We start from the raw sequence: 57671 nt of genomic DNA, 5'->3' as shown, positions 1-57671 counted from the left end.
CGCCGAAGAATGTCGTCACGAGGATTTGCGACGCCCATCCCTGAATTGCGATCAATTCGGGCATGAGCAGACGGATGAGGACGAGTGCGACACTACTGGCGGCGCTTACGCCAAGGACGATCAGACCGAACAGCACCCCCAGCCGGAGTATCTTCAACTGACTCGATGCAATCATGCGCCGGCCGTGCGACAATAACGAGCGCAACCTATAACCGCTCTGGCCAGTGCTTATGTAGCGCTCATCCTTCAGCGGCATCAACACCGTCTCGACGCGGTCAGTGAACCAGGAGAGAGTCACGTCAAAATAGGTGTCGTGCTGGCATACTTTTGCCGCCCCGCGGCCGATTGAGCCACGAAGCAACCTGAAGCTGTTGACGCGCCGCAAGTTGGGATTCCCGGTGATCCACTCCATCATGCGCTTGTAGGCGCGAGAAGAGAGATCGCGGGCAAGCGTCTGGTGGACGGCGCCAGTTGGCTTGGCATAGATCACGTCACTGTTCGTCTCAGCCGCCTTGCGCAGCATATCGATGATACGGGCCGGCGGGTGTTGAAGGTCCTCGTCGAGCGTGACGATCCAATCGCCTGAGCTGTGCAATATTCCCGCGATCGTAGCGGCATGCTGACCGAAATTGCGGGACAGGTGCAGGACGGTGACCCACGACTTCGCCGCGGCAATTTTATCTAAGATTCCGGGGGACTTGTCCCGAGCGCCGTCGTCAACGAATATCAGTTCGTGAAGAGAGATGTCACTTCCGGTTGTCTTGAATAGGTTACGCAGAACATCGATGTCTGCGGCGAGCCTTTCGAGATATGCCTCACCAGCGTAAACAGGCACAATCACCGATATCGCAATCATCATAGCCACCACAGCTTCCCCAAAATTGGGTCTGATTAGCAGGTAGCGGCTCGCTATTCTAGGCGCTTCGGGTTATGTCCTTCCCAATTGGTTGGCAGTTGATGGACATCGGCGTGAAGCAAGATCGAGACAAGACGCCCGAACTCTTTGATTCCTATGGCGACAACTATTCGGAGACCGTGAATCGTTCGGTCGCCTTCACGGGGCTGGATGTAGATTTCTTCACCCACGTTAAGGCTGCCTACATCCTGGACCTGTGCCGCTCCAGCTTAGGGCCACCCGACCAAGTGAGGGCGCTTGATGTCGGGTGCGGCGTGGGGAATTTCCATGGGCTGCTTGCCCCAAGCCTTGGGTCCCTCTCGGGGGTTGACGTTTCAAGTTCGTCGATCGAACGGGCGAAACAACGGCATCCTAGTGTAGACTATCAGGCCTACGACGGCAGACGGCTGCCCTACGACGACGGTGCATTTGACCTCGCCTTCACCGTCTGCGTGATGCACCACGTCGATCCCGCGCAATGGGCGGAATTCGCCAGCGAGATGCGACGGGTTCTGCGGGCAGGCGGACTTGCCTTGGTGTTCGAGCACAATCCGCGAAACCCACTGACGCTACGGGCGGTCAACAACTGTCCTTTTGACGAGGACGCGGTTCTGCTTCGCGCTGAGACTACCGCTGGGCTATTTACGCAAGCTGGGTTTCGAAACGTAACTTCTCGGTTTATCCTTTCTGTGCCGGCCGCCGGGTCGGCCATGAGGACCCTCGACAGGGTGTTTTCCCGGCTGCCATTAGGAGCTCAATATTATGTCCGGGCCGAAAAGTAGCAGCGGAGTTTTTTCACTGCCTTTGAACTGGCTCCGGCGCGATACACTGCTTGCCCTGCTGTCCCGGTTTTCGCTCGTCGGATTCGCCGCGACAGCGACCTATCTGGCGGTCTCCAACGCACTGATGGTCAGCGGCATGTTAGAGCCGGTCACTGCCTCGGTGTTGGGATATGTGGCTGGAATGGCGGTCTCCTTCCTGGGCCAAAGTGGCTTCACATTCTCGGTTCACCAGCGCACATTCAGTCAGTTATTTCGCTTCACCCTTCTCTCAGTTGCAGGCATTGCATTCAGTTGGTGGAGTGTCGAATTCGTCGTTCATGAGATGCGAGCGCATCCGGTTTGGGGCACCGTGGCTACGTCAGCGTTCATTCCGCTCCTGAGCTTCATCGTGATGAGGAATTGGATTTTTGCGCGATCCGAGCCGAAAGCCAAATGAAGACCTGCCTTCTCTATCGGCGATGCCGATGAGCTACACCAGAAGGACGGCTAGAAGCACGCCGCCAGCGCCCGCAACGTAAAGCCATTGCATCGCCACGAGCGACAGCGCTCCATCTCGACTGCTTCTCGTGGCGATCATCTTGAGCAGGAATGCTGCGGAGAGCGCCATCAATGGCCCCAAGGTCGGCCAATAGCGAGAATGGCTCGGGTGGATGAAGGGCTGAACGAACAGGCAGAGCGTGAACATCTTGATGCACAGGCTTTCGATCTGCGCAGCTCGTCCCGTCACGACAATGCCGTTTGCTAATATGAGCGCGAGCAGGGCGGGGAAATAGAGCAGCCCCGTCCAGAATGCGGCGACGGTTCCCGCTACACTCACCATCGGGTCAGGCAGTTCAAGGCGGCTTCCTGGCAGGAAACGATCACGTACAAACCCTGTCGGCACCAGTAGGAACTGCTTCAAATTCCTTCGAACGCGTTTGGTATATTCCTTTAGCGTCAGGTCGCGGGTTGCGTTCGTTGCCATCCGCTTTTGAGCCTCAAGCTCGCTGATGCCATTTGCAGCTCCATAGGCTTGCGAAAAACGAGCACCCTCGATCCAGATGTTCTTGCCGGGGCAGGGCCCAAAGCAAAGCCTGTCGGCCTTGCCGAAGGTGATGCCGAAAGACAGGGCTGGCGTGGAGGTGGAGATTACGGTCCCACCAAGTTCGCGGCTCGCCATCGCGCTCCATGGCGCGACTACGGCTGCGAAAACGGTAGATCCGAGAGCTAGAACCGCTGCCCGATGGAGACCCGAACGCCACTGGCCGGTCATAAAAGGCAGGGCGAGCAGGAAGACATTCACCGCCACGGCGACGACAAGTAGGCTCCCGCGCAAGTAGAAGGCCGCAGCGAGAATGAGTTCGAGGGCGATAATGTCGCGTGGCGAGGGACTGTTTCGACAGCCCAGCGTCCATGTTCTGACGAAGACAATGACAAGGAGCAACCCAGCAGGAAGGTCGCCCCAAATGGTGGCGGAAAAGAGCTGCCAAGTTACGTCGAGCGTGGGGAACACGAGTAGCGCAAGAGTGTATTGCCGTCCAAAGGCGCGATTTACCTCCCAAAGGCTCCAGAACCACAGGATAAGGGCCAGGGCGCCAGCGTAAATCCTAACGGCTGAAACATGCGGCGTCGCATCGAACAGGAAAAGCGGCGTCAGGACGATGGGAACGCCGGGCGTGAACCAGCCGAAACCCACGACATTGGTCTTCATTTCCGCGAAGGTGATGTCGCCTGTCAGAAAGCCCGCGATGAATTTTGCCCCGGAGGAGTAAAAGAGCTCATCGCCGGAAAGCGGCACGGTCGCCATGAAGGCGGTCGAGGCGATCCATACAGCGCCTACGGCAATCCAGAGGACGACAAGAGGTAGGTGCCTGCTCGTCAGATCCCTCTGTGAAATTGTTGTGCTAGTGGTACAACTGCTGATTGCCGCAGCGGCACTCAGCAACAGTATCTTCGCTCTCATTTCGAGTTCCTGAATGCACGAAGCGGGGTGGGAAGTTTTTCGATCTTTTGACCTAACGTTCCACCGACTCTCTGGTATCTAACATCTGTTCATCCTCGTCATTAACGTGCTTATTGACACTGATCGTAGGAAGAAACGCAGCTAGTCTGTCGGCCTCCCGACTCCATGCGCTCGCACCGGCCCTCGCCAGCCCCGCTTCCACCAAACTAGCGGCTTTTTCGGGGTTTTCCAGAACGTCGGTCAACGCGCCCACTATCCCCTCCACGCTCATATCGCAATAAGCAGCCTCTTCCTCGGACAAGAGCCAGCTTGACTGTGGCCCCTTGTTGATGACGACGGGGCACCCGCAAGCAGCGACCTCCAGTGGCAAAAGCGAGAGATTTGTCGACGACAGAATCAAAGCCACATCGCATTGTGAGTAGAGATCCGGCAGATGCTCGACAGGAACAGTGCCCGCATTAAGATGATGAAAAGGGATCTCAAAGCCGCTGACATCCCAACCGGCAAAGATCACCGCAACATCAGGATCCCTCTCGCAGACACGTGTCAGCGCCAATAAGCCCATTTCGAAGCAGCGCCGCGGCGTGACCGGCCTTGCATAGAACAGGATGTGTTTTTTCGAATTAGGTCGCTTTTTATGCGGCTTGTAGAGGTCGAGATCGCAGGCAAAAGAATACGGGAATGTAGTCATTCCGTATTCCTTGTTCAGCTTTTCCGCCAGCCATGAACCGGCGGTAATTCCGGTCATGCCAAGTTTGTAGGTATTCTCTGCGAAGTTGTACTCGCTGCCATGGGCGTAAAAAGCGGGCTCGAAATCCTGAACAAAATACAGGCGGTGAATAGCATCACGATACTTCGCCACCCAATAGGCGGTTTGCCATCCTGTGGCGACGAGATAGTGGCAAGGCTCGATCGAACGAATACCGAGCGACACTGTAATCCCATAATCTCCGAAGGAATGGTTGAGGCTTGCTTGGGCCTCCTCGATGGAAGACCATCGATGTGGCTCCATTACAACGACATGCTGATTGGGAAAGCCACGCTCCTTCAAGAGCCGCATCATACGCAGGATGTTGATGTGCCCGCCTGAAGAGGCATGAAAGTCGGGGATGATCCATGTCATCGACCCTTCCGGGACATTCTCGGGGGCTAGCTTCAGCCCAAGACCCTGTTCTTCGCCAAGGATGAATTCGTAATGCCCAATGACGTCCTGCTTGCCTTGAACAGCGCTAGGGATCGTCCGGAACGCGTATGACACAGCCTTGCGGGTCGCGACCCGCCACCCGTCTCGCCTCGTGACATGCGCAAACCTGGAAAGATTTCTCATCAGCATCTTTGAGAAGCCAACCTCTATCTCGCCTGCAGCTGCTTGTCGCGGGACAAGGCCGTGGCATGTTTCTGTGCGAAAGTCGAACGTGTGGTTCCGAGATAATACCCGATCTGCCGCGCCAGATTGTCGAGCGGACGCTTGAGGGTGGCCGCAGGATGAGAAAGAATCCAGCCATTCCTGAGTGCTAGCATGACATCGCGGGCACTGGTCCTGAACGACTGCCGCATCAACTCTCGTTTGGAAGGGCACAATTTGTACCCGAACAATTCATTGAGTGCTCGCGCCTCGTCATAACTGCGCTGCACCCTCTCCCACAACGAATAATCGTGGGAATGGTACACGACAGAGTCCCAGGCAAAGGCCTTTCGAAAGCCCGCTTCCACGATCTGCTTTGCCCACAATTGATCTTCCGAAAAATCCACGTCCGGATAGGGATAGCGTTCCCACACCGATTTTCTCAGGCAGGACGAGTTGTCGGAATAGAAATGAAAAACCTGGCGAATCCCCTGATTGCGTGAATATTCCCGAGCATCCTTGATCCAGATCTTTGGCCAGTTTCTCAAGCCAGTGAAGTGTGTCTTGAGTTCCCAAGCCGTGAAAGGTGTTGCGTCCTCATACGCTATGTGACGACCGAAGACCCCGGCAACCTGATCGTCCTCCAGGAGCGGCTTGACCAATTCCCGCAGCCAGAATCTGTCGACTGGAGTCGCATCATGCGTGAGGAAGGCACAGAATTCGCCTCTAGCTTCCCGAACGCCGAGATTTCTTGTCCTACCATGCCCGAATGCGGCGGGCTTGATCTCGATAAGCCTGAATCTCGGGTCGCCAGCCGGAATGATTTCCTTGGAACCATCCTTCGAACCCGAGTCGATAACAATGATTTCGAATCCTGCGTCTAATTCCTGGCTGGAGACCATATCGATTACGCGCTTGAACTGCGGCAATCCGTTTTTTACGGGAATGATCACGGATACCAGCGGCTTTTCTGCACACATATGTGGCAAGGCGGGGTGAGTGGCGGCACGGGTATCTTGATTGTCCGCGCTTTTGACAGGAGCGTCAGAGCCCGGCGTATCCTCATGGCCCCGTTGAAGGCTACCGCTAGCACCACCACCGTTCCCATCATTCGATGGGCCGTTGCGGTGTCTTTGGCCGGCCAGCAGTCGCTTTGCTGCCCTCAGCGGCTTCGTCACGCGCCATGACGTGCTTCGGTGAATGCCTTCGATGACCGACCGCAATCGATTCTCTTGTTCCTGCGAATGAGAGAGTTCCTGATTGAGCGCCTCAATCTCTTCCTCACGGTCGTTGAGACGGGCCCTGAATTCCGCAGACTGGCGCTCGACCTCCGCTTCCTTTGATGCCACCTGGGCGCCCAGCACTTCGAAACGAGTGCTGAATTCTGCAGACTGGCGCTCGACCTCCGCTTCCTTTGATGCCACCTGGGCGCCCAGCGCCTCAATCTGGCGGACCTTCCCCTCTAGATCAACCTGCATGCGTGCAATCTCGCCTCTTTGCAGATCAACCAGTTTCCGATTGGCCACAATCTCTTCTTCGAGCGTCCTGTGGCCCAGCGACCAGATATTCTGCGTTTGGTCGGACGGTCTGGACTTGCTGCCGTCGAGCGGAATAATCCCGCCATAGACGACTGCCTTCCCGCCGGCGATCTTGCGCTTGCCCAATCCATTGCGGATCGGCGCACATTTTGTAAGTACACACACAGAATTGACAAACTCCACCGAATGAATCGACGCAAGCAGCGTTTCGTCGAAGGTGGTGGAATACCGGTTGGCAAAGGCGGCAAGTGCGTCTACGCGCTCATGCGGCGTGCCCCAATGCTCATGATTTAGAATATCGAGCAAACGCTTGAAAAAGGACATTGAGGAATAAGGATCGTAAAGTCCGCCCTCGAACTCTTGCCAGTAGCTGCAGTGCAAATCCTCTGCGATATATATCCCGCCCTCGGCTAGGTGCCCGAAATAGAGCGCGAAGGAGCGCACTATGTCGGAGGATTTGTGCGATCCGTCATCGATGATGATATCGAACTGCGGCGATTGGGCGAGGATTTCGTGCTCCACCTCGTCCGAATTGGCATCCCCGACGATCAGGGCGATTTTCTTGCTGCCGAAGGTCAGCTTTCGGCAATCCGGGTTGATATCGCATCCGACGATCACCTTCGCCTTGGGAAAATATTTCCTCCAGATCTCAAGCGAACCGCCGTTCTGCACTCCGATCTCGAGCAGGCGGACAGGCCGATTCCGGAACCGCGAAAGGAGTTGCTCATAGGTCTCGAGATAAATCGTCCATTTGTCCGACACCTTGCCGTTGTGCTCAGCGTACAACTCGCGCAATGTCTTCATCGGTCGGGCTTGGAAACTCGGAACTGCGCTCGTCATAATGCGTCCCCACTGTACGGCTGCAGGCTCAGGGGCCACCTCAGCGTCCCGGTGCCTGAGGGTGCACGCCCGAGCACGACTACGCCGATGCGGCCGGCGGCGGGGCTGGAAGTCGTAGCGTGTAGTCATGCTCCGATCCGATACCGTCGTCGTCTGACGGCCGCAACCTTAATCCACCCGGTCCACCCATCAATGCCCGCCCTCCAATAGCCGCCGGACGACCGCTCTGGTGCTCTCCTCCCACTCCGGTGCGCGGTAGCCGAATTTGGCGGCAAAGCGGCCGCTGTCGAGGCGGGAATTTTTTGGCCGCACGGCCCTGGTCGGAAATTCCTCCGTTGTGATCGCGTTCACCGTGGCGACAGGGCCGCCAAGCCCTTCACTGGCGCGGAATATGTGCCGTGCGAAGCCGCACCAGGAGGTGTCGCCCGTGCCGACGAAATGGAAGACGCCGCCCGGCCGGCCCGGCCCGCGCTGCCAGCGTCCGATCACGGCGAAGATCGCCTCGGCGATCTCCAGCGCTGACGTGGGATTGCCCAGCTGGTCGTCGACCACATTGAGCGCGTCCTGCGTCTCGGCCAGTTTCAGCATCGTCTTGACGAAGTTCCTGCCGAAGGGGCTGTAGACCCAGGCGGTACGCAGGATCAGATGTTCGGAATTGGCAGCGGCCACCGCCGCCTCGCCGGCAAGCTTGCTCCTGCCATAGACGCTTCTGGGGCCCGTTGACGCCGTCTCGTCATAGGGCGCGTCCGCCTCGCCCGAAAAGACATAATCGGTCGAAAGATGGATGACCGGGGCGCCTGCCAGCCGCGCCGCCCGCGCTACTTCGCCGGCGCCCTCCTCGTTCACCTTGAAAGCAATGTCAGGCTCATCCTCGGCTTGGTCGACCGCCGTATAGGCGGCAGCGGAAACCACGATGTCGGGCCGGGCCGCCGCGATGGCGGGCCTCACCGTCGCCGGTCGCAGGAGGTCGAGCTCCGGCCGGCCGAGCGCGATCAGTTCAACATTCGGGCGCGATGCTGCCCGCTCGGCCATGCTTTGGACCAACTGTCCTTGCCGGCCGGTGACGACAATCCTCATACCGTTTTAGCCTGCATCACGCCAAGCCGATTGCCCTGATAGCGTTCGGCCCTGATCGGCCGCCACCACCATTCATTGGCGAGGTACCAGTCGATCGTCTTGGCGAGCCCGGTCTCGAAGGTTTCCTCGGCCTTCCAGCCGAGCTCGCGCTCGATTTTCGCAGGGTCGATCGCATAGCGCCGGTCATGGCCCGGCCTATCGGCGACGAAGGTAATCAGCTCGCGATAGTTCTTTCCGCCCGCGCGCGGACACTTGGTGTCCAGAACATCGCAGATTGTCTGCACGACTGATAGGTTGCTGTGTTCGGCCCTGCCGCCGATGTTGTAACTTTCGCCGACCCTGCCCATGGTCACGACCCGCTCGAGCGCGCGGGCGTGATCTTCCACGAAGAGCCAGTCCCTTACGTTGGTGCCATTGCCGTAGACGGGCAACGGCTGCTCGTCGAGCGCGTTGAGAATGACCAGTGGGATTAGCTTCTCTGGAAAATGGAATGGCCCGTAATTGTTCGAGCAATTGGAAAGAACGACCGGCAGACCGTAGGTCTCGTGCCAAGCTCGCACAAAATGATCCGATGCTGCCTTTGAGGCGGAATAAGGTGAAGATGGGGCATAGGGCGTGTCTTCGGTGAAGACGCCCTCGTCGAAGGGCAAATCGCCAAAGACCTCGTCTGTGGAAACATGGTGGAAGCGGAACCGCTCTTGCCTTTCGGACGACAGTTCTCGCCAATGTGCGAGCGATGCGTTGAGCAGCCGGAACGTGCCGACCACATTCGTCTCTATGAATGCGCCCGGGCCGTCGATTGAACGATCGACATGGCTTTCCGCGGCCAGGTGCATGATCGTATCGATATCCTCGCGACGCAAGATTTCGAGTACCTTCGCGTCATCGCATATGTCGACAGGGTAATGCTTATAGTTTGCGGCGTTCTCAATCGGGCGCAGAGACTGCAGATTGCCAGCGTAGGTGAGCTTGTCGAGGTTGATGACTTTGACGCCCTCTCTCCCCACAAGCAAGCGGCATACGGCAGAACCGATAAAACCTGCCCCTCCGGTTACCAGAATGTTCATTGTCCCCACTTTGGTGTCACGCTGGATCAAAACGTCTCGGAATCCTGAAGAAGAGGTGCTTCTGTATCTTTCTTCGAGAGCTGAACCTCAAGACCTTTTACCGGCCAATCTATCCCAATTTGCGGATCGTCGTAACGGATGCCGCGCTCATGCTCAGGTGAGTAATAGTCGCTCACCTTGTAGGCAACGACCGTGTACTCCTCCAGTGTCACGAAACCGTGGGCGAAACCTTTGGGCATCAGGATCTGGTTCCATCTTTCTTCGGAAAGCTCCAGCCCTACCCAGCGGCCGAAGGTGGGGGAATCGCGCCGGATGTCCACCGCCACATCGAAGATACGCCCCTTCAGCACGCGCACGAGCTTGTCCTGCGCGCGCGGCGGCAGTTGGTAATGAAGACCGCGCAACACGCCCTTGCGAGCGGAATAGGATTGGTTGTCCTGGACAAACTCGATGCTCACGCCCTGTTCGGCGAACTTTGCTCGGTTATATGTTTCACTGAAATAGCCTCGCTCATCCCCGAACTTCTGTGGGATAATCTCAAGCACGCCATCAAGGGCGAGTGGACGCACCTCGATCATTTAGTCTCCTTCTCCGACACGCGCCGCTTCAGGTAAGCGGCATATTCCGTTTTGCCGAGGTCTTTCGCGCGCTCCAGCACCTGCTCCGCGCTGAGCCAGCCCATCTCGAAGCCAATCTCTTCAGGACAGGCGATCTTTATTCCCTGCCGATGCTCAATGGTCCGTACGAAGGAGGAAGCTTCGTGCAGGCTGTCATGGGTGCCGGTGTCGAGCCAGGCATATCCTCTACCCAGTTGCTGAACACTCAAATTGCCACGCTCGAGATATGTATTGTTGACGGTCGTGATCTCAAGTTCGCCGCGTGCCGATGGCTTAATGCTGGTAGCGATATCCACGACGTCATTATCGTAAAAATAGAGACCCGTAACAGCCCAACTGGACTTCGGCTTCTCGGGCTTTTCCTCGATCGACCGGGCCAACCCGGTTTCGCGATCGAAGTCGACGACGCCATAGCGCTGTGGGTCGTCTACATGGTAGGCGAAGACAGTGGCACCGCGCTCCTGTTTGATCGCCTCGGCACAAAGCGCCGGCAATCCAACACCATAATAGATGTTGTCACCGAGGATCATCGAAACAGGGTCGGAGCCGATGAAATCGCTCCCGATGATAAAAGCTTCGGCAAGGCCATTCGGTTGAGGCTGTTCCGCATAAGAGAATGTGACACCGAACTGCTCGCCTGTTCCCAGAAGCTCTCTAAAGGCCGGCAGGTCACGCGGCGTCGAGATGATCAGGATTTCGCGAATCCCGGCGAGCATGAGCGTGCTCAAGGGATAATATATCATTGGCTTGTCATAGACAGGCAGAATCTGTTTCGAGACGGCCAAGGTCAGTGGGTAGAGCCGTGTGCCGCTTCCCCCTGCAAGAATAATTCCCTTCAAACTACCCTCCAAAGATCGAAGTATATTGACTACAGTCTTCCAAAAGCTGCGGCAAGATAAAGCGCCACGTCCGAGACCGCTGTTTGTCGGTGGATATGGTGCGCCCATAGAGAGCGAAGGCTCTGCAGCGGCCCCCCTTTACGCGCGGCTTTGAAACCGTCCAGCGTCTGGCGTCCATTTTCGTCGAGCAGATCTCTGCACCTGTCCAGTGCATCGATGTTAACGGCATTCCAGTCAGCGAATCTGCCGTATGCCAGCGCTTGCAAGCGCTTCATACGAGAAACCCAACCCTGGTTCTCGCCGATAAGATTACCGCCATGCTGGCGGTAGCTGATCCTTGGCATAGGATCGTAGATGATTGAGCCACCTGCCCCCGAAACGATTTGATAGCACCACCAATCGTGGCTAACGAAACTGGTCCGCAGACAGCTCTCATGCACGAGATCGAAAGCTGCTCTGTTGAGTACGATCGTATTCCCTCCAGCAATACTTTGGACGATTGCGTTGCCGAAGTCGGGTTGTCGAGCAAAAAGGGGAGACAGCCCTCTTGCAGAGCCATCCCTTCCAATGAGCCTCGTTCGACCGCAGTACATAGCCAAAGCCTGTGGTTGAACCTCATCAAGTTTCTTTACGGCATAGGACAATTTGTTTGGATCCCAGACGTCGTCCTGATCGCTGAAAGCAATGTACGCGCCGTCAACGGACTTCATGGCCATCATCCGACGAAAATTCTCGACGTAGCCTTGCCGGGGTCCGGTAATGACCTGAAAATCGCCCTTGCACCATCGGGCGCGCCAAGCATCCAATATCTCAAGGGTGCCGTCTGTCGATCCATCATCACTTGCCCACACGTCGATGAAGGGCAAGTCCTGGCGAGCGATGGAATCCAACTGCTCCTCAAGAAACGGCGCGCCATTATAGGTCGCCAGCAAAATCGCTACAGTTGGTTCGCGCGTCACAGGCCGCCATCCTTCTCCACACTCCTGACCGGAGCGCTTATGGAGGATCAGAAGCAATCAGGCAATGGAGCGGCAATACTCGCCTGCTGCCGTGATTGAGACGGGTACTTGCCGGCAACCGCTGATGCCCGTTGTAAGAGAGGAGCAGCCTCGGACGGACTCATGGACATGCGGCAACCAATCCGCGCATCAGAGCTTGTTCACTACCGTCCCGCGCCACGTCCCCACCGATATGTGTTTGCAGAGCCAGAACCTCGGGTGATCGGATACCCGAGCCATTCTCCTTGGAAAATACGCTTGAAAAAAGGACATCAGAGCGCGAATGCCGCGCCAGATGGGGTGGGCTGCGCCTACGGAACCCGCACCTCTCTGTCGAACATTCTGTCAATTCAGCCTCTCCGGCATCATCGACCTGCACACTGCGCTCGCCTCGATAAGGGAGTTCCACCGTATGTATCGCCTGATTTTGCAGCGTCTTTCCGAATCTACTCGGCCAGCGCCTCCTCGCGCACGCCTTGCGTCGCCTCTACGATCCGCCGGAGAAGCGCGTGGAGGTTATCGCGATGGCTGCTGCGCTCGGCGGGCTCATTTTCGTCGGATGTCATGACCACCGTCAGCGCGCGTCCTGGCACGACGTAGACCATCTGGCCGCCATAGCCCCAGCCATAGAAAACCTCTTCGCCCGCAGCCTGGCGCGTGAACCAGCCATAGCCGTAACCGTCGCCGGTGAAACGGGAGGCGGTGCGTGGCTGCCAGGAGCGCTCGATCCAATCAACCGGCACGAGTTGCTCCCCGTCGCGGCTTATCCCGCCGTTGCGGTAGAGCTCGCCGAAGGCCAGGAGCGAGCGCGGGCTCATGGCCATCTGGTTGCCGCCGAAATAGATGCCCTGCGGGTCGCGGTCCCAGGCGGCGATGGAAAAGTCCTCCTGCGGCCCCAACCATTCGCGCGCCAGTTCCAGCGTAGAACGGCCGGTCCGGCGCGTTAGGATCGCCGAAAGAAGATGCGTCGAGCCGGTGGAATAGAGCATGGCACCGCCCGGTTCATCGTCAAAGGGCATGGCGAGCGCCGCCCGCACCCAATTGTCGCTTGCCACCCAGCGCCCATAATTGGGGCCGGAGGTCCGCCCCAATCCTGCCTGCATGGAAAGCAGATGGCCGATTGTCACCTCCTGAAGCCGGGGATCGGCGTCGGCTGGCAAGTCGCCTTGAAGAAGCGGGGCGATCCTTTGGTCGGTGCCTTCAAGCACGCCCTTGTCGATGGCGATGCCGACGAGTGCGGAAATGATTGACTTGGAGGCGGATTTGATATTGGCGGGGCGTTCCGGGGAGTGGCCGCGATAGCCGCGCTCGGCCACCACCGCGCCCTCGTGAGCGACGACGACCGTTTGCAGCGGCGAGAGGCGCTCGGCCTCGTCAAGGAGTTTTCCAAGCCGCTCCTCCAGGCCATCCGCACTATGAGTGGCGACCGAAAAGGTGAGGAGAAAGACAAAGATCAGGGCGGGATGCTTGAGCATGAAAGCTCGATAGGACGCATTTCGGGCAGGACGAAGGTGGAGCGGCGACAAAGACGCCGCCTCATATCAAAGTGAGCCCGACAATGCACTGGCCATTTTCTGTGCCAGTACGCCATAAGCATAGCGTTCGTCGACATGAAGCTTCGCTCCGGGGCCCATCTTCTCGTGCTCCGAGCGCGGCAGCGCGGCCAGTTTTAAAGTTGCCTCGGCCAATGCTTCCGGATTTCCCGGCGGGACGGTATGCCCCCGCCGCGCTCAGCAATAGGATTATTAGCCGCCGGTAGTAGAAGATGAGTGGCCGACGGGCCGCCATGAAGTCGTACAGCTTTCGCTGGCTGATTCCGTAGTCGAACATCGGTGCGTCGTCCAGGCTAAAGATGAAAGTGTCAGCTTGAGCACCGAGGCCGGGGCCGGCTCTTCGGCACGGATCTTCGAAGATGACGCTGGCGACGCCCAGTTCTTGCGCCAGCTGGGACTCTTTGTACGAGGTGCATGGCCCGAATCACGTTGTCGCGCCCGTTGGCGCCGCCACGCGCCCCGAAATACATGAACGTGAAAAACCCGTCGTCCGGCAAAGGTATATCGCCGGACCACTCAGCCACATCACCCCTTTGAAAGCCAGACGACCTTGTCACCCTCGATGCCGAGCGCCTTGATGTAGGATTCGGCTTTGGGCCAAGCCACGAGGATCTTTTCTGCGGCGCGGTAAAGATGCTTCTCAAGCGCGCAGAAAAGCCGTTGCAGGACCCTTCTCCTTGAGTCGATCAGCGCCTGCGGCCACAGGTCCCTGACCTCGACGACGAAAGGAACGCCATGACGATGGGCGGGCCGCAGAGCCACCCAAGTCAGCGACGACGACAACAGTGATCTTCGTCGGTGTGGGCTCGGAGTTTTTTGAGTTTCAGAGTGGCCATCATTGTTCCCTCGGCCCCCGATACGGGCGCAATACGATGTCCCTCTGGACGAGAACACGTACCGGCCAACCGGGACGGACGGTGATGGTCGGCTGGACGTTGAGGTTCTTCTCAGTGATGCGCTGGCCCGCTTGTGCCACATTCTCCTGGGTGGATTGTCGGATCGCTCGCACCAGGTCGCTCTCATTACTCCCGAAGCTGAGCTCTGTACCGACGCCCAAGAGCGTCGCCATAGCGATGCCCTTGAGGAGCTGCCATGTGTGATGGTCGACCTCATCCTCAAGCCCGGCATAGCCGGCCGCGTCGGTGGCAGGAAGGTTCTCAAGCTGGATCGATGAGCCATCTGGCATGACAAGGCGCTGCCAGACAAGCAGCGCGCGGGACTGGCCGAAGGCAACAGCACTGTCGTAGGTTCCAATCAGCCGGGAGCCCTGCGGGATGAGCAGCACCTGGCCAGTCACGGTATCGTAGACGTTTTCGGTGACCTGGGCGACGACAAGGCCCGGCAAATCGGAGTTGATACCGGTGATCAAGCTGGCGGCGATCACGCTGCCCGCCATGAGCTGGTACGATGAGGCCGGGGTTTGCAGGGCGTGCGGATTGTAAATACCGCTGGTATCGCGCTGGTTCAGGAAGTCCAGCTTTCGCTGCTGGTTGTTCTGGTTGCCCTCCGGGTCCGGCGTTCGGCGAACGGTTTCCCCCGCGGCCAATTGCAGAGGCTGGTCTATCGCTGCCGGTGTGCTCTGCTGGGACCGGTTCTCGATACGGAAGAAGATATCCGACTCCTTCGCCTGGATCGCCTGCTGGGCAAGCCGCTGCTCCTCGGGGCGTAGTTCCTGCCCCTCGGGCGCAATTCCAAGCTGCCGTTGGCGCTGGAGGATCGGACGGCCGAGATCGCCGGGCAAGGGTGGTCCAAGTTGCGGTGTTTGCGGTTTGACCTGGCTGTAGTCGCCGGGCAGCGCGGCAAGACCATCCGGTGTCGGCTTGCGCTCGGTATTGTAGAGCTCATCGGCCTGTCCCCGGATGCGCAGGACTGGGCCTTGCAGTGCCATCATAGTAACGCCGAGAACGGCGGTAGAGCCAAGTGCGGCCACGCCGATGACAAGGCCGCGCTTGAAGCGCACGAGGCGACCGGGCGCGGCGCGTAGTTCCAGCTTGTCGGGATTGCGCTTTGAGGAGCTAGCAGGCGGTGGGTTGGGTGTGGCAGCTTCTGTCATGGCCCTCACCTCACCGGCTCGCGCGCTGAAGCAGCGCGGTGCGCCGTGGCTTGCCGTCGGTGCGGGAAATACGCACCACCTGTTGCGGGTCGGTGCCGAGACGCAGTTCGGCGGCGGCGAACAGCCGGTCGACGATGTAGTAGTTGCCACGCATGCGATAATTGACGAGCTCGTTATCGCCTTGCGCGCCGACGACAAAGAGCGGCGGCGCCTCACCCTGGTCGATGCGCCGCGGGAACTCGATATAGACCTTATGGCCGTCATCGAAGGCGCGCACCGGCTTCCAGGGCGGGTTGTCACCAGAAATGGCATAGCGGAAACGGATGCGCTCGAGAGCGATGTTGGAAGCCACCGGCAAAGCTGCCTGGGCTGCCGCGTTCTGCCGGCGCAGGGCGATAAGCTGATCGGACGGATAGGTCCAGGAAATCGCCGCCATGGCGGTCTTGTCGGTGCTTTCGAGTTGTAGGTGGTAGGCGCGCCGGTCTGTAGTGATTACAAGGTTGGTCTTAAGGCCCGGGGCGAACGGCTTGACCAGCACATGGGTGCGCTCACCGTCACCTGTGCCGCTCACAGTGTCTCCGATGACCCATCGCACGGTATCGCCTGCAGAAACGGAAGTAAGCTTTTCGCCAGGCTGCAGGGCGATGTCGCTCACCCGTTCCGGCGCGGCATAGAGGCGGTAGAGAGCCCCTTCTGTGTAAGGGTAGACCTGGATGGCGTTGATGTAGCCATGTTTCGTCGGCTCCTGGGTCGCTTCCCTGTTGGCCTCGTCCACGCGTTGGGTGGGTGGACGCTTGTCTTCAGCCTCCTCGCCAGGCTTCGGCAGGAGTTGACCGGGCAGCGGCAAAACCTTCGGCACTTCGACAATCTCGACCGGCTTTGCGGGCGTCGAATTGACGGCTGCCGGTTTGAAGTCCTCGGTGTCATAGGTAATGACCGGCGGTAAAGGTTTGGTGGCGCAGGCGGAAAGGGCCAGCGCCGAGACGAATACGACATGGGCGAAATGGATCCGCGATGATCTATTATTCATTGATGGGCTCCTTGCCGGAAACAGGGGACGACGCAGCCGCGTCGAGTTCTCGCGACCAGTCGATGGCATTGACGAAGAGGCCGAGGGGGTTCTTGCGAAGCTGCTCGGCCGTGCGCGGGCTCTGGAGGATGACGGTGAGGATCGCGGTCCAGCGCTCGGTGCGGGCGAGGTTGCCGCGCTCGAAAACCTGCTCGGTCCACTTCACCTGGAAGGAAGTGTCGGAGGCCCGCACCACGCTCGTCACCTGCACGGAGACGCTGCGGGTGCCGATCTGTCCAAAAGGATCGTTCTTCTTGGCGTAATCGTTAAGGAACAGCGCAGTGCGGTCGGTGGCGAAGTCGTAGGCGGCAAGCCAGTTCTGACGCACCAGCACCGGGTCGGTGGACACCGAGCGAACATTGGTGACGAAGCGAGCGAGGTGCCAAGCGATCTGGACGTCGGCAGGTTGATAATTTCGGATTGCCGGCGCGACGGCCCTCGCCTCGCCGAACTTATCCACCTCGACAACGTAGGGCGTGACGCGGCTTTGCATGGATTGCCAGGCGAGTGCGCCCGAAAGGCTCGCGGAGAGAATGAAGCAGCCGAAGGCCATAAGCCGCCAGTTCTTGGCCTGCACGCGGGCAGTACCGATGCGCTCGTCCCAGAGCTGCGCAGCTTTCTGGTAGGGCGTAATGGGCTGGGGCGTTGTGCCGTAGCGCTGGATGGGTCGTCGGAATAGCATGGATCAATCGTCCTTTTGATGAAGGGAGGGATTGGCGCCGATGCCGGGCCTGTCGCCTTCCTTGATGGCTTGGCTGACAGCATGGCGGCTGGCGCGGCTGGACTGTTCGGAGCGCAGATGTCTCGCCCAGGTGGGCGCGGCATTTGCCGAGCCGCTGCTCGCAGGCCCTGTGGCATCCGCCATGGATGAGGTCGGCGCGCCGCCCATCGCGGTCCATGCAGCGCGACGTCCATTGTCGGCGCTTTGTTTGAGAGAAGACGCAGCGCGATCCGCGACAGATCGTGCACCCCGTATCATGGCCCCCTCGGCCGCGCGCGAAACGCCTCCCATCCCTGCCGCGATACCGGTCATTCCGGAGGCTCCGGTCGTCGCTGCCCCGAGTTGATAGGCCGAAGAAGCACCCGCCCCTATCGCCGTGCCGGCACGGATTGCGGCAAGACCACCGCCAGCGGCCGTGCGCGCGCCCGCAAAGGCGGCGCCTCCGACGAACATGGTCGCGCCCGCGGCAGCACCGACGGTTCCGAGTGCAGAGCCCGCGCCAAGCTGTGGCGCGCCGGAGACGAGACCCGATGCGATGCCGGGACCGAAAATGCCGAGGCCCAGCAACGCGAGCGCGCCCAGCACCTGCGACATGGCGGCAGCAAGGTCTGGTTCCTGTCCCTGAAGACCAGTGACGAAGGTGGCAAACAGCGTCGAGCCAATACCGACGACGACGGAGAGCACCATCACCTTGATGCCCGAGGAGATCACATTGCCGAGCACCCGCTCGGCCAAAAACGCCGTCTGATTCCATAAGGCGAAGGGAACGAGAACGAAGCCGGCGAGCGTTGTCAGCTTGAACTCGAGTACGGTGATGAAGAGCTGGATCGCCAGAATGAAGAAGGCGAGGATGACGAGGAACCAGGCGACGAGCAGCACGAAAATGGTGAGTGCATTGCCGAAGATCTCCGGAAAGCCGACGAGGCGGCTGACCTGCTCGAGCAGCGGATATGCTGCCTCATACCCGGTCGCCGCGATCCTGCCGGGTTTGAGGAGATCTGCGCCTGTCAGTGTTCCCGGTGCAGCTTGGATACCGAGGCCGGAAAAGGACTGGTAGATGATCTCGGCGAGGTTCTGGAAGTTGTTGAGGATCAGCGCGAAGGCGCCCACATAGAGCACCTTCCTGAGAAGCCGCCCGATGATGTTGTCCTCGCCGCCCAAAGCCCAAAAGAGGCCGGCAAGCGTGATGTCGATGCCGATGAGGATCGATGTGAGAAAGGCGACGTCACCGGAAAGGAGCCCGAAGCCGCTGTCGATATAGCGGCTGAAGGTCTCCATGAAGTGGTCGATGATGCCGAGATCACTCATCGCCTTCTCCCGGATCGTCAGTCCCCCGAATACGCCGTGCCGGAGCCCAGAAAGCGCTGGGTCGTCTCGCGCGCGGCCTCCTCTGTCTGCGCATTGCGTGCCATCTCTTCGGCTTCAGCGCGGTAATGCGCTGCCATCAGCGTCTGGATCTGCATCTGTTGCTTGGCGGTTAGCGCGATGAGTTGGCTTGCGGCCTGTTGCGCCTGCAGCGCACCGGCTGCGCTCTGACTCTGGTTCACGAGATCGGTGATGAGCCCTTCATCGGCGCGCACATTCTCGACGATCTGCGCCTGCACCCGCATGGTCTGGCGAAAGGCGTTCATGGCGCTCTGCCAGCGGTCGCGCGCGGCGGCCGCCATGTCATTCGTGCTCACGGCGGCTTCGTATGAGGCGGGATATTGTTGACGCCACTGATCTTCGAATTGCGTCAGGTTGAAGCTCAAGCCCTCCGCCTGGATCATCAGGCCATCAATGCGGTTGAGCGCCCCCTGGAGTTGTCCGAGCGAAGAGAAATCCAATCGCTGAAGGTTCTTCGCCATGTTCTGCAACATGGTCGCCTGGTTCTGAAGAGACTGGATCTGGTTATCGATCTGCTCCAGCGCGCGGGCCGCCTGAATGACGCTCTGCGCGTAGTTGGAGGCGTCGAATACCGGCCAGGCGGCGTTACCTGCCTGCGGCATAGCGACTAGAAGGGTGACGAATGTCGGGAGGATTACGCGTTTCATGAGGTTTGCTCCTTTTGTATGTCGGGAAACTGACTGATGAGGTCGGCGGCCCAATCGAGGCCGCGCGCAGCAAGGAACCGGGTGGCAAAATCGTGCTGCCCGTGCTTGGCAAGGATGGTGTCGATGAGGGTTTGCGAAACAGGGTCAGAGGCGCCACAAAGCGCCAGGGCGACTGGCCCGAGGCCCAACTCGAACAGCCGATTGCCACGGCGAGACTGGAGATAATAGTGACGCTTGGGCGTGGCGTGGGCGATCAGCTCGATCTGCCGCTCATTGAGGCCGAAGCGCTCATATGCCGAGCGCGCCTGCGGCTCAATGGCCCTGTCGTTGGGCAGGAAAATGCGCTGCGGGCAGCTCTCGATGATGGCCGGTGCAATCGAACTATCGGCCACGTCCGCCAGTGACTGCGTGGCAAAGATCACCGCGACGTTCCGCTTGCGCAGAACCTTTAGCCATTCGCGGATGCGGGCGGCGAAAAGTGGATTGTCGAGGTAGACCCAGGCTTCATCGAGGATAAGCAGAGTCGGCCGCCCATCGAAGCGTTCCTCAAGCCGGTGGAAGAGATAGGTGAGCACCGGCAGGACGACGCCGCTTTCGTGCATCAACTCCTCGGTCTCAAAGCACTGGACGCCCGAAAGCGCCAGCCGGTCGTCAGCCGCATCGAGCAGGCGGCCGAAAGGGCCGTCGAGCGTGTAGGGCTGAAGGGCTGACTTCAGCGGATTGGACTGCAGCAGCACCGACAAACCTGTCAGCGTGCGTTCCTCGGCCGGCGCGGTGGCGAGGTTTGTCAGAGCCGACCAGACGGCTTCCTTCACCTCCGGCGTGACGGCAACCTTCTCGTGAGCGAGCAGTGCGCCGATCCATTCAGCAGCCCAACTTCGCGCGGCGGGACTGTTGATGCCGCGCAGCGGCTGGAAGGCCAGCGATCCGTCGGCGCCGAGTGCGTGATGCTCACCGCCCATGGCCAGTACCGCACCGCGTGCCGAGTTGCCCTTGTCGAAGATATAGACCTGAGAGCCAGCGTAGCGCCGGAACTGGAGCGCGATCAAAGACAGCAGCACCGACTTGCCTGCGCCGGTTGGACCAACGATCAGCATATGGCCGACGTCGCCATCATGGGTGGAGAGCCGGAAAGGCGTCGAGCCCGACGTCTGCGCATAAAGGAGCGGCGGACCGTTGAGATGGGCATTGCTCGGCGGACCGGCCCAGACTGCCGAGAGCGGCATCAGATGGGCAAGGTTCAGGGTATGGACGAGCGGCTGGCGCACATTTGCGTAGACATGCCCCGGCAGACTGCCGAGCCAGGCTTCGACGGCGTTGGCGCTCTCGCGGATACAGGTGAAACCGAGGTCGTTGACAATCCGCTCGACCGCGCGGGCTTTGTCCTCGGCCGTTTGGTGGTCTTCGTCCCAAACGGTGACGGTCGTCGTCAGGTAGCCGAAACCGACATGGTCGCCGCCGAGCGCCTGAAGTGCGGCATCGGCATCCAGCGCCTTGTTGTCGGCATCGCTGTCCACGAGCAATGCCGCCTCGTTGGTCAGCACTTCGCGCAGGATGGTGGTGATCGACTTGCGTTTGGCGAACCATTGCCGTCGCAGGCGGGTGAGTACTTTGGTCGCCGCTGTCTTGTCGAGAGGAATGAAGCGCGTGACCCAGCGATAGGGGAAGTCCTGGTGGTTCAGGGCATCGAGGATGCCGGGCCGGGTGGCGTTTGGAAATCCGAGGACCGAGAGCGTGCGAAGATGCCTATCGCCCAGCATCGGTTCCAGGCCGCCGGCGAGCGGCGTATCCACCAGTACGCCGTCGAGATACATGGGCGTTTCCGGCACGGCGACGGGATGACGTTTCGTCGAGATCGCCCCGTGCAGGAAGGCCAGAGTCTCAGCGTCATCTAGCGCGCGGATATCGGGCAGGAAGCCGGACAATAGATCCAGCACCCGCTCGGTCTCATCTTGGAACTGACCAAACTCCCGCCTCCAATCACGAGCGCCCCCTTCACCCTGCCGGTCGCGTTCAAGAAGCGCATTTTCCGTGCGCGCCTGCGTATCCGGAGGCGGCATATAAAGAAGAGTGATGTGATAGCGGCTTTCAAAATGCCGACCCTGGCGCCCCTCTTCAAAAGCAGCCCGGCGCTCCTCATCGACCAGCCAGGAGGCAGGGTCGGGAAACGGCGAATGCGGGTAATGCTGCGCTTCAAGCCGCTCCGCCTCGAAGAACAGCGCCCAGCCGGAGCCAAGGCGCTTCAGCGCATTGTTGGCCCGCGCGCAAAGGCTAACGAGTTCGGCTCCCGTAACGCTTTCGAGGTCGGGGCCATGAAAACGAAAGCTGCGTTGTAAACTCCCGTCCTTGTTGAGGACGACACCCGGCGCTACCAGCGCCGCCCAGGGAAGGTGGTCGGCGAGCCGGTCGGCCTTGTTGCGGTATTCGGAGAGGTTCAGCATTGCCACCATCCCCGTTGACGCAGATGGCGGGCGAACACAGGCGGGAAGTTTGGATCACGCCTAGCGGCGAAGACGCTGAGTGTGTGCCCGGCGACGAACAGAACGATGCCGGCAATCCACTGCTGGAGGCCGAGACCGATCGTCGCCGCCAGCGTCCCGTTAAGGATGGCGACGGCGCGCGGCGCGCCGCCCAACAGGATCGGCTCGGTCAGCGCGCGATGGACGGGAATCTCGAAACCCGCAATATTCTGTTGAGAGTCCATCAAACGAGTGCCCCGCCACCGAAGGAGAAGAAGGAGAGGAAGAAGTTCGACGCGGCGAAGGCGATGGAGAGGCCGAACACGATCTGGATCAGCCTGCGGAAACCGCCCGAGGTTTCGCCGAACGCGAGCGTCAGACCTGTCACGATGATGATGATGACCGCGACGATCTTGGCCACCGGACCTTGAACGGACTCCAGGATTCGCTGGAGCGGTTCTTCCCACGGCATGCCGGAACCGGCGGCAAAGGCCGGCGCCGTGAGCAGAAACGGAAGTGCGTTGGCCGACAGAAGTCCAAGCTTCTTGCGCATGGGATGTCCTTCACAGTTGTTGCAGTTCCGGGAGGGAAAGCGCGGTGACGGTGTAATCGCCGTTGCTGTCGAGATCGGCGATTTGGGCGATGGTCTCGATGCACCGGTAGGAGCCGCGCCCGGAGATGAAAACGACAAGGTCGATGGCCTCGGCAATCAGCTGGCGCGGGATGACGGTGACGCCCTCCTGCACGAGTTGCTCTATGCGATAGAGCGCCGAGCGAGCGGAGTTGGCATGCACAGTGGCGATACCGCCGGGATGGCCGGTGTTCCAGGCTTTGAGCATGTCGAGGGCTTCGGCGCCTCGGACCTCGCCGACGACGATACGGTCAGGGCGCAGACGAAGCGTAGAGCGGACGAGATCGGCCAAAGAAACGACGCCCGGCCGTGTGCGCAGTGCAACGCAATCCTTCGCCGCACACTGCAGTTCGCGCGTGTCCTCGATGAGGATCACGCGCTCGTCGCAGTCTGCGATATCGGCCAGGAGTGCGTTGGCGAGCGTTGTCTTGCCCGAGGACGTGCCGCCCGCCACGAGGATGTTGCGGCGCTCGCGTACGGCGTTGCGGAGAGCGTCGGCCTGTGTCGGCGCCATGATCCGGTCGCGGACATAATCGTCGAGGGTGTAGATTTTCGTGGCCGGCTTGCGGATGGAAAAGCATGGCGCCGTCGCCACCGGCGGCAGCACGCCCTCGAAACGCTCGCCGCCCAAGCCTTCCGGGCCGACGGGCAGTTCGGCGCTGACGATGGGATTGTTTGCATGCACCTCGACGCGCACATGGGAAGCCACAAGGCGGACAATCCGCTCGGCCTCCGTGGGGCGGATGCGCAGACCTGTGTCGTCCCGCCCCTCGCCCAAGCGATCGATCCAGAGCCTGCCGTCCGGGTTGACCATCACCTCGATGACGGCGGCATCGGAAAGAGCCTCGGCGATTGCCGATCCCATGGCGGTGCGCAGCATGGCGCGGCGTCGCTCCTCAGATACGCTGTTCATCTGTCTCTCCTTCGCCCTTGGTGCCGAGCGAACGCTTGCGGCCCGCGACCTGGCGCCCCACCTGTTCGACGAATTTCTCGTAGCGCGCATGCGCGACCGCTTGCGTGGCTTTGTCCGGGATCGGCGTGTGCGCGTTAAAGGTGAGGTAGAGCCGGACGAAAGAGGCGAGACTCTCGATCAGGATATCGACATCACGGCGGATGAGATTGTTTCCATCCGAGAGCCGGTCGAGACGGATTCTCAACGACTCATCGAGCGCATGGGCCCCGCGATAGCGGATATAGTGACGGATGGCGTCGCGCATGATGGCGGTTTTGGAGACGCCAGGCTTGGCCGCCAGCGCATTGAGTTCGGCGCTCGTCTCGTCGTCGATGGAAACAGTGTGTCGCGGCTTCATGAATTCTTGCCCTGACGATCATGTGGAAGTCAGGACAAGGATCGCCGGAAGCGCCGGAATCTCTTACAGCCTTTATGTACGACGGAATGCGCTCACATACGGATGGTCGCGCGGGATCAGAATCCTTCGAGGAGATCCTTGTCCCGACCCATTGCCTCGTTGACGCTATATATGCGCCCCGGCTTTGACAGTCGCTCTAGGGCGCGCTTGTCGGGAGCCTTGTCGGAATCCTCACTGATGAGCCCGGCCAAGTCAGCCTGTTCCGGCGCTGCCGTTTTCCCGACCTCTTCCTCCGGCAGGCCAGGATGGCGCTCCTTCTGGTGCCCCCCTTCCTCCTCGGCGACTACACCGTGCCTGTGGCTGTCCTCATCGGGCGGCATCAGGCGGGTGTCGGTGTCGCGCACCTGTCCACGCCAATCATCGGGCCGCGCTGTGGGCTTGTCGTCGAAAACCTCCTCGGAAAGCGAAAGAATGCGTCGCGTGAAGTTGTGATCTTCGTAATAGCGCAGCTTCTTCGCCCGGATCGGCGCAAGACCGGAGACCAACACTAGCTCGTCTACAGGCGGCAGTTGCATGACCTCGCCGGGCGTGAGCAGCGGCCGGGCGGTTTCCTGTCGACTGACCATCACGTGCGACAGCCAAGGCGCCAGCCGGTGACCGGCATAGTTGCGTTGGGCGCGAAGCTCTGTGGCTGTGCCCAGAGCGTCGGAAATGCGTTTGGCCGTGCGCTCATCGTTCGACGAAAAAGCAATTCGCACGTGGCAATTATCGAGGATGGCATTGTTCTCGCCATATGCCTTGGAAATCTGGTTCAGGGATTGGGCGATCAGATAGGCCCGGATGCCATATCCGGCCATGAAGGCGAGCGCAGTCTCGAAGAAATCAAGTCGCCCCAGCGCCGGGAACTCATCCAACATCATCAGCAGCTGGTACTTGTGGGTCTTCTTAGGGTCGCCCTCCAGCCGCTCGGTCAACCTGCGGCCGATCTGGTTCAGCAGCAGCCGTACCAGCGGCTTGGTTCGGGAAATGTCGGAAGGGGGAATGACCAGATAGAGTGAGACGGGATGTTCGGCCTCCATCAGGTCGGCGATCCTCCAGTCGCAGGCCGATGTGGTCGCCGCCACCGTCGGGTCGCGGTAAATCCCCAGAAATGACATGGCAGTGGAGAGCACGCCTGAGCGCTCGTTTTCGGACTTGTTCAGCACCTCGCGCGCGGCCGATGCGACCACTGGATGGGACTTAGGGCTTTCGTTTGTTCCGAGATGATTGGTCGCCATCATCCGTTGCAGCGTGTGAGCGAACGTGCGCTGCGGGTCGGACAGGAAGCTGGCCACGCGGGAAAGGGTCTTCTCCTCCTCCGCGTAGAGCACGTGCAGGATGGCACCCACGAGCAGCGCGTGACTGGTTTTCTCCCAGTGGTTCCGCCGCTCCAGCGCGCCCTCCGGATCGACCAGGATGTCGGCGATGTTCTGAACGTCGCGCACCTCGGCTGGGCCTTTGCGGACTTCCAAAAGAGGATTGTAGCGGGCAGATCTCGGATCTGTGGGATTGAAAAGCAGGCAGTGCGAGAACTTCGAACGCCAGCCGGCGGTGAGCTGCCAGTTCTCGCCCTTGATGTCGTGGATCACCGCCGAGCCGGTCCAGGACAGCAGCGTTGGCACCACGAGCCCCACGCCCTTGCCGCTGCGGGTCGGCGCGAAGGCCATTACGTGCTCCGGCCCGTCATGGCGGAGATAGTCGTCGCCGACCCTGCCGAGGAACACCCCCGCCGGGCGGAACAGCCCGGCCCTGCGGATCTCGCGCGGCGTGGCCCAACGCGAGGAGCCATAGGTGGTGACCGGCCCGCTTTGCCGCGCCCGCCACAGCGAACCGGTGATCGCTGCAGCGCAACCCATGATGCTGCTGGCGGCGGCCAGCATGCCAGCCTTCTTGAACACCTCCGGCGCATAAGCCTCATAGAAGTACCACCACTCGAATAGCTTCCACGGGTCATAGACCGGCCAGCCGAACAGCACGAACCAGGGCGCACCGAGTTGCGCCTGGTACCCCAACATATCCGCGCACCACTGCGTCGCCGCCCATACGCCGAGGACGACGATAGCGAACACAACAGCGATCTGGCCGATCAGGAGTTTGGTCGGGGTCATGGGCGTTGTTTCCGTTGGTCAAGACAAACGAAAACAAGCATCGCGCGAAACGTTGGAAACGCTTATGGCCGTTACGTACGATGCGCTACGATGACGACCCCTTGTTGTCTGAAATTTAGAAGACAACTGGAGCACGCAGAAGAAGTGGGAGTGAGCCTCGGCAAAAACGGCGAAGAAGTTCGGTGGAGCGAAGTGGTGGCTTGCGACACGCCGACAGACCGATCAATTGATTCCCCGGCGGGCCGTGTCAATAATACTATAGCTTTTTGGAATTAGCTGTTGCTTGCACAACTTCCTAACAAAGGAAGCAGCATCCTGAAATACCGCACTGCCGGCTTGTGCCAACCTGACGCAATCGAACTATCCGGTGTTTGAGCGGCTGTCGCTTTGAACGTTGGGTGGCTCAGCCGGTCTGGGGAGATCGGTTGTTGGGAATAGGGAGACATAGCGCGAGTACGGCTTGACCATCGGGAGGTTGTCCAACCGAGGGGTCATCGATGCACGATGCTGCTGCGCTGTCGATTGCAGTTATTGGAGGCGGACCAACGGCCGTCGCCTTGCTAGAAAGCCTTATCCACTCACGTGATGCCGTGGACTCTGACGTGAGGCTGGACGTCACCGTTTTCGATCCATCGCCACATCCCTGGTGCGGCCAGAACTTCGCCCCCGACCGGCCTGAGGCAGTAACCAATGCCTATACGACCGATATGTCTGTGCGTCACTGGGAGCCGGCGCACATCGACGCGTGGTTCGAGGCGAGCCCCAATGCAAAGTTCGCGGGCTGCAATTTTGCGCCGCGCGGGCTAGTTGGCAAATATTTCGAGGACTCAGCGCGCCAGGCGGTTTCGCGTTTGTCTGCCTTTGCGTTCGTTTCCGAACAGGTCACCACAGTTAGAGTCGCCGACAATAGCGTTCGTATAGAAACGAAGACATCCTCCCACTCCTTCGACCATGTCGTTCTGGCCATGTGGCGTGGCGAGAAATTCGACCCCTACCGTCTAATTGGACAGGCGAAGTTCTGCGCCGAACCTTATCCGCTTGCGCAATCGCTGAAAGGGATCGACCCCGACGAAGATATAGGGATTCTGGGCTGCGGACTGACTGCAATCGATCTTACGATGGCATTGAAGGCCGACGGGCACCGCGGGCGTATCACACTGCTCTCACGGCGTGGTCTCCTACCCGCAGTACGACCGTCTCCATTGAAGTACGAACTTCAACATTTCACGGTAGCAAACATCGAACGCTTAGCCGCTGACCGGGCGACAATATCATTGCAGGACGTCGTGGACCTCATATTCAGGGAACTGGATCATGCCGGCGCATCCAGACAAGCTCTCGTCGATGAGCTATTCCCGACACGCTACGGTCTGGACCGCCTACGGCGGCACTCGAACAACGAGGACGGGCAGATCGCTTATGCCATCGCGATCAAAATGCTGTCGCCCCTTCAGGACGCATGGTATCTGCTCAACCCTGCAGACAAAGCCGCTGCCGCTGAGTTTCGACATATTTTCAATAGCTTGTGCTGCCCAATGTCCAAGCAACGGGCCATCGATATGCTTGAGCTTGCCGATTCAGGGCGATTGAACGTCGTTCGGGGACTGCAATCGGTCACAAAGGATTCACACGAGCATTTCGTGGCTACAACGACGGACAATCAGTCTTATCGGTTCGACAGGATGTTCTCCGCAATCTCAGAGGCATCCGAGGCAAGTGGGGTTCATCCGATGGCCGGATCGATCCTTGACGGGCTCGGGAAATCCGGGGACGCGCGCATGCACGCCTTCAGCGGCATCGATGTTGACCGCAACACCAGCCGGGTCCTCGATACATATGGCCGGCCGCAGAGTAGACTCTACGCAGTGGGCATGATGACGATTGGGGCGTTTCATGTGGTGAATGGGTATTTCCTCCTTAGGAGGCGTACTGGCGATATTGCCGACGCCATACTCAAGCACCACCGAGAGAGGCATGATCGCAGATCAAGCCACCGCGCGGGAGCTGCAATAGAGCCCGCCTAGGCGAGCGCCTTGAACTGAACCATCACATTGGTTTCACCTGCCAGTGTGAAACTGCAGGGAAATCCATGAGGGAGTGCTTATCGTTCGATCTGGCGTCGCGCCGGCCGTGTACCGACCGACGCGACGCCAGGGACATTTGTGTCAGAGACGATCGAGCGCAAGCAGCCTCTTGTCGCCGAGCCAAGTATGGGCGAACGCAGCCGTGGCTTGCGAAGGATTCCAATCCCCAGCTGCGATCTGCGCGTCGAGCAGTACGCGGTCGTAGACTTGGAGGAGGAGGCGAGGCTGGACAAGCAGCGGGATGTTGACGACAGTGGAAAAATGCCGATCTCGACAACGCTCCCTCCAGGAAGCTCAATCTGGGGATCCTTCCATCCGCCCGCCCCTTTTTGGCTCTCCATGCCGCGCCGCTCGAGTTCACGCTAGAGGGCGAGATCAAGCTCCATATCTTCGTCGATGCGGCGTCAGTCGAGCTATTCGTCAATGACGGCCGCGCACGATCACCGACCAGATATTCCCCGATCCGAAGAGCATAGGTGTCGAGCTATTCGCAGTGGGTGGGACTGTTGTGCTGGATCTCGACGTTGGAAGCTCTCGACCGAGGACACGGCCGCGCAGGCGCCGCGCAGCTATGAAGGCAACGACGTTCTGACGCCGTGGGCGGAGGCCAAGGGTGCGCTGCGCTTCGACGGCCGCGGCGGCAATGACGTGATATCCGCCGGCGGCGGTGCGCTCGACCGCGTTTTGGGCAGCGCGGGTGCCGACGTCTTCCTCTTCGCCGCGAAGACGAAGGATGGCCTCCGCGATCGCACATGGATCGACGATTTCGGGATCGGCACCGACGCGATCGACCTGGGCGGAGCCGAGTTCGTCTACGACAAGAGCCATTTCGGGTCTTTAATCCTCACTCTCGACGGTGACGGCGACCAGATCATTCTGACCGGTATCGCGCATTACGACGACTGGCTATTCCTTTGACTGCGAAAGTGCGGCCGGCTCTGCTCGGCCGCACAACGCAGCGATTTGTGGCTGTTCGTGTGCGCGATGTATCTCGAGCGAACGCGGTCCAGCGTCGCCCGTATCACGGTCTAGCTAGACGGTTCATCGTTTCATGGAATCGACGCGCGCCTCGGCTTCCGGATCGGCCGGGAAGAAGAGATTGGTGATCCAGACGAGACCATCGGCGGCGCCAAGTTCGACAAGACCACGATCGATAAAGACCGTGATGTCCAGCGCACCGCGTTCGGGCCAGGCAAAATCGACCGCGTAGTCATGCGCGAACTGATCCATTCCAGGGACGGCCGCGCGCATTGTGCGGAGCGCGCCGCGGCGAATTGTGGTACGCCTTACAATGAAATGCGGCTGATCTTCACCGAAGAGTGTGATGGTCAGTTCCTCACCAACTGTGAGAGTGACTATGTGGTCGAAGCGGCCGGTGCCGCGGCGGTCCGTAGCGCCGAAAGCCTGCCGTGCGGCCAGTGGCGCGTGGGCGGCGACCCGCAGGCCATCCGGACTCTCGACCAGCCGCAGTTCACGCGGCAGGGACATGATGCCGCGGAAGGCCTCCGTCGGGGTCTGTCTGGCATAGAGCCAGTTGCTCGCCCATGCCATGACAGTGGGCTTATCGGTGCCGCCGCGTTCGAAGAAGGTCTGCGCAGCGTAGTAGTCGCGGCCATAGTCGAGCCAGAGTTCGGTTTCGGGCAGGTTGGCGTTGCCAAACGCCATACCGTCGAACTGGCCCAGAAAGTATTGCGTGCCCGACCCCGGAGCATAGCTGCCGGTGTTGAGGCCGACGAGAAGCACCCAGACGGTGTCGCCGTTCGGCGCGGTCAATGGCACCAGGTCGGGACATTCCCAGGGGCCGCAGCCGTGGCGTCCGTGACCATCGCCGAAGCTGGAAAGATACGTCCAGCTCTTGAGATCGGTGGAGCCGTAAAAGCCGATCGATTGGCCTTCCGCGATCAGCATGACCCAGCGCCCGGTCGGTTCATGCCAGATGACCTTGGGATCACGAAAGACGACGAGACCGGGATTGGCGACGACAGGGTTTGCCGGCTCCACGGCATAGGACCTCAGTGAGCGGTCCGCATGGACGAGGCACTGCACCTGATGGTCTTCGCCTTCCGGAGTATGACTGTGGGCCGTGTAGAACAGCTTGATTTCACCGTCCGCGGCTTCAACCGCGCTGCCGGAATAGCAGGTGCCAAGTTCGGTAGGGTGCAGTGCCACGGGCTGCTCAGCCCAGTGCACGAGATCCGTGCTGCTGGCATGACCCCAGTGCATCGGGCCGTGGCTGATGCTGTTCGGATCATGCTGGAAGAACAGGTGCCAGACGCCATCGACGCGGATCAAGCCATTCGGGTCGTTCATCCAGCCGGCGCAAGGCGAGAAGTGCAGATTGGGACGGTATTTCTCGGTCATCGTGTTGGCTTAACCCTTGACGCCCGAACTCATCACCGAGGCGATGAACTGGCGCTGGAGAATGAGGAAGAAGAGGATGACGGGGATGGCCATGGATACGGCAAAGGCCATGATGTTGCCCCAGGCGGCCTGGTTGGTGCCGAAGTAGGCGGACATGGCGACCGAAAGCGGACGGTATTCGGGGCCACGGGTCACCATGACGGGCCAGAGATAAGCGTTCCAGATTTCGAGAAACTGCAGCACCGCGATTGCCGAGATCACCGGCTTTGAGAGCGGCATGGCCACATACCTGTAGATCTGGAAAAAGGAGAATCCATCAATGTGGGCCGCCTCGATCAGCTCTTTAGGCAGCCGCGAAAAGAACTGGAAAAAGAGAAAGATCGACATGGCGTTGGCAACACCCGGCATGATCTGCACCTCGTAGCTGTCAACGATCCCGGCCCAGCCCGCCATCATCAGTTGTGGCAGCACCAGGCTCTCGCCGGGCACGGCCAAGGTTGCAAGGATTAGGATCATCACCGGCTTGCGGATGGGTAGCGTACCCTGCGCCAATACGAAGGCGGCCATCGAGTTGAACAGGATCGAGAGTGCCAGCGTGGAGAAAGTGATGAGCGCGGTGTTGGCGAGGTAACGGACGAACGGGTGCACCGGGTCAGTCCATACCTCGATATAGTTCTGGGGCGAAAATACCTGAGGGATGAAGGAGCGGACCGACCCCATGGAGACCATGATGTCCTGCTCGTTGGGATTGAGGCTGATGGTGAGGGTCATCATCAGCGGCAAGAGCACGCCCATCGCCAGGACAACGGCAAACAGCGATGGCAGTACGGCATCACGGGGAATGCGCATTATGCTTCTCCCTCGTTCTTGAAAACACGGCGCTGGAAGAGCGCTATGGCAGTGACCGCGAGGAAGAAGAAGACAGCGACGGCGGAGGCGTAGCCAACCTTCTGGTTCGCGTAGCCCTGCTTGAAGAGATAGTGGATGATGGTCGTCGTGGCACCATTGGGGCCGCCCTTGGTCAGGATGTCGACCTGGGTGAAGAGCTTGAGCGCACCTACGGTGGTGATGATGAGCAGGAAGACGTTGACGTTGCGCAAGCCCGGCCAGGTGACGTAGCGGAAACGGTGCCAGGCTTTGGCCCCATCGAGCTTGGCGGCTTCGTAGAGATCCTGCGGAATTTCCTGCAAGCCGGCGAGATAGATCAACATCTGATAGGGGAAAGTCGCCCAGGCTGAGAGCGCCACGATCGAGAGCATGGCAACGGAAGGATTGCCAAGAAAATCGACATAGTTCCCTTGCCCGGCGAACCACTGATAGACGGCATTGAACGGGCCAGAGGGGATGCGGAACAGCACCGCCCAGATGGAGACAATGACCGTCATCGGAAGCAACAGGGGCAGGATGGCCACCGAGCGGAAAAAGCCGCGGAAGGGAACGGCTGAATTGAGGATCAGCGCGGCACCGAGGGACATGGACAGTTGAACCGGCGTCACGATCACCGCGAAGAACACGGTGTTCCAGATCGCCTGCCAGAACAGCGGATCGGCAAACATGCGCGCGTAATTGGTGGTGCCGATGAACTTGGTCGGGATCGGGCGCGGCACCAGTCGCTGATCGGTAAAGGAGAACCAGACCGAGAGCAGGAACGGGCCAATGATGAGCGCGGTAATGAAGATCAGCGCGGGGAGCAGCATCGCCCATTCCTGGGTCCGTTGCCTTGTCCTGATTCCCATGGATTTCTCCCCCGGCCATTCCTGGCCTAACTCAATCGCGGCTACCGGCACTTGAACGGAGGACCGAGGAGGTGGTGGCGTTGAGAGCCGCTGTACTCCCTCTCGATTCCTCTGCACAAGCGACTGAGGAGCCGGTTGGCCAGCGCCAAGACGAGGTCTGCGCTAGCGCCGATTACTGCCCGAAGGGCGGATAACCGTCGTTGTCGGCGATATCCTGGTCGATAGTCTGCGCCGCGCGGTCGAGCTCGGTCTCTACGTCGACATCGCCCGAGAGGATGTTGACCACAGCCGTTGCCCAGGCATTGGTGATGACCGGATAGGCCGGGTGCACAGGACGGACCACGCCGCAGCATTCGGCCAGCTTTGCGAAGATTTCGCCGGCGCCGCCTTCACCATAGATTTTTGACAGGGGAATAGCCGAGGCGCGGGACGGGACATAGCCGGTGATATCGGCATAGGCCGCGACCTGTTCGCCGGACATAGCGTAGTTGAGGAACACCTTGATATCTTCGAGATTGGTCGAGGAGGCCGGGACCGCCCAGCCCCAGCTGCCATTGGCCGAGATTGGACCGGCTTCACCGAAGGCCGGCGGCGGGATCAGAACGAGATCGTCGCCCAGGCCCTCGCGGTGGGCAGGCCACATCCAGTTGCCGACCCAGGAGAGAGCCGCGGTCTTTTCGCCGTAGAACTTGTTGTCGCCGGCACTGGCGGGAACGATCCAGCCGTTCTTGTTCCAGTTCTGCAGTTCGGTCAGTGTTTCGATATTGGACCTGGAGTTGATGGTGCCGTCGGCAATCCAGGTTTCGCGATCGATGATGTCGCCGCCGTTGGATTGGGCAAAGGGCGCAAAGCCATAGGTCATCCACTCGCCGGCGCCATAGTTCATCTTGACGTCGAGCGGCCACTCGACTTCGGGCAACGCGGCAAGCTTCTCCAGCGCATCGCTCATTTCCTCGCGAGTCCATGCGTCCTCGACGGAAGTCGGGATCCGCACGCCCGCCTTTTCGAGCAGCGCCGTGTTGCCCCACAAGATGGTGCCGGAATCGTAGGGGCTGACGAAATAGAGCTGCTGGTCCGGGCCGTAGGTGCCCTGCGCCTTAACGGCAGGCAAAAGGTCCTTGAGGATTTCCGGATTGAGAATGTCGCCGATCGGCTGGATGGTTCCTGCCCAGGCGGCGGACGCCATGTTGGGGCCATCGAGCATGATCACGTCCGGCAGATCGCCCGACAGGGTCGCGGCCTGGATGGCCTCGTTGTAGCTTGGGATCGGCACCACATCGACGGTGATTCCCTCGGTGCCGTATTTGGCGTTGAAGGTCTCTTCGAGTTGGGTGAAATAGGGCTTTTCACTATCGCCATCGATGACCCAGGCCGTGAGTTGGCCTGCCGAGGCGTGCGGGGACGTCATGCAGACAGCCAGAGCCACCCCAGCATAAAGGGCATGCTTCATTTTTGTCTCCTCCTCCGAAAACGTTGTCCTATGACAATGTGAGGCATTAGCTAGCCATGATTGTCTCACGTTGTCAAAAACAGACCTCTAGGCATTGGGATTGCTGCCCGTCCGATGAGTTGCAAGCGTGTGGAAGGGTTGAAGCGACCCGCGCTCTATGAATTTTCCGGGGAGCCGCACCGTCTCTGGCGCGGGAGGCGGATTGATGGCGGCGAGCATCGCCGCGCGCCCCATCTCGTAATAGGGCAGTTCCATCGTGGAGAGCCCCGGCTTTAAGAGGCTGGCGATCGGTTCGCGATTGTCGAAGCTGGCGACAGCAACATGCTGACCGACCTTAAGACGAAGCTCGGACAGGACGAAGTAGACGTCCATTGCAAGAATGTCCTGGCCGCAGATGAGCACGTCTGGCCGGCTTTCGGGGGATACCGACATCAGCTCCGGGACGATCCTGTCGGCGATGAACTGCGGCTGGCCGTGATGCTCGCGTCCGACCACGACCTCATGAATACGGCCAGTCATGTCGAGACCGCGATTGCGCGCCGCATCGGTGATGCCGGCGGCGCGCAGCCCCGAAGCGACAATCGCCCGGTTCAGATTGAGAAAAGCCGGGCGCCGATACCCCCGGTCGAGTACTTCGTCCATAAGCGTTGCCGCGAGCTGGTAATCGTCCGGCACGATCGCATGCTGGCCGCCTCCGGGGTCAAAGCAGTTGAGCAGCACCCGAGGGACGGCCGAAGGCGGCAGTTCGACCGGTTGGTGATAGACCGCCGCATAGACGACTGCTTCCGCACGGAATGCGGCGAGCTGCGCATCGGCCAGGTCCTGGCTCGGTGTCCCACGCTCGATATTGAACAGCATCATCTGCTTACCGCACTCCCAAGCCGCATCCTGGGCTCCGCGCACGAGATCGATTGAGGAGGCCGATGTGGCGACCTGGTCCGCCAGGAAGCCGATGATGTTGCTGCGCTGCGAACGCATCATGCGGGCCGCCTGGGAGGGTTCGTACCCCAGCTCAGCGACAATGGCCTCGATCCGCGCCCGCGTCTTGGCGTTGACCAGCGGATCGCGATTGATGACGCGCGACACCGTCTTGAGCGAGGTCTTAGCGCGCCGGGCAATTTCACGTTGCGTCGTCATGCTGATGATTGGCTCGCGTTGGACATTTAGTAACGCGTTGGTGGCACACCTGCCGGCCGGCTGCAACTCCGAGGTGATAGTCCCGGCCAGTTCCGCAGAAATGCCGGCCGGTGGTGGCCGCGATCGAGAACGTCGCTCCAGCTAGTACGCGAGGCGATAGTTGTCCGGCACAATGGCGTGATGCCGGCCGGGGTCGAAGCAGTTTGCGGCACGACGTTGAACAGCATCATCTTCTTGCCGGTTTTCCGGGAGGCATCCTGGGCGTCTCGGACAAGCTCGATCGAGGAGGAAATGGGCTGTTACGCGGTCGGAAAGGAGCGTCGATGACGCTGCTCTTCTGCTTCCGCGTCTGCGGGCAGCCTAAGGGGGCGGGTGGTCGGGCTTCAACCCGCATGTCTCCCCCTTCATCGGCGGGACGTGATTGGCGACCCGCGATGCAGATTTGAGCGATATCCGGGCACGTTTGCCATCATCCGTTGCGTACTCAACCACGCCTTCGGCTTGTTCGTCTCCGACATTATCGGCCAATCTGCTGGCCGAACAATCTTCGCCGCCTGAGATTGACAACGTAGGACAACATGAGCAGAATTCACAGATGACATCGTGCGACAATGTACGGGAATGTTATTGTTTTCCGGAGGGGAGACTGCGCATCCAAGGCAGAAGGCGGCGTTGTTCTACGTGAAGAAAACGAACTATCCGGTGTTTGAGCGTCTGTCGCTTTGAACGTTGGGTGGCTCAGCCGGTCTGGGGAGACCGGCTGTTGGGAATAGGGGAAACATTGCGCGAGTGCGGCTCGACCATCGGGTGGCTGTCCAACCGAAGGGGTCATCAATGCACGATACTGCTGCGCTGTCGATTGCCGTTATTGGAGCCGGCCCGACGGCCGTCGCCTTGCTGGAAAGCCTCATCCGTTCGCGTGGCCCTGGCGTGTCTCTGGACGTGACCGTCTTCGATCCAACACCGCATCCCTGGTGCGGCCACAGCTTCGCCCCCGACCGCCCCGAGGCTCTTACGAATACCTATACGAGCGACATGTCGGCGCCTCATTGGCAGCCAGAGCATGGAGGTCTTTGGCTCAAGGCAACCGGCAACGCAGAATTCGCAGGCAACAAATTCGCGCCGCGTTCGATCATTGGCCGGTATTTCAAGGACTCTGCCCAGGAGAAGCGAGATCGTAGACCAAGACACACTGCGCAGAAGCCGCCATTGAGAACACCTAGGACGGCGGCGTCCCGATAGCGTTTTCGAGTACTCGTTGAAGTCGAGGGTCAGGGTGCGCTGCCAGCCCTCGGCGCGATCACAAGCAGAATGCGTTTGGCCAACGCGCCTTGGGGGGACAACTGGAATGGAACAGAAGGTGGGTGGCTTGAATCGTCACAACCCCAAGCCTGATCAGCGCACCGATTCACATATTCTCGACGTTATTCCCGAAAGCGCCGGTCCGCGCTTGGCAACGGCGGGGGGTGGGGCGATCTATTCCGTCCGCGAGCCGGGATCACAAGCATTTCTGACCGAAAGCCACTTTGTGGAGGTCATGCTTGCCCCAGCGCTGAGGAACCGGATGGCGTTAGGCAGCGACAAGATGCAAGAATACGATGCGCCGGTCGGAGCAACCGTCATCTATCCGGCGAATGTCGAAGGTCGCGCCATCTGGTCGTCCACCAAGGAAAGCGTGATTGTCGCTCTCAGGCCCGAGCGCCTGGGCGAATTGGCGGCCCGTGAGCTTGATGCCGACCATGTAGCGCTTCAGCCGCCGGCCTTCGGAACCGTCGATCTCAAGGCGTTGCACATCGCCCAATTGCTGAAGATGGAGCTGCTGCGGCAAGAGACGGCAAGCGAGCTTTATGCCGACTCCCTGGTTACGCTCTTCGGCATCCATCTGCTTAGAACCTGTTCGGGAGTGAACAGGCTGCCCGCAAAGGCGAATGGCGGTCTCTGTGCTTCGAGTGCGCGCAGAGTGCAGGAGTTCCTGAACGAAAATCTCTCCCGCAAACTGTCCATAGCGGAGCTTGCTGCGATCTGCGGCCTTTCGCCATTCCACTTCATTCGGGCATTCGCCAAGACATTTGGACAGACGCCGCATCGGTACCTCCTCGTCCTGCGACTGGCCTTCGCTGAAAAACTGCTTGTCGAAGGCAACACGGCAATCGCGGATATCGCCTATCTCAGCGGATTTTCAAGCCAGAGCCACCTGACGGCCGCGATGAAGAAATACCGGCATGCGACGCCGGCTGAGATTAGGTCTAGTAGACAGGATCAATCAAGGTTTTCAAGAGTCGGCAGAGGGAATCGGCAGCTCGCCCAACGCCGATAGGTGTAGCGGCTTGAGATTATCCACGCTGGGCTTGAGACCATCGTGATTTTTGGCTCACATTATTTGAGACCATAAGTTCGTTTCGGCTCACTTTGAATGAGAATGGGATCAGATTATTTGAGACGGGCTCACATTGCTGAAACTAGGCGCAAAGATGTGAGAATGATAGCCGTTCTCATAGCGCCAGCCCTGCCATGCGCATCTGGTCGGCGAGTTCGCGGGTGCGACCCGCATCAAGCTGTCCGTCGAGGAAACGGCGGATTTCGGTGGGTTTGGCGTGGAACTGGTCGGACAACACCTTCACGGAATAGCCCTGCCGCGTGAGCCTTGGCTCGAGATCGTTGAAATCGGGCGCAAGCGTCGAGGCAACGATCTCCGAAGTGATTGGCTTGTCACCCAGCCGGAAACCTTCCTCGAAGGCTCGATTGAGAGGTTCGGCAAACTGGAGCGGCGTGCTCAGACGGCTCGCTAAAGATCCAGTGCGGCAGGTTCGATCAAGGTATCGATGTTGGCATCCTCGACGGCACAGGCTTTCAGCAGCCAGTCGAGATAGGCCCGTGCTTCTTCGCCAAGCCTATCGAAAGAAAGGACATCGGTGCGGTGACCGATCTCTTCCATGATGGGGCGTCGCAGGTCGTTGCGCAGTTTCGGATGGCCGACAAGCACGACGGACCACTTCCCGCCACGGCGGGCGATGACTTCCATTAGCCGTTTCAGCCCGTTCAGCGTCTTGCCGTGCAGATCGTGTGCCTCACCGACGAAAAGAGTAACGGGCTTGTTTCCGCGCCGCGACCAGCTTTTGCAACTCCCGCTCTCGCTTTTCGCCCTGGGTGGGGACTTTTGGCTCCTTCTTTCGCGAGAGGTCGCAGAACAGGGCGGCGATCAGCGTCGGCACCGTGGTGCGCGCCTTGTCGACCGACAGGCTCTCGGCGACGATGACCTTCTTTTTCGTTGGCGATCTCGTCCTGAAGGCGGTGCAGGAAGACGGTTTTCCCGACGCCGACCGGGCCGGTTATGGCAATCAATAGGCTGTTCAATTGCGGCGCAATAGCGAGCGGATCGTGGCAAAAATACTACAACTTTTTGGATAACTCGCCGCTTCCTGCAACTTTCTGACATAGACAGCAATATCCTGAGATACCGCACCGCCGGTTTGTGCCCACCTGACGCAAGCGAACTATCCGGTGTTTGAGCGTCTTTTGCTTTGAACGTTGGGTGGCTCAGCCGGTCTGGGGAGACCGGCGGTTGGGATTGGGGGAGACATAGCGCAAGTACGATCGACCATCGGGTGGCTGTCCAACCGAGGGGTCATCAATGCAGGATGCTGCTGCGCTGTCGATTGCCGTTATTGGAGCCGGCCCGACGGCCGTCGCCTTGCTGGAGAGCCTTATCCGTTCGCGTGACATCATCGGCCCCGATGTATCGCTGGACGTGACCGTCTTCGATCCATCGCCGCATCCCTGGTGTGGCCACAGCTTCGCCCCCGACCGCCCCGAGGCTCTTACGAACACCTACACGAACACAATGTCTGTGCGTCATTGGCAGCCGGAGCATGCGGGTCTTTGGCTTACGGCGAACGGCAACGCAGAATTCGCAGGCAACAAATTCGCTCCACGTTCGATCATTGGCCAGTATTTCAAGGACTCTGCTCAGCTGGCGGCTTCCAGACTGGAAGGCTTCGCATTCATTCGCGAGCGGGTCACGAGCTTGACGGTGATCGATGATCGCGTTCACCTGTACACGCAGAACGGGGGCCATAGTTTCGATTACGCAGTCTTGTCCGTGGGCCGTTCAGACAAGTTCGATCCCTACGGATTGGAGGGGCAGGAGAACTTCTGCATCAGATCCTATCCCTTGACGGATGCCCTGACCGGCGTGGACCCCGACGAACACATAGGGATCATCGGCACCGGACTGACCGCGGTTGATTTGGTCATGGCCTTGAAGGCCGACAAGCATCGCGGGAGAATTACGCTTCTCTCCAGAAACGGTCTGCTACCCGCGGTGCGCCCTCCGTCGTTCAAGTACGAACTGCAGCGTTTCACGGTAAAGGCAATCGAGGATAGAGCCGCGGCGAAGGGCGGGGTTTCTTTGGAGGACCTCGTACATCTCGTCCACGAGGAACTCGACCACGCTTGCGTGTCCCCGGAACCTCTCACGGAAGAAATCTTCCCAAATCGATACGGGATCGATCGGCTGCGGCATCAATTGATGCATATCGATGATGACACAAAGGCCTATTCGATTTTGATCAAGACACTCCTGGTCCTTCAGGACGCATGGTATTTCCTTAACCCGGTCGACAAAGCGCGCGCGGCTGGCTTTCGGCACATTTACTGCAGTCTATGCTGTCCCATGCCGCGACACCGTGCTGCGGGCCTACTCGGCCTCGCCGACGCGGGCCAACTTGACGTTGTCCGTGGCGTAAGCTCGATGGCCAAGGATGCGGGCGGTCAATTCGTCGCTGTCGCAGAGAACCATCCACCGCTCCACTTCGACAGAGTTTTCTCCGCCGGTTCCAGTGGAAACGCCCCCGACCCCGTGGCTGTCCCGCTGGTCGACAGCCTCCTGCAGTCCGGACAGGCACGTGCCCATCCCTTCGGAGGCCTCGACATTGAACGCACGACCAGTCGGCTCTTGGATGCCAACAGCCGTCCGCAGCCGCGCCTCTATGCCGTGGGCACAATGACGAGCGGGGCGTTTCAAGTTTTGAATGGGTACCCCGTACTTAGGCTGCGCACGGGCCATATTGCCGAGGCCATGCTCAAGCACGGCGAGGAGAGCCGTGATCGCAGACCAACACACCGCGCGGGAGCCGTGATAGAAAATGCTTAGGTCCGCGTGCCGCACCGCTTCCAATGAGAGCCAGCGGTGGCACCTGCTCTTACCCGGGATCGATAACTCTGCCGGTTTCCGTTATCGCGGTGATCTACGGCAAGGAAGAAGCGCCATGAACGGCAGCAAATGGCGGAGGAACCAGACGTTCGCGCGGCGAGACCCATTTCGGGAATACTACGTCGAGCGTCTTCTGCGAGTCCGAAATAAGCCTGCATTTTTCGAACGCCGATATATTGACGGTGCTACCAAACATTATGAGCAGGCACCTGACTCAGTTGTTCCTGTTTTCCACGCCTTCGCAGAACCTCGATCCGTGGCAATGGACCGCTTCAGTATTGAACGACAAGCCGCACGGGCTCTACTGCCCCCGCCCGCTTCCTATTGAGGATCTCGCCACTAGGCGACCAGATCACGATGCGGGCTCGCAGACAATTCCACGGTCAGCTTGATGGGCTGCTGTCGGAAAGCGGGCCATAATCTATGGCACGCTACTGACACGCACCTTCTGCCAAAATATATTTATATCAAACGCTTGCGACGCTTTGCTACTTTTTGCCGTGTTTCTCTCCGACTTCGTCGGCGTTGCCAACGTCCCGAAGACGTGGCCGCGTAAATCTCGGCCGAAGGCTGGGAGGAAGATTGGCGGGTCATGCGCTTGCCAGGCAGGATCAACTCGCAAAAGGCGCTCGTCGCGGACGACGGCGCGTGAATTGTTCCGCCCTCTCCGGCAAGTTCGGGACCAGCAGTTCCCGCCCTTCTCTGCATAAAAATGCGACCTGTAACGTTGCAGGTTGAAAAGTCTGTGGCATACTGGCTCCCTAACCTATCCAGTGCGGTACCGTCCTAGACCGCTGCGCTGGGGTGGGAGGCGAGCGCGATCCGGCGGGCTGGCCGGAAGGCATCAACAGGGAGGAGTCCGATGAAAAAAAAGTTTCTGTCCGCATTCCTGGCTGGCACCATATTGACCGGGCTGGCTGCCGGTGCTGCCGCGCAGCAACTCGTGACCACGGATCGGGTGGGAAGTCCCGATGCGCCGAACGTGCTTACAATGCGGGCGAACCCGACCCAGTCGCCCAACAGTCCCAGCGCGGAACAGAAGGCCACATTCGAAAAGGTGTGGCAAAGCTTCGCCGAGGCCCATCCCGACTGGCAGGTCCAGTTCGAGTTCTTCGGCCAGGACATTGGCAGCGAGCACGCCCGGCTGCTTGAGCAGGCGCGCGCCGGACGCGCCCCCGATTGTGTCACCGTCGACTCGTTCCAACTCGCGCTGTTCATCAAGAATGGCGTCCTGCAGCCGTTGGACGACTTCTTCAGCCAAGAGGAGATCGATGATCTCTTCCCCTTCATCCGCGACGGCATCACCGGCTCGGACGGCCACATCTACGCCTGGTGGTGGGGCACCGATCTGCGCGTGCTCTACCGCAACACCGAGATCGTGGCGGACACGCCTGAGACCTGGGAGGAATTGCAAAATGCAGCGCTCGAAGCCGCAGAGTCGGGTGTTGAGGGCGTGCTGTTCAACGGCGGGCGCTGGGAAGGCACCACCTTCGACTGGCTTGCCAATTTCTGGGCCCAGGGCGGCTCGCTGGTCGATGAAGACGGCAAGCCGATCTTCGGCGAGGGCGAGAACCGCGAGAAGATGCTGAGGGCCATGGACTATTTCAAGGGCCTGGTCGACAGCGGGGCTGCGCCCAGGCGGGTGGCCACCATCAAGGATTACAACGACTTCAACGCCGCCGCGATCGCGGGAAGCGCCGCAATGTTCTTCGGTGGGCACTGGCAGCATTTCCAGTTGCAGGAGGCGATGCCCGAGGAGGCGTTTGCCAAATGGGATGTCTCGGAGCTTCCCGGCCCGACAGCGGGCGAGCGCGCCACCGGCACGGGCGGCTGGACGGTTGCCGCCTTCACGGACGATCCAGCCAAAGTCGAGATGTGCGCGAACCTCATGCGCGAGGTCTATATGGGGCCGGCCAACGAGGTGATCGGGGATCTTCCGACACGCGAGAGCCTGTTCGCCGAGCTGCCGAAGTTCCAGGATCCGTATTTCGACAAGCTCAAGGACTATCTGGTCAACGGTCGCGCCCGCCCCGGCGTGCCGATCTATCCGGAAATCTCCAATCAGATTCAGATCACGATGGGTGAGGTGCTGTCGGGTACCAAGGAGCCCGAAGCCGCGCTCGATGGCGCATGGAACCGCGTGATGGAGGCCTACACAAAGATGTAGTCTGCTTGACGTCGATCCCGGAGGGCCTTTCATGAGCGAGCATGCCGTCGCAGGGACCGCCGAGCGGACCGGGTCTCCACACAAGAGGGCCTGGCATCTTGCCGAACGGCCGTTGGTCTGGCTGGCGCCGCTCACGCTGCTCCTGCTCATCACCTACGTCTATCCAGCGATCGACGTCATCCGCTACAGCTTCACGGATGCCACGCTCCTCAACCCGGAATATGCCTATACGACCGACAGCTACCGCGCGTTGATCCGCAGCCCGGACCTGCCGGGCATCCTTTGGGTGACTTTCGTGTTCGTCGTGGCCAGCGTCGTCCTTCAGCTCGTCCTTGGCCTGCTCGTGGCCATGGTGCTCAATCGCGGTGTCAAACGGCGTCTGCCCGGCGTATCGGTGGTACGCATCATCATCCTGTCGGCGTGGATCGTGCCGGGGGTCGCCGCCGGCATCGTCTGGCAACTCATGTTCAACGAGGCGAGCTATGGCTTCCTGAACGCTATCCTGCGCGGCGTCGGCGTCTCGCCGGTGGCCTGGCTTTCCGACCCCGACCTGGCACTCTGGTCAGCGGTGATCGCCAATGTCTGGCGCGGCACGGCCTTTAGCATGCTCCTGCTTTATGCCGGCCTCGTCGTCATTCCTTCGAGCCTCTACGAGGCAGCGTCGGTCGACGGCGCGACAGCGCTCAAGCAGTTCTGGTACATTACCTTGCCGCAGTTGCGACCAATCCTGCTCATCAACACGGTGCTAATCAGCATCTTCACCCTCAATACCTTCGACCTCATCTTGCCACTGACCGGCGGCGGGCCGGGACGGGCGACAGAGGTGTTGGCGCTCTACACCTACAACACCGTTTTCCGCAATTTCGACCTGTCGAACGGCGCGGTGCTGGCCGTCATCCTTCTTCTGATCAGCATCGTCTTCACCTTGATCTACGTCCGCTTGCTGCCCAGAGAGCTCTGACCCGTGACCACGATCGGCCGCACAAGACTTGCCGACATCGGCACCTACCTCGCCTACGGCGTTATCTGCTTCTTCTTCGCCGGGCCGCTTCTGTGGCTCATCTCGCTATCGATCCGCACCAGCGCGGAGATTTATGTCAGCAACATCAATCTATGGCCCGAGCATCCAACGCTGGAGAATTATGCCTCGGCACTGAACAACCCACTCTTTCCTATCTATCTTTGGAATGGTCTGAAGCTGGCTGTCGGCGGCGCCTTCGGCGCGATGCTCTTCGCCGCCCCTGCGGCCTATGCCCTGTCGCGCTTTCGTTTGCGCCACCAGCAACTCACCATGATCGGGCTACTTGCAGTGCAGATGATTTCGCCGCTTGTCATCATGGTGCCGCTCTACCGCTACATGGACCGGGTAGGGCTCACTGACAGCCACGTGGGTGCAATGATGATCTACATCGCCGTCGCGGCACCCCTCTTCACCTGGATGCTGAAGGGCTTTCTCGACGGCATTCCGCAGAGTCTCGAAGAAGCGGCGATGATTGACGGCTGCACACGTTTCGGCGCCTTCATGCGTGTCGTCCTACCACTCAGCCTGCCGGGGCTGACGTCGGCCTTCGTGCTCAATGCCATTTTGGGCTGGTCGCAATTCATCATCCCCTTCATCCTGATCAGCAGACCGGGCCTTCTGCCGATTGCCGTCGGCATCTTCAATTTCCAGGGCACCTACAGCCAGACCTCGACGCAGATCCTCGCCGCGGCGAGCGTTATCTCCATCGTTCCGGCTGTGGTCGTGTTCCTGGTCCTGCAGCGATTTATCGTCGGCGCCCTCATGGGCGGCGCTGTAAAGGGCTGATCACCGTCCTCCCAAACTTTGATTGTAGGATTCAAAATGGCGCTAACCGTCGAACAACGCATTGCCCGTCTGCACAAGCGGTGCCTCGAGCTGGACCTATGGATCGTCCGCGAGAGCCTCCCCCTCGACCGATGGGCGTTCAACGGGCGGCCGCTTGCCCTCGGCGCGCCCTGGCCGGTGCGCGACAGGGTCGTGGCCTTTTCGCACACGCAAGTGCAGGTGCCCGCCGGATGGACGCTCGAAGAATGCCGACTCGATCTCGATCTGGGCGGCGAGGGGCTGGTGCGGATCGCCTACGCGGACGGCGAAAACGAGGGCTTCGGCCTCGACCCCAATCACAGACGCTTCCCGCTCAGGAAGCCGCGCTTCTCGATTGAGGCGGAATGTGTGGCGCGCCTGCCTTTCGGCGTTCCCAACCGCGATGCGCGCCTTCTTCGGGCAAGAATCGTGCGGATCGAAACGGAACTGGCGGAGTTCGCCCTGCTTTTGCGCCAAGTGGCGGAGACGGCGGAGGTTCTTTCCTCTCACGAGGTGGCACCGGCGCTCCTGACGGCGGGCGAAGAGGCGCTCGCCCGGCTCGAATGGCCGACGGCGACCGGTGCCTATGTGGCCCGGGTCGCCCCTGGTGCCGAAATGCAAAAAGTGTGGCAACTGCCGGCGGAGCTTTCCGACCAGCCGCCGGGTCTCGGGGAGGCCGAACGCGCCTCCGTGACGGCGGCATCGGCATTCCTGAAGGGCAGACTCAAGGCGCTGCGCGACCGCTACCCGCCGAGCGGCGGGCTGGCGATGACCGGCCATGCCCATATCGATCTTGCATGGCTGTGGCCGCTCGACGAGACGCGCCGCAAGGCGGGGCGCACCTTCCACACCATGGTAGGACTGATGGACCGGAACCCCGAATTCCGCTTCAACCAGTCGACGGCCCAACTCTACGCGTTCCTGGAGGAGGACGATCCGGACCTGTTTGCCCGCATCAAGGAAAAGGCGGCGAGCGGCCAGTGGGAGCCGAACGGCGCCATGTGGGTCGAACCCGACACCAACATGCCGACGGGCGAGTCGCTCGTGCGCCAGCTCCTTTATGGCCAGCTCTATTTCGAGCGGACCTTCGGCCGCCGACATACGGTATGCTGGCTGCCGGACTGCTTCGGCTTTTCGCCGGCACTTCCGCAATTGCTCCGGCAGGCAGGCGTCGAGGGATTCTTCACCATCAAGGTCAACTGGTCCGAGACCGACGAGATGCCGTTCGACCTGTTCTGGTGGGAGGGGCTGGATGGCAGCCGCGTGCTCGCCCACACCTTCAACAATCCTGTCGGCGGCTACAATGCCGAGATCGGACCGCGTTCCGTCATCGAGACCTGGCGGAACTTCCGCGGCAAGGATATCAATCCGGAAAGCCTGATAGCTTTTGGCTACGGTGATGGCGGCGGCGGACCAACGCAGGAGATGTTGGACCGCGCGCGGCAGCTCGGCGATTTTCCGGCAATGCCTACGGTTCGGCAGGTCGGCGTCGGGGACTGGTATTCGGAAGTCCGCGGGATCGTCGAAGACTACCCTGCCCTGCCCGTGTGGGTCGGCGAGATGTATCTGGAACTGCACCGCGGCACCCTGACAACGCAAGGCCGCACCAAGTTCCTCCACCGCCGGGCAGAGCGTGCGCTGATTGCGGCGGAAACGCTGTCGAGCATGGCGACGCTGTTGGGCGAGCCGACCGCCGCATCGCTGGAGGAGCATTGGCGAGTGCTTTTGCGCAACCAGTTCCACGATATCCTGCCCGGATCGAGCATCCGCGAGGTCTACGAGCTTGCCGAAGCCGAACTGGCATCGGTGGTCCAGGCCGGCCAAGAGAAAATCGATACGCACCTTGCCGCGATCGCACGGCGTGTTGTCCAGCCAGGGAGCGGGCGTGGCGTCATCGTGGTCAATCCCGACCTTGCGCCGCGGCCACTGCGAATTTCCTCGGCCGAGCCGCTTCCGGGCGGACAGGCGGTCGAAAGCGGCTCGGTCCTCGCTGGAGAGCGCCGGATTCCGGGCCTTTCCGCCGCTGTGGTAATCGAGAGCCGGCCGCCCTTGGGACTCATCGTCGAGGAAGGGCGGCTGGAGAACGCCGACATTCGCATGGAGCTTGCCCCCGACGGCACGCTTGCCAGCGTCTACGACAAACGCACCCGCCGCGAGGTGTTGGCCGGCCGTGGCAATCAGATCTGGGCCTACTCTGACAAGCCACGCAACTGGGACGCCTGGGATGTGGAGGAGAACTACACGACCCAGGGTGAGGAGATCGCGGCGACGGCGGCAGCGCAGATCGTTGAGCACGGGCCGCACCGCGCGGCAATCCGGTTCATCCGCCGCTTCCGCGACAGCACGATCATCCAGACGGTGCGGCTGTGGGCCAACTCCGCGCGCCTGGAATTCAAGACCGACATCGAATGGCACGAGCGTCGGATCCTGCTCAAGGCGCGCTTTCCGCTCGCCATCCGCTCTGACCACGCCACATTCGAATGCGCCCATGGCGTGGTCCGGCGGCCCACCCACCGTAACACCTCATGGGACCAGGCGCGCTTTGAGGTGGCCGCCCACCGCTTCGCCGATCTTTCGGAACAGGGATATGGCGTGGCTCTCCTGAACGATGGCAAATACGGCCACAGTGTCCTCGGCAATGAGCTTGGGCTGAGCCTTTTGCGCTCCCCAGTCTTTCCCGACCCGCTCGCGGACGAGGGGCATCATAGCTTCACCTATGCGCTCTTCCCGCATCGAAGCGACTGGCTGAGCGGTGGTGTCTTGGCCGAAGCGGAGGATTTGAACCAGCCGCTTGTCTGTCGATCCGTCCAGACCGCGGCTGAAACGGTCTGGTCCGCTGCCCGCGTGAAGGGCATGGCGCTGGGCTTGAGCGCCTTTAAGCCTGCGGAGGACGGCAAGGCACTCGTTCTCAGGGCATATGAGCCTGCGGGCGCGCGCGGCGAGGCGGACGTAACACTGCCCAAGGGCTGGCGGCTCGGCGGCGAAGTGGATCTGCTCGAGGGAGATGCAGGGCCGGCGGACCGGAGCTTCACGCCCTACAAGGTGCACAGCTGGACGGTCGAGAAGAACAAAGAATGACCACGCGGGGCAATGGCCATATCGCCGGTCAGAGGAGAAAGCTGTGGCACATGTCGTAGTCAGCCAGTTGTTCAAGAAATACGGTGAACTACAGGTGGTGCACGGCGTCGATTTCGAGATCGGCGACGGCGAATTCATGGTGCTCGTCGGCCCGTCCGGCTGCGGTAAGAGCACGATCCTGAGAATGATCGCCGGTCTGGAGACCGTCACCGGCGGCGAGATCCTCGTCAACGACCGGGTGGTGAACGACATACCGCCACGCGACCGCGACATCGCCATGGTCTTCCAAGACTACGCGCTTTATCCGCACATGTCGGTGCGTCAGAATCTCGGCTTCGGCCTGAAGATGCGCAATGCGCCGAGGGCGGAGGTCGAGGCAGCGGTGCGCAAGACGGCCGAAACCCTGCAAATTGAAGCATTGCTCGACCGCAAGCCGAAGCAGCTCTCGGGCGGGCAGCGCCAACGTGTAGCTATCGGACGGGCCATCGCGCGCGAGCCGCAGCTGTTTCTCTTCGACGAGCCTTTGTCGAACCTCGACGCCAAGCTGCGCGTGGAGATGCGCACGCAGATTAAGCGGCTGCACATGAGCTTCAAGGTGACCAGCATCTACGTCACGCATGATCAGACGGAGGCGATGACGCTGGCTGACCGTATCGTGGTGCTGCGCGACGGCCGCATCGAGCAGGTCGGCACCCCTGAGGAGCTCTATATGCGGCCGGCCAACCGCTTCGTAGCCGGCTTTATCGGTTCGCCGACGATGAATTTCATCGAAGCGCAAGTGGTCGCGGAGGGAGATGGGTTGCAGGTGGCCCCGGCGGGCGGGCCTCCTCTCGCAATCCCGAGGTCAAGGGTCGAGCGATATCGGCGGCATGCGGGCCGCTCGGTCATCCTCGGCATCCGACCGGAGGATGTGACGAACACATGGACGGAGGAGAGCCGCGACAGGGAAAGCGCGGTGTCACTCAACGTGCCCGTCGAGATTGCCGAGCCGCTTGGCTCCGATACCCTCATCTTTGCCCGTCTCGGCGGGGCCGAAATCGTTTGCCGGGCAAGTGGCACGACAGCGCCAGCCAGCGGATCGACCATTCGGCTGAACGCCCATATGGATCGCATGCATCTGTTCGACCCCGATAGCGGTATGGCGCTGTAAGGGCGCCCTACGGGACGGTCAGGTGCGCTGGTGCAGTTGCGGAGCGGCGATGGTCTGCAGTTCGCTCACCGGAGTGCCGGCGATGCGCCTCAAGAGCAGGCGTGCCAGTTCCTCGCCCGCGAAGGTCAGATCCTCATAGAAGGAATCGATGGCCGGTGTGATGTGGTTGAGGAGTTCCGACGTCTCCTTGGCGATGACGTCGCCGTCGATTCCGACGTCGAAACCTGCCTCCCTGAGCCCGGCCATAAGGGCGATGCTGCGCGTCTCGTTTGCGCAGATATAGCCGTCTGGAGGGTTCGGCCCGGAGGCGAGCTGCCGCCCCACGACACGGAATTTCAAAGGATCGCTGTCGAGATCGATGCCCTCCACCACGATACCCTCAAGGCCGGATTCCCTCGTCGCCTCGAGAAAACCATCGAACATATGATAAGCACAGGTCAGGCTGTCGGAGGGTGGAATGAGCGCCAGACGCCGCCGCCCCTTCGCGCGCAGCCGCTCGACCGCCTCGACCATGAAGCGCTCATTGTCGAAATCGTAAAAGGCATGCGCCAGGCCCATATCGGTTCGGCCGTGCGTGACGAAGGGGAACTGGCGGGCGAGCAGATAGCGGACCCTCTCGTCCCGCGGCTGCGTATGGGTGAAGATCAGGCCATCAGCCGCGCCCGTCTCGACGACATAGCGGACAGGCTCCATCACGTTGGCCCCCCGGCGCAACGGTGTGACGACGAGGTGGTAGTCGGTCTCGAATAGCACGCTGGAGGCGCCGAGGATGATGCGACGCTCGAACTCGGCGATGGTCACATCCTGGTCGAGAATGAGTCCGATCACATAGGTTCGACCGGTCCTCAGCCGCACGCCTGCCCGATTGGGCCGATAGCCGATGTCGTCCGCCACGGAGCGCACCCTCGCCCGCGTTTCGGCGCTCAGCTCGGGGCCGTTTTTGAGGGCGCGCGAAACGGTCGTCACACCGAGGCCGGTGATCTCTGAAATCGTCTTTAGCGTGGGCCGCCCCTGCCGCATCTTGTTCTCGCCCATACGGCGCTTATCTACCGTATCCTGATCGCTTGCCATAAAGATCGCCCTTCCGGGTGCCGGTCGCTGCCGACAGGCCGTTAAAATGCGATTATCATAGTTATGCAAGTTCTTGCACGTGATGCCCACCGCCGCGGAAGAATAGCAGTTGCGGCATTTCAGGCTGTCGCTGGCCGCTTCGAAGAGCTTGGGGTTTGGTCTTGGCCCGCATGAAGCCGTGATTTGCGCGAAAATTTCCTGGCGTCTGACGGAAGATATAGACCGGCTGTGCCGGGTCGACTCCGGCGACTTCCCAGCGGTCGAAGGCGAGCGGCAGAGCCGTCAGCGTCGTCATCGCCAGAAGCTGGTCGTAATGGATCTGGTTCTCGACCTGGAAGGAGGCGAGCGCCAGTTGCAGCGTGAAGACCTCGCGCCGGTTGAGCACGACCAGCGGCAGCAGGAAGTCGTTCCAGCGCGACAGGATGGAGAAGATCGCCACCACGGCGAGCGCGGGCGCCGAAAGCGGCAGCACGATGCGTCAGTAGATGCGCCATTCGCTGGCGTGATCCATACGCGCGGCCTCGATCAGGTTGTGGGCCGGCAATACACGGTTATAGCAAGGGGTCCGTAGATGCACCCAGAGCACCGTCTTCGCCTTTCCGGCGGCATCAAAGCCTACAGTCCTACTCCTGCACGATTTCCGAATTTCTCGCGAATGTTTCGCGATGGAGTGCCGCCTCTGTCGCAGGTCGCTTACCTGATTGCGCCCGATCTACCTGGTTTCGGGGAATCCGCTGTCGTGCCAGCGCCGTCATTTCCCGTCTTCGGTCGCGCGATCTTGGAACCGCTGGACCGGCTCTCGATCGGGCCGCGCTACATTTATCTCCATGATTTCGGCGCACCGGTCGGTCTCCACATCGCCCTGTAGGCATCGGAGCAGGTCTTGGGGGTTGCTAATCCACGCAAACGCTCACCAAATGGGTTTCGGGCCGCAAGGGCTGCGACGCAGGCCTTCTGGGCCGATCCAAGGCCTGAAAACGAGGCGGAGGCAACCTCGCACCTAACGTTGGAGGGCACACGCGACCAGTACTTTGACATCGTAGGGGTCACAGGTTCAATCCCTGTCACGCCCACCATCCAAGCTCCTGAAATTGCGAAGTTTCTCAGTTCAACCGACAGGCGAATTTCTACCGAGTGCAACGCAGGTGGCACGCAAATCTGATTAGGCTTGTTCGGATCGGCGTCGCGATATCTGACGCAGGCCCTAATTCTGCAAAATAGTTGTCGATCGCCCGACTGCCCGTCGCCATATAGTCAGGGTCGAATTTGGCATAAACCTCAGTGACGCCAACCGCCTTGTGGCCGAGCAGACCTTGGACCTCCCACGCGGGCACACCACGCGGCTTGGCCACCTTGCAATCGTGAACGTTGCCGGGTATCAGGAGCAGGACGTGGGGACGGCCTCTCGCGTCGCAGACGGCGTGGAGCTTGGTGTTCCGTCCGCCTTTCGTGCGGCCGATACCATGAACCAACGCCCCCTTTTCCGCCGCCCGCACAGCGGTGGACCTTGATGCAGCTACTATCGATGAACAACCGATCCGGCGCATCCTCGGCTCCGGCGAGCGCGCTGGAGATGCCTTCCCAGATGCCCTACCGTTATGCGTTCAAAGTCAATCAAAGCCGCCGACGCGCTCGCGGCACAGCGTGAGCATCTGCTCGGCCTTGCCTGCAATGTCTTCGTCGATACCGGAGACATCCGGAACGGTAACCGCCTCGACACCAGCGCCAAGTCCGGCAAGCATCTCGTCGATCGCCCGGTTCGCCGCCCTCGCAGCTAGTCCCGCGGTTGCCGCCATCTTGAGGAAGTCGGAGCGGCGCAGACGATCATCCTTGCCATTGATCTTCAGGGCCATGCGATCATGTTCGAGGCCCAGAAAGACGACGGTGGTGACCGCGTCATACAGCGGTGCGAGCTGCACGGTCTCAAAGCTGCGCGCGCCGGGCTGCGCAATCTTGAGCAGCGCGAGATTTTTCAGGTGCATATCACCGTCGGCAATCAGCCAGGCAAACAGCGCCCGCTTCAGGACGAGAAGCAGATCGGCTTCGGGGTCGGTCGAAAGCGGGCGCACGGCGCGTGCGATCCGCTCGATCGTGCCGCTATACTTGGCGTCGGGGGGAAGATCGAGGACCGAGCACAAATCTTCGAGCGCAAGGCGCCGCTTGTCATCGGCGGAAGTGCGAATGTCGAAGCGCTCGACGATCAACGCCGGCGGCATCCCGTCCGGCATGGCGGTCAGCGCTGTTTGCGGCGCGTCGAACCCGGCATGGCGACCGAGCGCCATGGCGAGATACTCGATTACCGGCAGCGCCTGAAAGCCACTGGTCCCGGCGGGTTTGAGGATGTGCGTGAAGGGCAGCCCGGTACTGGGAACGAGCTTTCCGTCTTCGCCGAGGAACATCGGGGCCTTGATCTGCACTCCGGAAAGACGCGGCGTATCGGCGCTGGCATAAAGACGCGCCAGCTTCTCTTCGAAGCTCTGCTCGATATCTCCGCGGCTCGGTCCGGCATAGATGCCGGTGAAGATATCGCCGGCGTTGAAATCCTGCAGACGGCTGACCAGGATATCGGCCGGCAAGGCGTCAAGATCGGCAGTCTTGGTGCTGATGGTGATATTCGACATATAGCGCTTGCCCGAGCGCAGAACGGCGCGCTCGTCAGTTTTCTTGAGGACGCGCTCCAGCCATCCCTCAGGCAGCAGGGAGAGAATGAAGGGCGGCAGCTTGCCAGGAACGCGCTGCTGGATCAGCGGGAGATCGAACCCTTTGTCCGGTTTCCAGCGCCATTCAAAGCCGTCGTACAACAGATGCCCGATGTGGGTTCCGTGCCAGGCGACGACAAAATCAAGCGCCGCTTCGTTGCGAACCTCGATCTCTGCCGGGGTGCGCAGCAGATAGCGCTCTGCCTGCTCGCCCTCGCGATACCACTGGTTCTCACGGGCCAGCGTCCAGAGCGCGTCAGCGGCGGCTTTTGGGTTGCCATATTCGGCAACCAACCGCTGCGCGATATCGGCGCGCATTGCCTCGTCGATCGAAGCGGCGTGTTCGCTGCGCAGACGAAAGGCTTCGAGAAAGCGCTGGCGCACGGACGAGACATTGGTCCGGAATTCACCCATGCCGTCATCGATCGTGGCGCTAGCAGTCGCCGGATGATCGGGCGCAGTGTTCTGGATGATTTCCAGGGTCCTGATCCGGGTGCGCTGGTTGCGTGGCCCGCTGATGAAGAGCCGGCCATCGCGCGTCGGCGCGAGCAGGACGGCGCTGGCGGCGGAAAGATAGGCGCGCGGATAGAGATAGCGGGCGATCCGGATGGCGTACCGCAGCACGTCGGCATCGGCATTGGCGTCGGCATCGACATAAACGCCGCGCATGAGCTGCACGATCTTGCCGGTTTCGGCCTGATAGTGGGCGCGGGTCTTGTCGAGGTTTTCGCCAACGAGATAGAGCAATTTTGTAACTTTCGCGTATTTCACATACGGGAAAGTTACAATTTTCCATCCCAAATGTCAAGGATTTATAACTTTTCCGTATTTCATATACGCGTGAGTTAGGATTTTTCCCTTTCCGGCAAAGGGAGCAACAAGTACCGCGCCACCAACATCATCGGCATGATCGTCATCATCACCGCCGCCATGGTGACCATAACGCCGGTGTCGGCGCCGCCGACGATCGTCATGATAACCGGCACCATGCCAATCATCATGGCCATCCGCGGCCTCTTCGATGCCGCCCATGTGCTCGACGTACTGCGCGCGCCGCCCGTTAAGGTCGCCCCCGGGACGATCGAGGCCGCCAGCGCCCATATTGCCACGCTCATTGCGCGCATCCGGCTGGTGAACCGGCAGCTCAAGCAAGCCCATCACCGGCTCGACGCCCTGACCGCCCGCCTCATCCCGACACGCGGCATGCGGCCCAGCCTGCACGATCACCCGGCCCTCGAAGTGATGCTCCGGGTAATCCGGCCCCAACGCCTGCGTGAGTGTGTTCAGGCCGCCAGGTTGCGCTACGAAGCCGTCATCCAGCACCCTCAGCCAGTTCGTCGTCCGGATGATGCGCTCACCCTTCTTGGACCTAGTCGGCCTTACAGTGCTGTCGTTGTAACCAAGGCGTGGGAATGCTTCACCAGCGGGATAGCGATCAGGCCGCTGGTAGTTCGCTGCGATCCCGGGTCGAACAGCGTGCCGAGCCCCGCCGTGCCGTGCCGTGCAGCGGTTCGAGTGACCTGGCACTGAACTTTCATCCAGCCGCGATAAGAGCCTCGGCCGAAACAAACTCGTAGCCTTCACGATTTCCCCAAGCTGCCGTTCTATGGTTGGCAGATACGACTTTCCCGCCCCTCTTCAGCCTTCATCCAGCGGCATGCGCTGGCCTTCGGCATTGAACAGGTGCCAGTGTCCCTCTCGTGGTTCGGCGCGCAGGATGTCCCCGCGCGCGACATGGCTCTGGCCCGCCTCGTGGATCAGCATCGGGGTGCCGTCGGGCGTAACGCAGTGCAGATAGCTGTTGGCGCCGTGTTGCTCTGCGACGCTGACTTTGAGCGGCCAGCCCGTGCCGTTCTCAGACAATGTGAAATGTTCCGGGCGCACGCCCAGCGTTACCGTCGCCCCCGCCCTCAGCGGACCCGGCCGCGCGGGAAGGGTAAGGGGCGGCAGATGCGGGCTCTGGAAGGAAAGGCCGGCTCCCGTGACCTCGGTGATCGTCCCGTCCACGAAATTCATGCGCGGCGAGCCGATGAAGCCCGCGACGAACAGGTTGCGAGGTCGGTTGTAGAGTTCGAGCGGCACGCCCACCTGCTCGATCACGCCCTTACGTAGGACGACGATCTTGTCGGCCATGGTCATGGCCTCGATCTGGTCGTGCGTCACATAAATCATGGTGTTGCCGAGCCGCTCGTGCAGCTTGGTGATCTCCACGCGCATGAGGACGCGCAGTTCGGCATCGAGGTTCGAGAGCGGCTCGTCGAACAGGAAGATCTTCGGATCGCGGGTGATTGCACGGCCGATGGCGACGCGCTGGCGCTGGCCGCCCGACAGCTCCTTGGGCCGGCGTTCGAGCAGTTCCTCGATCTGCAGCATCTTCGTCGCCGTCGCCACGCGTCGGGCGATCTCGTCCTTCGGCATGCGGATGTTTTCCAGCCCGAAGGAGAGGTTCTCGCGCACGGTCATGTGCGGATAGAGCGCGTAGGACTGGAAGACCATCGCCACGCCGCGGTCGGCGGCGGGCACGGAAATCACGCTCTCACCGGAGATGCGGATGTCGCCGGTGCTGGCCTCCTCCAGCCCGGCGATGAGGCGCAGCAGGGTGGACTTGCCGCAGCCTGAGGGCCCGACAAAGACCACGAACTCGCCGTCGTCGATCTGAAGGTCGAGGCCCGGGATCACCTTGACGGCGCCGAAGGACTTGCCCAATTTTTCCAGAATGAGATTTGCCATTCTCTACGCTCTCACTTGATCCCGGTCGAGGCGATGCCACTGGCGATGTAGCGCTGCAGGAAGATAAAGGCGAAGGCGAGCGGCAGAGCCGTCAGCGTCGTCATCGCCAGAAGCTGGTCGTAATGGATCTGGTTCTCGTCCTGGAAGGAGGCGAGCGCCAGTTGCAGCGTGAAGACCTCGCGCCGGTTGAGCACGACCAGCGGCAGCAGGAAGTCGTTCCAGCGCGACAGGATGGAGAAGATCGCCACTACGGCGAGCGCGGGCGCCGAAAGCGGCAGCACGATGCGCCAGTAGATGCGCCATTCGCTGGCGTGATCCATACGCGCGGCCTCGATCAGCTCGTCGGGGATGGTGAGCATGTACTGCCGCAGCAGGAAGACGCCGGTGGGTGTTGCCACCGTGGGCAGGATGACACCCCAGAGATTGCCGACGAGGCCAAGCTGAGCAACGATCAGGTAGGTGGGAACGAGCACCACCGTTGGTGGGATCATCAGCGTCATCAGGATGGCGACGAGGGCGAGCGTATTGCCCTTGAAGCGGTATTTCGCCAGCGCGAAGGCGGCCATGGAGTTCATCACCACGGTGATCAGGGTGGCGACCACGGTGATGAACAGAGAATTGTAGACATAGAGCCACAGGTTGGATCCCGAGGTGGAGAGGAGCTGCGCATAGTTCCCCCAGTAGAACTGGATGTGCCGCACCGGCTTGGCGTCCGCCACCGCCACCACGACCCGCCCGGCTTCCGGCTTTGCCGGATCGATCATCTGCGCGTTGAGGCCGACGCGGCGGATTTGCGCCAAAAGGCGCGTCTCGCCCTCCTCGGTGGCGACCTCGTAGAGGGGAAGCGGCTCGTCGAAGCCTTCCACCTCCACCGTCTCGACTGCGTAGGGCAGGAAGGTGGGCGGGAATTCCACCAGGTTGACCGGCGTCTTGAAGGAGGAGAGCACGACCCAGAGCACCGGGGCGAACATCACGGCCAGGCCGACGAACAGATAGGCGTAGGTGAGCCAGTCGGTCCAGTCCGCCCGAGTCCTGCCGCGACGACGGGTGAGGAACTGGAGTATGGCGCTGTGCACCGGGCGGGCGGCGACTTCGCTCATAGGTTCCGCCCCCGTGCAAGCCGTAGCTGAATGAGCGTGAAGATCATGAGCACTGCACCGAGCAGCAGCGATGCCGCGGCCGCAAGGCCGAAATTGCGCGGCTGGATGGCGAAGCCAACCTCGTAGATATACTGTACGATGAGGATGGTCGCCGAGCCTGGCCCGCCGCCCGTCAGCACGTAAAGCTCGTCGAAGGTCTGCACCGAGCGGATCACGCACAGGATGAAGACCACGAGCAGCGTGGGCTTCAGCATGGGCAGCGTGATGCGCGTGAAGACGCGCCAGGGGCTCGCCGCATCCATCTTCGCTGCCTCGTAAACGTCGCGCGGGATGGATTGCAGGCCTGCGAGCAGGATGATGGTAAAGAAGCCCATATGCGCCCACACGGTCACGAAAACCGACCAGAAGAAGGCGGAGTCCGGGAAGACCAGCCAGTTAACCCGGTTGAGGCCAATGCTGGTCAGGAGCCCGTTGAGCGCGCCGTTGCGCTGCAGGATCCACTGCCAGGTGAGCGCCACCACCACCGGCGACAGCATGACCGGAAAGAAGAAGATGCTGCGGAAGAAGCCGCGCCCGCGGATGTCGCGGTTGAGACAGATCGCGGTGAAGAGCGCGATGCCGATCATCGCCGCCACCTGCACGGGTACGAAGACAAGTGTGTTGCCCAATGCCCGCCAGAAAAGGTCGCGCGAACAGGTGGACGGGTCGAGATAGTTTCCGCAATCGAACAGCGTCTCGTAGTTCGCTCCGCCGATATAGGGCCGGTCCACCGGGTAGAGCCGGTCGCTGCCGGTGACCGAATAGAAAAGGTTGATGAAGACCGGCATGAGGGAGAACAGGAGCACGGCCAAAAGGTTGGGGATGAGGAACACCCAGGGCATCTGCTTGATACCCAGGGCCTTCTGCGCCCCATGCATCACCGGCTCGACCGCCCTGGCCGGAAGGGCGGCCAGGGCGGCGATGGCTCCAGACAGGGCGGCTGTCGCGCGCATTTAGTCTTCTCCCGCGGGCCAGCTAGTTGCCTTCGGCTGCCTCGATGGCAAGTTCGACGTCCTGCTTGATGCGATCGAGTGCCGCGTCCACGGTCAGCTCGTCATTGATGACCTGGCTGATGCGCGTCGTCAGTGCGTTCATCATAGCCCTCTGGTAGCGCCAGCCCTGGAAGCGGTAAGCAGCCGGCGCCATCTTCGGGATCTGGTTCGTGAAGGTGCTAAGCGCTGTCTTGGTGCGCTCGGAAGCGCCGGGATAGTCGACACCCTCCTCGATGAGCGTGCCCGCCGCCGGGATCTCGACCGAGGCCGCGATGATCTCCTTGTAGTTCTCCGGCTGCGAGACGTAATCGATATACGCGCCCACGACCTCCGGTTGCTCGGTGTGCTTGAAGCCCACCAGCGCGCCGCCGCCGGGCATGGCCGTGCAGGAGCCCGGGCCGCAGGGCGTGTCGACCACGGCCCATTCGAACAGGTCTCCCACTTCGGTATCCATCCGGCTCAACGTCCAGGAGCCTCCGAAATAGAACACCACGTTGGCGTTCAGGAAATCCTCGAAAAGCTCGCGGTGTGTGGAGCCGCCGACCGCGCCCCACAGGTCGAGCGGCATGGTGCCGTCCTTGTGCCAGCCGACGAACTTCTCGATGGCCGTCTTCAGGCCCTCGTCCGCGACGGGGTTGCCCTCCTCGTCGACCAACTCGGCGCCATGGCTGATAGCGAAGCTCGCGAAACGGTGGCCGGAGCGGTCCATCTCCATGGGGAACTCGGTATTGGTCGCCTCGGCCACCTGGCGCGCGGCCTCGGCCCATTCATCCCAGGTGGCGCCCTCCTCCGGCACGGGCACGCCCGCCTGCTCGAACAGGGTGAGGTTGACATAGGCGCCGTTCACAGTGAGCGAGGTCGGCATGCCGTTGACGGCCTTGCTCTTGCGGTCCGAACCGCGCAACCATTCAAGCGTGCGGCCGA

General features: G+C 60.8%; 52 protein-coding genes and 1 pseudogene (2 of these 53 only partly in view). 13 read left to right on the top strand and 40 right to left on the bottom strand.

From position 1 onward, the window contains the following. A protein-coding gene (locus tag GPJ75_RS06635) for a glycosyltransferase family 2 protein (protein ID WP_246248954.1) crosses the window boundary here: on the bottom strand, positions 1-859 show its 5' portion. 161 nt of this gene lie to the left of the window's left edge; only the first 859 of its 1020 coding nucleotides appear in the window; its start codon is at positions 857-859; its stop codon lies off the left edge, out of view. Between the two features lie 98 nt (positions 860-957). Here GPJ75_RS06635 and GPJ75_RS06630 point away from each other — a divergent pair, with 98 nt between their 5' ends. Both GPJ75_RS06630 and GPJ75_RS06625 read left to right on the top strand, forming a co-directional pair. Then, positions 958-1677 (top strand): class I SAM-dependent methyltransferase, encoded by a 720-nt coding sequence (locus GPJ75_RS06630; RefSeq protein ID WP_163266355.1) that lies wholly within the window; start codon positions 958-960, stop codon positions 1675-1677. Then, on the top strand, positions 1658-2113 hold the full coding sequence (locus GPJ75_RS06625) for a GtrA family protein (RefSeq protein ID WP_163266353.1): 456 nt from the start codon (positions 1658-1660) through the stop codon (positions 2111-2113). Before GPJ75_RS06630 ends, GPJ75_RS06625 begins: the two co-directional genes overlap by 20 nt. A gap of 33 nt (positions 2114-2146) precedes the next feature. On the opposite strand, the gene GPJ75_RS06620 is transcribed toward GPJ75_RS06625, so the two are convergent. The 22 genes from GPJ75_RS06620 to GPJ75_RS06515 form a co-directional block, all read right to left on the bottom strand. Beyond that, the gene (locus tag GPJ75_RS06620; RefSeq protein WP_163266351.1) at positions 2147-3619 is read right to left on the bottom strand and encodes a hypothetical protein; all 1473 of its coding nucleotides are present in this window, start codon (positions 3617-3619) and stop codon (positions 2147-2149) included. 52 nt (positions 3620-3671) lie between these two features. Beyond that, complete coding sequence (locus tag GPJ75_RS06615; protein ID WP_163266349.1) at positions 3672-4742, bottom strand: glycosyltransferase family 4 protein; 1071 nt, start codon at positions 4740-4742, stop codon at positions 3672-3674. A 227-nt stretch (positions 4743-4969) separates the two neighbouring features. Continuing rightward, positions 4970-7342 (bottom strand): glycosyltransferase, encoded by a 2373-nt coding sequence (locus GPJ75_RS06610; RefSeq protein WP_163266347.1) that lies wholly within the window; start codon positions 7340-7342, stop codon positions 4970-4972. A 189-nt stretch (positions 7343-7531) separates the two neighbouring features. Further along, complete coding sequence (gene rfbD, locus GPJ75_RS06605; protein ID WP_163266345.1) at positions 7532-8419, bottom strand: dTDP-4-dehydrorhamnose reductase; 888 nt, start codon at positions 8417-8419, stop codon at positions 7532-7534. Beyond that, complete coding sequence (rfbB, locus tag GPJ75_RS06600) at positions 8416-9486, bottom strand: dTDP-glucose 4,6-dehydratase (RefSeq protein ID WP_163266343.1); 1071 nt, start codon at positions 9484-9486, stop codon at positions 8416-8418. Before rfbB ends, rfbD begins: the two co-directional genes overlap by 4 nt. Positions 9487-9512: 26 nt before the next feature. Next, on the bottom strand, positions 9513-10064 hold the full coding sequence (rfbC, locus tag GPJ75_RS06595) for a dTDP-4-dehydrorhamnose 3,5-epimerase (RefSeq protein WP_163266341.1): 552 nt from the start codon (positions 10062-10064) through the stop codon (positions 9513-9515). Continuing rightward, entirely contained in the window at positions 10061-10942 is an 882-nt protein-coding gene (gene rfbA / locus GPJ75_RS06590; RefSeq protein ID WP_163266339.1) for a glucose-1-phosphate thymidylyltransferase RfbA, read from the bottom strand. Before rfbA ends, rfbC begins: the two co-directional genes overlap by 4 nt. Positions 10943-10971: 29 nt before the next feature. Continuing rightward, positions 10972-11901 (bottom strand): glycosyltransferase family 2 protein, encoded by a 930-nt coding sequence (locus GPJ75_RS06585; RefSeq protein ID WP_163266337.1) that lies wholly within the window; start codon positions 11899-11901, stop codon positions 10972-10974. A 485-nt stretch (positions 11902-12386) separates the two neighbouring features. Further along, entirely contained in the window at positions 12387-13415 is a 1029-nt protein-coding gene (locus tag GPJ75_RS06580; RefSeq protein WP_163266335.1) for a serine hydrolase domain-containing protein, read from the bottom strand. A gap of 66 nt (positions 13416-13481) precedes the next feature. Beyond that, positions 13482-13628, bottom strand: coding sequence for a hypothetical protein (locus tag GPJ75_RS06575; protein ID WP_163266333.1), 147 nt, complete (start codon positions 13626-13628; stop codon positions 13482-13484). A gap of 390 nt (positions 13629-14018) precedes the next feature. Beyond that, complete coding sequence (locus GPJ75_RS06570) at positions 14019-14276, bottom strand: glycosyltransferase family 4 protein (RefSeq protein ID WP_163266331.1); 258 nt, start codon at positions 14274-14276, stop codon at positions 14019-14021. Positions 14277-14328: 52 nt separating this feature from the next. Next, entirely contained in the window at positions 14329-15546 is a 1218-nt protein-coding gene (locus tag GPJ75_RS06565) for a TraB/TrbI/VirB10 family type IV secretion system protein (protein ID WP_163266329.1), read from the bottom strand. Positions 15547-15556: 10 nt separating this feature from the next. After that, the gene (gene trbG / locus GPJ75_RS06560; protein ID WP_163266327.1) at positions 15557-16576 is read right to left on the bottom strand and encodes a P-type conjugative transfer protein TrbG; all 1020 of its coding nucleotides are present in this window, start codon (positions 16574-16576) and stop codon (positions 15557-15559) included. Beyond that, positions 16569-17297: a conjugal transfer protein TrbF gene (gene trbF, locus GPJ75_RS06555; RefSeq protein ID WP_163266325.1), complete on the bottom strand. Its 729-nt coding sequence runs from the start codon at positions 17295-17297 to the stop codon at positions 16569-16571. Before trbF ends, trbG begins: the two co-directional genes overlap by 8 nt. Positions 17298-17300: 3 nt before the next feature. Next, entirely contained in the window at positions 17301-18644 is a 1344-nt protein-coding gene (trbL, locus tag GPJ75_RS06550; RefSeq protein ID WP_163266323.1) for a P-type conjugative transfer protein TrbL, read from the bottom strand. Positions 18645-18661: 17 nt separating this feature from the next. Then, on the bottom strand, positions 18662-19369 hold the full coding sequence (trbJ, locus tag GPJ75_RS06545; protein ID WP_163266321.1) for a P-type conjugative transfer protein TrbJ: 708 nt from the start codon (positions 19367-19369) through the stop codon (positions 18662-18664). After that, a complete protein-coding gene (trbE, locus tag GPJ75_RS06540) occupies positions 19366-21810 on the bottom strand; it encodes a conjugal transfer protein TrbE (RefSeq protein WP_163266319.1) in 2445 nt (814 codons plus the stop codon). The genes trbJ and trbE overlap by 4 nt, the downstream gene beginning before the upstream one ends. Beyond that, a complete protein-coding gene (locus tag GPJ75_RS06535) occupies positions 21804-22073 on the bottom strand; it encodes a VirB3 family type IV secretion system protein (RefSeq protein WP_163266317.1) in 270 nt (89 codons plus the stop codon). The genes trbE and GPJ75_RS06535 overlap by 7 nt, the downstream gene beginning before the upstream one ends. Then, on the bottom strand, positions 22073-22381 hold the full coding sequence (locus GPJ75_RS06530; protein ID WP_163266315.1) for a TrbC/VirB2 family type IV secretion system protein: 309 nt from the start codon (positions 22379-22381) through the stop codon (positions 22073-22075). Before GPJ75_RS06530 ends, GPJ75_RS06535 begins: the two co-directional genes overlap by 1 nt. Before the next feature lie 10 nt (positions 22382-22391). Beyond that, positions 22392-23372 (bottom strand): P-type conjugative transfer ATPase TrbB, encoded by a 981-nt coding sequence (gene trbB, locus GPJ75_RS06525; RefSeq protein ID WP_163266313.1) that lies wholly within the window; start codon positions 23370-23372, stop codon positions 22392-22394. Further along, positions 23356-23769: a ribbon-helix-helix protein, CopG family gene (locus GPJ75_RS06520; protein ID WP_163266311.1), complete on the bottom strand. Its 414-nt coding sequence runs from the start codon at positions 23767-23769 to the stop codon at positions 23356-23358. The genes trbB and GPJ75_RS06520 overlap by 17 nt, the downstream gene beginning before the upstream one ends. A 116-nt stretch (positions 23770-23885) precedes the next feature. Continuing rightward, the gene (locus GPJ75_RS06515) at positions 23886-25916 is read right to left on the bottom strand and encodes a conjugal transfer protein TraG (RefSeq protein WP_163266309.1); all 2031 of its coding nucleotides are present in this window, start codon (positions 25914-25916) and stop codon (positions 23886-23888) included. Positions 25917-26413: 497 nt separating this feature from the next. On the opposite strand from GPJ75_RS06515, the gene GPJ75_RS06510 reads away from it, so the two are divergent. The 3 genes from GPJ75_RS06510 (at position 26414) to GPJ75_RS27145 (ending at position 28918) form a co-directional block, all read left to right on the top strand. Then, positions 26414-27940 carry an FAD/NAD(P)-binding protein gene (locus GPJ75_RS06510; RefSeq protein ID WP_163266307.1) on the top strand — a complete coding sequence of 509 codons (1527 nt, stop codon included), beginning with the start codon at positions 26414-26416 and terminating at the stop codon, positions 27938-27940. Positions 27941-28329: 389 nt separating this feature from the next. Next, entirely contained in the window at positions 28330-28476 is a 147-nt protein-coding gene (locus GPJ75_RS27720; protein ID WP_205602475.1) for a GH32 C-terminal domain-containing protein, read from the top strand. Continuing rightward, positions 28424-28918: a M10 family metallopeptidase C-terminal domain-containing protein gene (locus GPJ75_RS27145; protein WP_205602474.1), complete on the top strand. Its 495-nt coding sequence runs from the start codon at positions 28424-28426 to the stop codon at positions 28916-28918. The genes GPJ75_RS27720 and GPJ75_RS27145 overlap by 53 nt, the downstream gene beginning before the upstream one ends. Positions 28919-29041: 123 nt before the next feature. Here the strand turns inward: GPJ75_RS27145 and GPJ75_RS06495 are convergent, their stop codons facing one another. The 5 genes from GPJ75_RS06495 to GPJ75_RS06475 form a co-directional block, all read right to left on the bottom strand. Further along, positions 29042-30361, bottom strand: a complete 1320-nt coding sequence (locus GPJ75_RS06495; RefSeq protein WP_163266303.1) for a glycoside hydrolase family 32 protein — start codon at positions 30359-30361, stop codon at positions 29042-29044. A 9-nt stretch (positions 30362-30370) separates the two neighbouring features. Beyond that, positions 30371-31210, bottom strand: a complete 840-nt coding sequence (locus GPJ75_RS06490) for a carbohydrate ABC transporter permease (protein ID WP_163266301.1) — start codon at positions 31208-31210, stop codon at positions 30371-30373. Then, complete coding sequence (locus GPJ75_RS06485) at positions 31210-32097, bottom strand: carbohydrate ABC transporter permease (RefSeq protein ID WP_163266299.1); 888 nt, start codon at positions 32095-32097, stop codon at positions 31210-31212. The genes GPJ75_RS06490 and GPJ75_RS06485 overlap by 1 nt, the downstream gene beginning before the upstream one ends. Positions 32098-32269: 172 nt before the next feature. Continuing rightward, positions 32270-33547 carry a sugar ABC transporter substrate-binding protein gene (locus tag GPJ75_RS06480; protein ID WP_163266297.1) on the bottom strand — a complete coding sequence of 426 codons (1278 nt, stop codon included), beginning with the start codon at positions 33545-33547 and terminating at the stop codon, positions 32270-32272. A gap of 87 nt (positions 33548-33634) precedes the next feature. After that, positions 33635-34750: a LacI family DNA-binding transcriptional regulator gene (locus tag GPJ75_RS06475; RefSeq protein WP_163266295.1), complete on the bottom strand. Its 1116-nt coding sequence runs from the start codon at positions 34748-34750 to the stop codon at positions 33635-33637. Positions 34751-35518: 768 nt separating this feature from the next. Here GPJ75_RS06475 and GPJ75_RS27715 point away from each other — a divergent pair. Both GPJ75_RS27715 and GPJ75_RS06465 read left to right on the top strand, forming a co-directional pair. Further along, the gene (locus GPJ75_RS27715) at positions 35519-35926 is read left to right on the top strand and encodes an FAD/NAD(P)-binding protein (RefSeq protein ID WP_163266293.1); all 408 of its coding nucleotides are present in this window, start codon (positions 35519-35521) and stop codon (positions 35924-35926) included. Between the two features lie 106 nt (positions 35927-36032). After that, positions 36033-37001, top strand: coding sequence for a helix-turn-helix domain-containing protein (locus GPJ75_RS06465; protein ID WP_163266290.1), 969 nt, complete (start codon positions 36033-36035; stop codon positions 36999-37001). A gap of 175 nt (positions 37002-37176) precedes the next feature. Here the strand turns inward: GPJ75_RS06465 and GPJ75_RS27570 are convergent, their stop codons facing one another. The 3 genes from GPJ75_RS27570 to GPJ75_RS06455 all read right to left on the bottom strand — a co-directional run bounded on the left by GPJ75_RS27570 (position 37177) and on the right by GPJ75_RS06455 (position 37896). Next, positions 37177-37305 carry a hypothetical protein gene (locus GPJ75_RS27570; protein ID WP_281354754.1) on the bottom strand — a complete coding sequence of 43 codons (129 nt, stop codon included), beginning with the start codon at positions 37303-37305 and terminating at the stop codon, positions 37177-37179. Between the two features lie 164 nt (positions 37306-37469). After that, positions 37470-37706, bottom strand: a complete 237-nt coding sequence (locus tag GPJ75_RS06460) for a hypothetical protein (RefSeq protein WP_163266288.1) — start codon at positions 37704-37706, stop codon at positions 37470-37472. A 46-nt stretch (positions 37707-37752) separates the two neighbouring features. Further along, a complete protein-coding gene (locus GPJ75_RS06455) occupies positions 37753-37896 on the bottom strand; it encodes a hypothetical protein (RefSeq protein ID WP_163266286.1) in 144 nt (47 codons plus the stop codon). Positions 37897-38315: 419 nt separating this feature from the next. Here GPJ75_RS06455 and GPJ75_RS06450 point away from each other — a divergent pair, with 419 nt between their 5' ends. From GPJ75_RS06450 to GPJ75_RS06425, 6 genes are all read left to right on the top strand, one after another. After that, complete coding sequence (locus GPJ75_RS06450) at positions 38316-39836, top strand: FAD/NAD(P)-binding protein (protein ID WP_163266284.1); 1521 nt, start codon at positions 38316-38318, stop codon at positions 39834-39836. Positions 39837-40758: 922 nt separating this feature from the next. Continuing rightward, positions 40759-42063 (top strand): extracellular solute-binding protein, encoded by a 1305-nt coding sequence (locus tag GPJ75_RS06445; RefSeq protein WP_163266282.1) that lies wholly within the window; start codon positions 40759-40761, stop codon positions 42061-42063. Between the two features lie 31 nt (positions 42064-42094). Continuing rightward, positions 42095-43024: a carbohydrate ABC transporter permease gene (locus tag GPJ75_RS06440; RefSeq protein ID WP_163266280.1), complete on the top strand. Its 930-nt coding sequence runs from the start codon at positions 42095-42097 to the stop codon at positions 43022-43024. Positions 43025-43027: 3 nt separating this feature from the next. Further along, positions 43028-43870, top strand: coding sequence for a carbohydrate ABC transporter permease (locus GPJ75_RS06435; RefSeq protein ID WP_425483123.1), 843 nt, complete (start codon positions 43028-43030; stop codon positions 43868-43870). A gap of 36 nt (positions 43871-43906) precedes the next feature. Further along, on the top strand, positions 43907-46966 hold the full coding sequence (locus GPJ75_RS06430) for an alpha-mannosidase (protein WP_163266278.1): 3060 nt from the start codon (positions 43907-43909) through the stop codon (positions 46964-46966). Positions 46967-47009: 43 nt separating this feature from the next. Beyond that, positions 47010-48116, top strand: a complete 1107-nt coding sequence (locus GPJ75_RS06425; protein WP_163266268.1) for an ABC transporter ATP-binding protein — start codon at positions 47010-47012, stop codon at positions 48114-48116. Between the two features lie 18 nt (positions 48117-48134). Here the strand turns inward: GPJ75_RS06425 and GPJ75_RS06420 are convergent, their stop codons facing one another. The 9 genes and pseudogenes from GPJ75_RS06420 to GPJ75_RS06375 form a co-directional block, all read right to left on the bottom strand. Then, positions 48135-49187: a LacI family transcriptional regulator gene (locus GPJ75_RS06420; protein ID WP_246248941.1), complete on the bottom strand. Its 1053-nt coding sequence runs from the start codon at positions 49185-49187 to the stop codon at positions 48135-48137. Positions 49188-49455: 268 nt separating this feature from the next. Further along, positions 49456-49716: pseudogene (locus GPJ75_RS06415) on the bottom strand (ABC transporter permease subunit); the annotation flags it as partial. Positions 49717-50314: 598 nt separating this feature from the next. Beyond that, positions 50315-50734: a transposase gene (locus GPJ75_RS27650; RefSeq protein WP_425483122.1), complete on the bottom strand. Its 420-nt coding sequence runs from the start codon at positions 50732-50734 to the stop codon at positions 50315-50317. A 63-nt stretch (positions 50735-50797) separates the two neighbouring features. Continuing rightward, positions 50798-52633, bottom strand: coding sequence for a type II toxin-antitoxin system HipA family toxin (locus GPJ75_RS06405; protein ID WP_163266264.1), 1836 nt, complete (start codon positions 52631-52633; stop codon positions 50798-50800). A gap of 57 nt (positions 52634-52690) precedes the next feature. Further along, the gene (locus GPJ75_RS27710) at positions 52691-53413 is read right to left on the bottom strand and encodes a type VI immunity family protein (protein ID WP_425483124.1); all 723 of its coding nucleotides are present in this window, start codon (positions 53411-53413) and stop codon (positions 52691-52693) included. Positions 53414-53524: 111 nt separating this feature from the next. Next, positions 53525-54616, bottom strand: coding sequence for an ABC transporter ATP-binding protein (locus GPJ75_RS06390; protein WP_163266262.1), 1092 nt, complete (start codon positions 54614-54616; stop codon positions 53525-53527). An 11-nt stretch (positions 54617-54627) separates the two neighbouring features. Continuing rightward, entirely contained in the window at positions 54628-55716 is a 1089-nt protein-coding gene (locus tag GPJ75_RS06385; protein WP_163266260.1) for a carbohydrate ABC transporter permease, read from the bottom strand. Beyond that, positions 55713-56633, bottom strand: a complete 921-nt coding sequence (locus GPJ75_RS06380; RefSeq protein ID WP_163266640.1) for a carbohydrate ABC transporter permease — start codon at positions 56631-56633, stop codon at positions 55713-55715. The genes GPJ75_RS06385 and GPJ75_RS06380 overlap by 4 nt, the downstream gene beginning before the upstream one ends. Positions 56634-56730: 97 nt before the next feature. Further along, positions 56731-57671 carry the 3' portion of an ABC transporter substrate-binding protein gene (locus tag GPJ75_RS06375; protein ID WP_246248939.1) on the bottom strand. It continues 328 nt past the right edge of the window, so 941 of the gene's 1269 nt are visible here — the last part of the coding sequence; its start codon lies beyond the right edge, outside the window — the gene reads right to left on this strand; the stop codon is at positions 56731-56733.

Origin of the sequence: Chelativorans alearensis (genome assembly GCF_010993735.1) — a bacterium.
Classification (GTDB): domain Bacteria; phylum Pseudomonadota; class Alphaproteobacteria; order Rhizobiales; family Rhizobiaceae; genus Chelativorans; species Chelativorans alearense.
Note: the sequence above shows the minus strand (reverse complement) of the source record. Positions and strands in the feature narration are given on the sequence as shown.

What these genes read in the sequence shown, in the direction of transcription:
- trbF (WP_163266325.1), bottom strand. Translation starts at nt 17,297, where the DNA reads ATGCTATTCCGACGACCCATCCAGCGCTACGGCACAACGCCCCAGCCC.
- GPJ75_RS06485 (WP_163266299.1), bottom strand. Translation starts at nt 32,097, where the DNA reads ATGGGAATCAGGACAAGGCAACGGACCCAGGAATGGGCGATGCTGCTC.
- GPJ75_RS06580 (WP_163266335.1), bottom strand. Translation starts at nt 13,415, where the DNA reads ATGCTCAAGCATCCCGCCCTGATCTTTGTCTTTCTCCTCACCTTTTCG.
- GPJ75_RS06510 (WP_163266307.1), top strand. Translation starts at nt 26,414, where the DNA reads ATGCACGATGCTGCTGCGCTGTCGATTGCAGTTATTGGAGGCGGACCA.
- GPJ75_RS06465 (WP_163266290.1), top strand. Translation starts at nt 36,033, where the DNA reads ATGGAACAGAAGGTGGGTGGCTTGAATCGTCACAACCCCAAGCCTGAT.
- GPJ75_RS06480 (WP_163266297.1), bottom strand. Translation starts at nt 33,547, where the DNA reads ATGAAGCATGCCCTTTATGCTGGGGTGGCTCTGGCTGTCTGCATGACG.
- rfbC (WP_163266341.1), bottom strand. Translation starts at nt 10,064, where the DNA reads ATGATCGAGGTGCGTCCACTCGCCCTTGATGGCGTGCTTGAGATTATC.
- trbE (WP_163266319.1), bottom strand. Translation starts at nt 21,810, where the DNA reads ATGCTGAACCTCTCCGAATACCGCAACAAGGCCGACCGGCTCGCCGAC.
- GPJ75_RS06430 (WP_163266278.1), top strand. Translation starts at nt 43,907, where the DNA reads ATGGCGCTAACCGTCGAACAACGCATTGCCCGTCTGCACAAGCGGTGC.
- rfbD (WP_163266345.1), bottom strand. Translation starts at nt 8,419, where the DNA reads ATGAGGATTGTCGTCACCGGCCGGCAAGGACAGTTGGTCCAAAGCATG.
- trbB (WP_163266313.1), bottom strand. Translation starts at nt 23,372, where the DNA reads ATGAACAGCGTATCTGAGGAGCGACGCCGCGCCATGCTGCGCACCGCC.
- GPJ75_RS06515 (WP_163266309.1), bottom strand. Translation starts at nt 25,916, where the DNA reads ATGACCCCGACCAAACTCCTGATCGGCCAGATCGCTGTTGTGTTCGCT.
- GPJ75_RS06390 (WP_163266262.1), bottom strand. Translation starts at nt 54,616, where the DNA reads ATGGCAAATCTCATTCTGGAAAAATTGGGCAAGTCCTTCGGCGCCGTC.
- GPJ75_RS06520 (WP_163266311.1), bottom strand. Translation starts at nt 23,769, where the DNA reads ATGAAGCCGCGACACACTGTTTCCATCGACGACGAGACGAGCGCCGAA.
- GPJ75_RS06625 (WP_163266353.1), top strand. Translation starts at nt 1,658, where the DNA reads ATGTCCGGGCCGAAAAGTAGCAGCGGAGTTTTTTCACTGCCTTTGAAC.
- GPJ75_RS06495 (WP_163266303.1), bottom strand. Translation starts at nt 30,361, where the DNA reads ATGACCGAGAAATACCGTCCCAATCTGCACTTCTCGCCTTGCGCCGGC.
- GPJ75_RS06380 (WP_163266640.1), bottom strand. Translation starts at nt 56,633, where the DNA reads ATGCATGGGGCGCAGAAGGCCCTGGGTATCAAGCAGATGCCCTGGGTG.
- trbG (WP_163266327.1), bottom strand. Translation starts at nt 16,576, where the DNA reads ATGAATAATAGATCATCGCGGATCCATTTCGCCCATGTCGTATTCGTC.
- GPJ75_RS06630 (WP_163266355.1), top strand. Translation starts at nt 958, where the DNA reads ATGGACATCGGCGTGAAGCAAGATCGAGACAAGACGCCCGAACTCTTT.
- GPJ75_RS06530 (WP_163266315.1), bottom strand. Translation starts at nt 22,381, where the DNA reads ATGCGCAAGAAGCTTGGACTTCTGTCGGCCAACGCACTTCCGTTTCTG.
- GPJ75_RS06450 (WP_163266284.1), top strand. Translation starts at nt 38,316, where the DNA reads ATGCAGGATGCTGCTGCGCTGTCGATTGCCGTTATTGGAGCCGGCCCG.
- GPJ75_RS06440 (WP_163266280.1), top strand. Translation starts at nt 42,095, where the DNA reads ATGAGCGAGCATGCCGTCGCAGGGACCGCCGAGCGGACCGGGTCTCCA.
- GPJ75_RS06610 (WP_163266347.1), bottom strand. Translation starts at nt 7,342, where the DNA reads ATGACGAGCGCAGTTCCGAGTTTCCAAGCCCGACCGATGAAGACATTG.
- trbJ (WP_163266321.1), bottom strand. Translation starts at nt 19,369, where the DNA reads ATGAAACGCGTAATCCTCCCGACATTCGTCACCCTTCTAGTCGCTATG.
- GPJ75_RS06535 (WP_163266317.1), bottom strand. Translation starts at nt 22,073, where the DNA reads ATGGACTCTCAACAGAATATTGCGGGTTTCGAGATTCCCGTCCATCGC.
- trbL (WP_163266323.1), bottom strand. Translation starts at nt 18,644, where the DNA reads ATGAGTGATCTCGGCATCATCGACCACTTCATGGAGACCTTCAGCCGC.
- GPJ75_RS27715 (WP_163266293.1), top strand. Translation starts at nt 35,519, where the DNA reads ATGCACGATACTGCTGCGCTGTCGATTGCCGTTATTGGAGCCGGCCCG.
- GPJ75_RS06460 (WP_163266288.1), bottom strand. Translation starts at nt 37,706, where the DNA reads ATGGAAGTCATCGCCCGCCGTGGCGGGAAGTGGTCCGTCGTGCTTGTC.
- GPJ75_RS06615 (WP_163266349.1), bottom strand. Translation starts at nt 4,742, where the DNA reads ATGACATGGATCATCCCCGACTTTCATGCCTCTTCAGGCGGGCACATC.
- GPJ75_RS06445 (WP_163266282.1), top strand. Translation starts at nt 40,759, where the DNA reads ATGAAAAAAAAGTTTCTGTCCGCATTCCTGGCTGGCACCATATTGACC.
- GPJ75_RS06385 (WP_163266260.1), bottom strand. Translation starts at nt 55,716, where the DNA reads ATGAGCGAAGTCGCCGCCCGCCCGGTGCACAGCGCCATACTCCAGTTC.
- GPJ75_RS27650 (WP_425483122.1), bottom strand. Translation starts at nt 50,734, where the DNA reads ATGCGCCGGATCGGTTGTTCATCGATAGTAGCTGCATCAAGGTCCACC.
- GPJ75_RS06620 (WP_163266351.1), bottom strand. Translation starts at nt 3,619, where the DNA reads ATGAGAGCGAAGATACTGTTGCTGAGTGCCGCTGCGGCAATCAGCAGT.
- GPJ75_RS06420 (WP_246248941.1), bottom strand. Translation starts at nt 49,187, where the DNA reads ATGGCAAGCGATCAGGATACGGTAGATAAGCGCCGTATGGGCGAGAAC.
- GPJ75_RS27145 (WP_205602474.1), top strand. Translation starts at nt 28,424, where the DNA reads ATGACGGCCGCGCACGATCACCGACCAGATATTCCCCGATCCGAAGAG.
- GPJ75_RS06490 (WP_163266301.1), bottom strand. Translation starts at nt 31,210, where the DNA reads ATGCGCATTCCCCGTGATGCCGTACTGCCATCGCTGTTTGCCGTTGTC.
- rfbB (WP_163266343.1), bottom strand. Translation starts at nt 9,486, where the DNA reads ATGAACATTCTGGTAACCGGAGGGGCAGGTTTTATCGGTTCTGCCGTA.
- GPJ75_RS06565 (WP_163266329.1), bottom strand. Translation starts at nt 15,546, where the DNA reads ATGACAGAAGCTGCCACACCCAACCCACCGCCTGCTAGCTCCTCAAAG.